General features: G+C 48.1%; 50 protein-coding genes, 1 tRNA gene and 1 pseudogene. 15 read left to right on the top strand and 37 right to left on the bottom strand.

The features are described from left to right. Positions 1–49 precede the first annotated feature (49 nt). Together OXN25_01200 and OXN25_01195 are read right to left on the bottom strand one after the other, a co-directional pair. Entirely contained in the window at positions 50–547 is a 498-nt protein-coding gene (locus OXN25_01200) for a hypothetical protein (GenBank protein MDE0423462.1), read from the bottom strand. Positions 548–650: 103 nt separating this feature from the next. Next, positions 651–1421, bottom strand: a complete 771-nt coding sequence (locus OXN25_01195) for an SDR family NAD(P)-dependent oxidoreductase (protein ID MDE0423461.1) — start codon at positions 1419–1421, stop codon at positions 651–653. A 298-nt stretch (positions 1422–1719) separates the two neighbouring features. On the opposite strand from OXN25_01195, the gene OXN25_01190 reads away from it, so the two are divergent. The 4 genes from OXN25_01190 (at position 1720) to rsmA (ending at position 5028) form a co-directional block, all read left to right on the top strand. After that, positions 1720–2178 carry a 4Fe-4S binding protein gene (locus OXN25_01190; GenBank protein MDE0423460.1) on the top strand — a complete coding sequence of 153 codons (459 nt, stop codon included), beginning with the start codon at positions 1720–1722 and terminating at the stop codon, positions 2176–2178. 30 nt (positions 2179–2208) lie between these two features. Continuing rightward, positions 2209–2868 carry a guanylate kinase gene (gene gmk / locus OXN25_01185; GenBank protein ID MDE0423459.1) on the top strand — a complete coding sequence of 220 codons (660 nt, stop codon included), beginning with the start codon at positions 2209–2211 and terminating at the stop codon, positions 2866–2868. Positions 2869–2941: 73 nt separating this feature from the next. Continuing rightward, on the top strand, positions 2942–4177 hold the full coding sequence (gene coaBC / locus OXN25_01180) for a bifunctional phosphopantothenoylcysteine decarboxylase/phosphopantothenate--cysteine ligase CoaBC (GenBank protein MDE0423458.1): 1236 nt from the start codon (positions 2942–2944) through the stop codon (positions 4175–4177). Between the two features lie 2 nt (positions 4178–4179). Then, on the top strand, positions 4180–5028 hold the full coding sequence (gene rsmA / locus OXN25_01175; GenBank protein ID MDE0423457.1) for a 16S rRNA (adenine(1518)-N(6)/adenine(1519)-N(6))-dimethyltransferase RsmA: 849 nt from the start codon (positions 4180–4182) through the stop codon (positions 5026–5028). A gap of 30 nt (positions 5029–5058) precedes the next feature. Here the strand turns inward: rsmA and OXN25_01170 are convergent, their stop codons facing one another. From OXN25_01170 to OXN25_01140, 7 genes are all read right to left on the bottom strand, one after another. After that, the gene (locus OXN25_01170) at positions 5059–5844 is read right to left on the bottom strand and encodes a carboxypeptidase-like regulatory domain-containing protein (protein ID MDE0423456.1); all 786 of its coding nucleotides are present in this window, start codon (positions 5842–5844) and stop codon (positions 5059–5061) included. Between the two features lie 50 nt (positions 5845–5894). Beyond that, positions 5895–7340, bottom strand: coding sequence for a sodium:solute symporter family protein (locus tag OXN25_01165; protein MDE0423455.1), 1446 nt, complete (start codon positions 7338–7340; stop codon positions 5895–5897). Beyond that, positions 7337–7537: a hypothetical protein gene (locus OXN25_01160; protein MDE0423454.1), complete on the bottom strand. Its 201-nt coding sequence runs from the start codon at positions 7535–7537 to the stop codon at positions 7337–7339. Before OXN25_01160 ends, OXN25_01165 begins: the two co-directional genes overlap by 4 nt. After that, on the bottom strand, positions 7521–9539 hold the full coding sequence (locus tag OXN25_01155) for a TRAP transporter fused permease subunit (protein MDE0423453.1): 2019 nt from the start codon (positions 9537–9539) through the stop codon (positions 7521–7523). Before OXN25_01155 ends, OXN25_01160 begins: the two co-directional genes overlap by 17 nt. A gap of 210 nt (positions 9540–9749) precedes the next feature. Next, a complete protein-coding gene (locus OXN25_01150) occupies positions 9750–10571 on the bottom strand; it encodes a phytanoyl-CoA dioxygenase family protein (protein MDE0423452.1) in 822 nt (273 codons plus the stop codon). 293 nt (positions 10572–10864) lie between these two features. After that, the gene (locus OXN25_01145) at positions 10865–11596 is read right to left on the bottom strand and encodes a hypothetical protein (GenBank protein ID MDE0423451.1); all 732 of its coding nucleotides are present in this window, start codon (positions 11594–11596) and stop codon (positions 10865–10867) included. 94 nt (positions 11597–11690) lie between these two features. Continuing rightward, on the bottom strand, positions 11691–11993 hold the full coding sequence (locus OXN25_01140) for a hypothetical protein (GenBank protein ID MDE0423450.1): 303 nt from the start codon (positions 11991–11993) through the stop codon (positions 11691–11693). A 536-nt stretch (positions 11994–12529) separates the two neighbouring features. On the opposite strand from OXN25_01140, the gene OXN25_01135 reads away from it, so the two are divergent. From OXN25_01135 to OXN25_01115, 5 genes and pseudogenes are all read left to right on the top strand, one after another. After that, positions 12530–13483 (top strand): Gfo/Idh/MocA family oxidoreductase, encoded by a 954-nt coding sequence (locus tag OXN25_01135; GenBank protein MDE0423449.1) that lies wholly within the window; start codon positions 12530–12532, stop codon positions 13481–13483. Between the two features lie 46 nt (positions 13484–13529). Next, positions 13530–14396: a phytanoyl-CoA dioxygenase family protein gene (locus OXN25_01130; GenBank protein ID MDE0423448.1), complete on the top strand. Its 867-nt coding sequence runs from the start codon at positions 13530–13532 to the stop codon at positions 14394–14396. 143 nt (positions 14397–14539) lie between these two features. Then, positions 14540–14893, top strand: a pseudogene (locus OXN25_01125) (peroxiredoxin). A gap of 72 nt (positions 14894–14965) precedes the next feature. Beyond that, positions 14966–15433 (top strand): peroxiredoxin, encoded by a 468-nt coding sequence (locus tag OXN25_01120; protein MDE0423447.1) that lies wholly within the window; start codon positions 14966–14968, stop codon positions 15431–15433. A 3-nt stretch (positions 15434–15436) separates the two neighbouring features. Next, on the top strand, positions 15437–16051 hold the full coding sequence (locus OXN25_01115; GenBank protein MDE0423446.1) for a phosphatase PAP2 family protein: 615 nt from the start codon (positions 15437–15439) through the stop codon (positions 16049–16051). Positions 16052–16061: 10 nt separating this feature from the next. Here OXN25_01115 and OXN25_01110 read toward each other — a convergent pair whose 3' ends face one another. Beyond that, positions 16062–16844, bottom strand: coding sequence for a hypothetical protein (locus OXN25_01110; protein ID MDE0423445.1), 783 nt, complete (start codon positions 16842–16844; stop codon positions 16062–16064). 166 nt (positions 16845–17010) lie between these two features. On the opposite strand from OXN25_01110, the gene OXN25_01105 reads away from it, so the two are divergent. From OXN25_01105 to yajC, 5 genes are all read left to right on the top strand, one after another. Beyond that, positions 17011–17757: a YebC/PmpR family DNA-binding transcriptional regulator gene (locus OXN25_01105; protein MDE0423444.1), complete on the top strand. Its 747-nt coding sequence runs from the start codon at positions 17011–17013 to the stop codon at positions 17755–17757. A 17-nt stretch (positions 17758–17774) separates the two neighbouring features. Beyond that, complete coding sequence (locus OXN25_01100) at positions 17775–18371, top strand: Holliday junction ATP-dependent DNA helicase RuvA (GenBank protein ID MDE0423443.1); 597 nt, start codon at positions 17775–17777, stop codon at positions 18369–18371. A gap of 72 nt (positions 18372–18443) precedes the next feature. Beyond that, entirely contained in the window at positions 18444–19460 is a 1017-nt protein-coding gene (gene ruvB / locus OXN25_01095) for a Holliday junction branch migration DNA helicase RuvB (protein ID MDE0423442.1), read from the top strand. A gap of 32 nt (positions 19461–19492) precedes the next feature. Continuing rightward, on the top strand, positions 19493–20521 hold the full coding sequence (gene queA / locus OXN25_01090; GenBank protein MDE0423441.1) for a tRNA preQ1(34) S-adenosylmethionine ribosyltransferase-isomerase QueA: 1029 nt from the start codon (positions 19493–19495) through the stop codon (positions 20519–20521). A gap of 24 nt (positions 20522–20545) precedes the next feature. Then, on the top strand, positions 20546–20848 hold the full coding sequence (gene yajC, locus OXN25_01085) for a preprotein translocase subunit YajC (protein ID MDE0423440.1): 303 nt from the start codon (positions 20546–20548) through the stop codon (positions 20846–20848). Positions 20849–20864: 16 nt separating this feature from the next. On the opposite strand, the gene OXN25_01080 is transcribed toward yajC, so the two are convergent. Genes OXN25_01080 through OXN25_01070 form a run of 3 tightly spaced genes read right to left on the bottom strand, consistent with a single transcriptional unit; the run spans position 20865 to position 22408 of the window. Further along, a complete protein-coding gene (locus OXN25_01080; protein MDE0423439.1) occupies positions 20865–21557 on the bottom strand; it encodes a 5-deoxy-glucuronate isomerase in 693 nt (230 codons plus the stop codon). Then, positions 21517–22131 carry a Maf family protein gene (locus OXN25_01075; protein MDE0423438.1) on the bottom strand — a complete coding sequence of 205 codons (615 nt, stop codon included), beginning with the start codon at positions 22129–22131 and terminating at the stop codon, positions 21517–21519. Before OXN25_01075 ends, OXN25_01080 begins: the two co-directional genes overlap by 41 nt. 1 nt (position 22132) lies before the next feature. Next, the gene (locus OXN25_01070; protein ID MDE0423437.1) at positions 22133–22408 is read right to left on the bottom strand and encodes a hypothetical protein; all 276 of its coding nucleotides are present in this window, start codon (positions 22406–22408) and stop codon (positions 22133–22135) included. Between the two features lie 205 nt (positions 22409–22613). Here OXN25_01070 and OXN25_01065 point away from each other — a divergent pair, with 205 nt between their 5' ends. Next, positions 22614–24566: a hypothetical protein gene (locus OXN25_01065; protein ID MDE0423436.1), complete on the top strand. Its 1953-nt coding sequence runs from the start codon at positions 22614–22616 to the stop codon at positions 24564–24566. An 18-nt stretch (positions 24567–24584) separates the two neighbouring features. Here OXN25_01065 and OXN25_01060 read toward each other — a convergent pair whose 3' ends face one another. The 24 genes from OXN25_01060 to OXN25_00945 form a co-directional block, all read right to left on the bottom strand. Beyond that, the gene (locus tag OXN25_01060) at positions 24585–25694 is read right to left on the bottom strand and encodes a D-TA family PLP-dependent enzyme (protein ID MDE0423435.1); all 1110 of its coding nucleotides are present in this window, start codon (positions 25692–25694) and stop codon (positions 24585–24587) included. Positions 25695–25706: 12 nt separating this feature from the next. Beyond that, positions 25707–26288, bottom strand: coding sequence for an aminoacyl-tRNA hydrolase (pth, locus tag OXN25_01055; protein MDE0423434.1), 582 nt, complete (start codon positions 26286–26288; stop codon positions 25707–25709). A gap of 9 nt (positions 26289–26297) precedes the next feature. Further along, the gene (locus tag OXN25_01050) at positions 26298–26891 is read right to left on the bottom strand and encodes a GerMN domain-containing protein (GenBank protein MDE0423433.1); all 594 of its coding nucleotides are present in this window, start codon (positions 26889–26891) and stop codon (positions 26298–26300) included. Positions 26892–26940: 49 nt separating this feature from the next. Next, positions 26941–28164, bottom strand: coding sequence for an N-acetylmuramoyl-L-alanine amidase (locus tag OXN25_01045; GenBank protein MDE0423432.1), 1224 nt, complete (start codon positions 28162–28164; stop codon positions 26941–26943). Further along, the gene (locus OXN25_01040) at positions 28148–28837 is read right to left on the bottom strand and encodes a 50S ribosomal protein L25 (protein MDE0423431.1); all 690 of its coding nucleotides are present in this window, start codon (positions 28835–28837) and stop codon (positions 28148–28150) included. The genes OXN25_01045 and OXN25_01040 overlap by 17 nt, the downstream gene beginning before the upstream one ends. Before the next feature lie 41 nt (positions 28838–28878). Continuing rightward, positions 28879–28950: transfer RNA gene (locus OXN25_01035), tRNA-Gln, on the bottom strand. Between the two features lie 8 nt (positions 28951–28958). Further along, a complete protein-coding gene (ispE, locus tag OXN25_01030) occupies positions 28959–29837 on the bottom strand; it encodes a 4-(cytidine 5'-diphospho)-2-C-methyl-D-erythritol kinase (protein ID MDE0423430.1) in 879 nt (292 codons plus the stop codon). A gap of 9 nt (positions 29838–29846) precedes the next feature. After that, positions 29847–30824, bottom strand: a complete 978-nt coding sequence (locus OXN25_01025; protein ID MDE0423429.1) for a hypothetical protein — start codon at positions 30822–30824, stop codon at positions 29847–29849. Continuing rightward, positions 30825–32015, bottom strand: coding sequence for an aspartate aminotransferase family protein (locus OXN25_01020; protein MDE0423428.1), 1191 nt, complete (start codon positions 32013–32015; stop codon positions 30825–30827). It abuts the gene before it with no gap. 220 nt (positions 32016–32235) lie between these two features. Then, the gene (dgoD, locus tag OXN25_01015; protein ID MDE0423427.1) at positions 32236–33369 is read right to left on the bottom strand and encodes a galactonate dehydratase; all 1134 of its coding nucleotides are present in this window, start codon (positions 33367–33369) and stop codon (positions 32236–32238) included. Positions 33370–33516: 147 nt separating this feature from the next. Continuing rightward, the gene (locus OXN25_01010) at positions 33517–33744 is read right to left on the bottom strand and encodes a hypothetical protein (protein ID MDE0423426.1); all 228 of its coding nucleotides are present in this window, start codon (positions 33742–33744) and stop codon (positions 33517–33519) included. Positions 33745–33750: 6 nt separating this feature from the next. Continuing rightward, complete coding sequence (locus OXN25_01005; GenBank protein MDE0423425.1) at positions 33751–34557, bottom strand: hypothetical protein; 807 nt, start codon at positions 34555–34557, stop codon at positions 33751–33753. 363 nt (positions 34558–34920) lie between these two features. Further along, positions 34921–36087 carry a Gfo/Idh/MocA family oxidoreductase gene (locus OXN25_01000; protein ID MDE0423424.1) on the bottom strand — a complete coding sequence of 389 codons (1167 nt, stop codon included), beginning with the start codon at positions 36085–36087 and terminating at the stop codon, positions 34921–34923. 658 nt (positions 36088–36745) lie between these two features. Further along, entirely contained in the window at positions 36746–37123 is a 378-nt protein-coding gene (locus OXN25_00995) for a GIY-YIG nuclease family protein (GenBank protein ID MDE0423423.1), read from the bottom strand. A 47-nt stretch (positions 37124–37170) separates the two neighbouring features. Next, positions 37171–39960: a DUF1156 domain-containing protein gene (locus tag OXN25_00990; protein MDE0423422.1), complete on the bottom strand. Its 2790-nt coding sequence runs from the start codon at positions 39958–39960 to the stop codon at positions 37171–37173. Between the two features lie 40 nt (positions 39961–40000). After that, complete coding sequence (locus OXN25_00985) at positions 40001–40264, bottom strand: hypothetical protein (GenBank protein MDE0423421.1); 264 nt, start codon at positions 40262–40264, stop codon at positions 40001–40003. A gap of 24 nt (positions 40265–40288) precedes the next feature. Then, positions 40289–41152: a hypothetical protein gene (locus OXN25_00980; protein ID MDE0423420.1), complete on the bottom strand. Its 864-nt coding sequence runs from the start codon at positions 41150–41152 to the stop codon at positions 40289–40291. Between the two features lie 121 nt (positions 41153–41273). Next, complete coding sequence (locus OXN25_00975) at positions 41274–44546, bottom strand: DUF499 domain-containing protein (protein MDE0423419.1); 3273 nt, start codon at positions 44544–44546, stop codon at positions 41274–41276. A gap of 227 nt (positions 44547–44773) precedes the next feature. Further along, positions 44774–45757: a transporter substrate-binding domain-containing protein gene (locus OXN25_00970; GenBank protein ID MDE0423418.1), complete on the bottom strand. Its 984-nt coding sequence runs from the start codon at positions 45755–45757 to the stop codon at positions 44774–44776. Positions 45758–45875: 118 nt separating this feature from the next. Then, complete coding sequence (locus OXN25_00965; protein MDE0423417.1) at positions 45876–46448, bottom strand: superoxide dismutase family protein; 573 nt, start codon at positions 46446–46448, stop codon at positions 45876–45878. Between the two features lie 216 nt (positions 46449–46664). After that, complete coding sequence (locus OXN25_00960; GenBank protein ID MDE0423416.1) at positions 46665–48392, bottom strand: CRTAC1 family protein; 1728 nt, start codon at positions 48390–48392, stop codon at positions 46665–46667. Beyond that, a complete protein-coding gene (locus OXN25_00955) occupies positions 48371–49537 on the bottom strand; it encodes a Gfo/Idh/MocA family oxidoreductase (protein ID MDE0423415.1) in 1167 nt (388 codons plus the stop codon). The genes OXN25_00960 and OXN25_00955 overlap by 22 nt, the downstream gene beginning before the upstream one ends. Positions 49538–49545: 8 nt before the next feature. After that, on the bottom strand, positions 49546–50265 hold the full coding sequence (locus OXN25_00950; GenBank protein MDE0423414.1) for a hypothetical protein: 720 nt from the start codon (positions 50263–50265) through the stop codon (positions 49546–49548). Positions 50266–50275: 10 nt separating this feature from the next. Further along, positions 50276–53764: a UvrD-helicase domain-containing protein gene (locus OXN25_00945; GenBank protein MDE0423413.1), complete on the bottom strand. Its 3489-nt coding sequence runs from the start codon at positions 53762–53764 to the stop codon at positions 50276–50278. Positions 53765–54001: the final 237 nt, after the last annotated feature.

Raw genomic sequence — 54001 nt, 5'->3', positions numbered from 1 at the left:
ATCAAAGGAACCCTGATAAGCACTGCTTTACAATCACTTTTGAGAAATATCAGTTAGCTTTATTAACACTCAACTTTAGCGTAGACCATTCCTTCAGTTTCAAAGGCGGTTTCTTCTTCATTCCGAAGGAATCAAATATCTTACCTGGTAACTTACCCCCGAAACAGTGAACGTTAGATCCATGCTCAAGGGACAAGACGCCAATCATACATAGCAGCCCCCAATTTTTCATGATCCGTGCAGCGACGACAAACGATCCGGGACCATGTTCTTCACGTGGCATAACATCAAATTCGATTTCATAATCTTCCCAGGTCTCATCCCCAATTATCAGTAACTGAGGCATACGTGGCCCAATTTCGTCTTTCACCGTAGCTTCCATCTCTCCATCAAGGGTTTCCCAGGAACCGGGCGCGATTTTAACATCAAACGCGTTAAGTTCTCGCCAGTCCTCCAAGTTTTCATCGTCAAAAGTTTCCACAAATGTCCCTGCCCAAGCGGGAAAAGCAAAAAGAAAAAGAATCCATCCAGCAGTAGTTGAGTTCATGACAACACTCCTTTCAGCAGAGCTGCTCAAATATCTGTTACTTTTTCTGTTTCAGAAATTCAATGTTTACTGATAATGTCCCGCAGCGCGTTCAAAACTTTGGTTAAATATTCGAGTGCGATTGGCACCCATCCACGTTCACACAGGCACCCGTTACAAGACTCGCCCGTTCCGATGAGAGGAAAACGACGACATTCGCAACCTCTTCCGGTTTTCCAAATCTACCGAGGGGCATATCGCTTTTCACAAAAACCTCCATCGCTTCTGGATCGGCTGCGATCCGGCGCGCCCAACCGCCACCGGGAAAGAGTATGGAACCTGGGGCAACGCTATTCACGCGGATATTGTCGGGTGCGAGCTCTTTCGCCAACGATTTTGTCATGCTAATTTCGGCGGCTTTCGCGGCATTATACGTAATGTGTCCACCGCCTTCTCTGCCGTAGATGGAGGTAATCATCAGAATTGCGCCACCGCCTTGTTTTTTCATTTCAGGGATGACGCGTCGGTTCACGCGTGCCGCAGAAACCAGATTCAGATCGAGGATCTCGTGCCATTCGGTATCCGAAATATCTTCCAACGGGGTCCATCGACTCCCACCGACGTTGTTCACAACGACATCAATCCTGCCGTAAGTCTCCACCGTTTCCGATATAAACGCCTCAACTTGACCTGTATCTGTGACATCCGTGCGTTTAGCAAAGACGTGCGCGCCTTTTGCGGTGAGTTCGGCTGTTACGCTTTGGAGTGTATCTTCAGTCCTGCCACAGATGCTCAGACGTGCGCCCTCATCGGCGAACCCGTGTGCAATTGCCTGTCCGATCCCACGACTTGCCCCTGTTACAACGACGACTTTGTCTTTTAATCCTAAGTTCATTAGAGTCCCTTGTTTTTTGTCCGTAATATATTGACTTGAAAGCGACCTTTCATGAGGTACATTGTTTTCATTATAGTTGAGTCCTTTTGGAATGTCAACGGGATAGTTTTCAGTGGTAGGGCAGGATTGGGAAATATCGCGCACAAACTAAAAGTTTATGCTACAGAGCAGTCCTTCTCATGATAGTGCGTCAAAAACTTTACACACCCCTTGACAATATAAAAAGATTGTGGTAAAATATATTACATCAAGTGTATTAGAAAGATTCTGCCTGAACTGAAAGATAGGAAAAGAATTTATGGCGTACTATATCACTGAGGAGTGTATCGGATGCATGGCATGTTTAACCAATTGTCCCGTTGACGCAATCACGGGGGATAGGAACATGTTGCACATCATCGATCCAAACATTTGTATTGACTGCAGCGCGTGTGGGATGGTCTGCCCTGTTGAAGCAATCCGAGACCAGTTCGGCGAAGTGTGTAAATTCATCCGTCGTCCGACGCACCGTCCCATCGCTGTAATCTACGAAGAGCTCTGTTCGGGGTGCGATTTCTGCGTCCATATCTGTCCATGGGATTGCCTTGAACTCAAGGACCCGGAGACAGGGGAACATGCTGAAAGCTTCTTCGGTATCTGTGAATTGGTTAAACCGAAGGATTGTGTCGGCTGCAAGTTGTGCGAAGAGGTCTGTATCAAGGACGCTATCCGTATCGAATCACCCGTGCTTGTGGAACTTGCGGAAGCTGCAGACTAATTTTTTAACGATTATGTCTGGGCGGGGAAAATGGCGAATACACACCTTTATAAACCGAACCTCGTTATCGTCATCTCCGGACCGTCTGGATCAGGGAAAAGCACCGTCATCGATGCCCTTTGTGAAGCCGACCCAACATTAAAACTATCCGTTTCCGCAACAACACGCAACCCACGTCGTGGCGAAGTAGATGGTGTCGATTATCATTTCCTATCGAAAGCAGAATTTGAAGAACACATCCAACAGGGGAGCTTCTTAGAGTGGGCGGAATACGGAGACAATCTCTACGGCACGCTCAAGTCTGAAATCGTCGCAGCACGCGAAGCCGGGAAAGACGCTGTTTTAGAGATTGAGGTAAAAGGTTCCCTGCAAATTCGATCGCAAGCGCAAGACCTTGCTCCTGCAAGAAATGTCCTCATCTTTATCATACCGTCCTCTTTCGCTATCTTAGAGAAACGCCTCCGCCGCAGACAAACAGAATCTGAGAAGGAATTGGAACAACGTTTGGACATCGCGAAGTCCGAAGTCCTTCAAATTCAACACTACGACTACTGGGTTAGCAACCCCCAAGGAAAAATCCAGCGAGCCGTTGCCCAGATTCAGGCTATCATTACCGCCGAACGCTCCCGTATTGATGATGAATTGATAGAGATAATTAATCCGTTATTCGGTGTTAACAGTGTGGATTAAATCCAGTCGAAATTAACCGAGAACCCGATTTTGACAACGGAAAAATCGGAGCAGAAACCCAATAGTAAAAAAAATGGAATTCAGAGATCGGACTATCATCTTAGGTGTCACAGGTGGTATCGCCATCCATAAATCGCTTGATGTCGCGAGCCAACTCGTCAAAAGCGGTGCTTCCGTTCACGTCGTGATGACAGAGAACGCCACCCGTCTTGTCCAACCTCTACAATTCCAAGTTATCTCGCGGAATCCGGTACTCTTGGACCTATTTGACACAGGTACAGATTGGAAACCGCCGCATATTGATCTCGCCGACCGCGCCGATTTACTCATGATTGTCCCCGCAACGGCGAATATTATCGGTAAACTCGCAAACGGCATCGCTGACGATGCCCTCTCCACCGTCGCCGTGTCCGTTCACTGTCCAGTCCTCCTTGCGCCTGCAATGAACGGACACATGTATCAGAATCCGTTCGTCCAACGCAACATTGACACCCTGAAAACACACGGTTACCATTTCATTGAACCCGCAAGCGGTGATTTGGCATGCGGTTATGAAGGTGTTGGACGTTTGAACACTGTAGAGGCAATCTTGGAAGGCATAAGCGGTATTTTGAAGCGTCGCGATTCGGAGATTGCCCCTACAGTGAGACCACAGGATTTACAAGGTAAACGTGTCCTCGTCACAGCAGGGGCGACGCGCGAGTATATTGATCCCGTCCGATTTATTACAAACCGTTCCAGCGGTAAGATGGGGTACGCCATCGCTGAAGCAGCAGCACACCGCGGCGCGGAAGTCCGACTCATCAGCGGAGCTGCTACGCTTCCTCCACCGACCCACATCAAAACGCAACATGTCGAAACAACAATTCAGATGTACAATGAAGTGCTGCAAGCATTCGATGAAACAGACATTGTCATTATGGCGGCTGCGCCTGCTGATTATCGCCCACGCGAATTCACACCCCATAAAATCAAAAAGACCACCGATCCGCTAACACTTCCGCTTGAAAGGAATCCAGACATAGCGGAGGCACTTGGTAAACAGAAGACACATCAAATCCTCGTCTGTTTTGCTGCAGAAACGGATGATCTTCTCGAGAATGCTAAAAAGAAGTTGATTCGTAAGAATTGCGATCTCATCGTTGCGAACGATATTCTTGCGGAAGGGGCTGGATTCCAATCCGATACGAACATCGTCACCCTGCTGGATCGAAATGGGACCTGTGAACAACTGCCACGTGCCCCCAAACGCGACATAGCGGATGAGATTCTGACTAAGGTCGTTGCTATACAAAATAGTCGAAAATAAAGATGAATTCACAACAGATCCGTGATTTCTTTGCCTTCAATCACGCCCGCCCCAAAAAGCAATTAGGACAAAATTTTCTCGTTAACCCAGAGGTTCTCAATATTATTCTTGAAGCCGGAGAAGTCACAGATTGTGATACCGTCATAGAGATCGGTGCCGGATTAGGGTATCTCACTGATGCCTTGGCGCGACGTGCCAAACGCGTCGTTGCTGTGGAAGTGGACGAGTTATTATACAATGCCTTAACGGCACAATTCGCAATAGATTCACACGTCCAACCCCTCAATATAGATGTCCTCAAACTAGAACTTAACGCACTACTCGAATCCGAGAATACATCACACATCTACAAAGTCATCGCGAATCTGCCTTACAGTATCACAACACCGATCTTGTGGAAACTTCTCGCGCATCAGAAACAGATTCATAGCTGCGTCCTAATGATGCAGAAGGAGGTTGCGGAAAGGATTGTTGCTGGACCGGGAGGAAAGGACTACGGTGCATTGACGATTGGTATCACTTATCACGCCGAACCGACGCTAATAGCCACACTGTCGCCAGAGAACTTTTACCCATCGCCAAAGGTAGACTCTGCTCTCTTAAAACTGACGATGCGCGAAAGTCCAAAGGTTAGCGTTGAAGATGAAGTATTGTTTTTTAAAATAGTGCGAACAGCGTTCAGGACGCGTCGGAAGATGTTAAAAAATGCTTTAATCAGGGGTAGATTCGCTTCAGCAGAGAGACTGGCAGCTGCGTTTGAGGAAACTGGTATAGCCCCAGAACGGCGCGCTGAAACATTGGACATCACGGAATACGCAGCCCTCACCAATTTTTTCTCTCAGAATCATTAGCAATTCGCGAATCGCGGTTCGCTAATGGCATCACAAACGGATGTCTATTTCCAGAAGCTGCCAATACACAATCTTCCAATCTCGTCCTTCACGGCGGAACTCAAATTTAGAACCGGCTTTAATTTCTCTCAAGTCTTCTTCTTCCCCTTTTCTGGCGTTCACATCAAGCCGAAGGGTTACTGCCGCTTTTCTGGCATGCGTCACATCCATCTCCATATCCTTGAACAGGAATTCAAGAAAGGTGTACTCATCAAAGAGCTGAGTTATCGCGGGATTGACATCTGCGTAATTTTCAGGGATAATGCCTGATGCCACACCGAAGAGGGTCGCGTCATCGTCCGCAGCGACATAGGTTTCTGAAAAGAGTCTCTCAACCGCTTCAATATTTTCTACGTCCACAGACTCAAGGAGATCCGAAAAATTTTCAAAAAATTCCTGTATTTCCAGCACTGGGTCCTTTAAGGGTGTTAACGGGATATTTATAACTAAACGTTGTTGGTTGAGCGCAAAGGGCTGACCATGATATTCGTAATCTGGATCCCTTACAATCAGGTTATAGGTATCGCCGTAAAGAACATCTTGAAAAGAATAAACCCCATCTACACCGGTTTCAACCTCTCGACCCATTAGGATCACCATTGACCCAGGAATAGGATTTCCTGTCCCAGCGTCAGTGACGGTTCCAGAGATTGTGCCGTATTGAAGCACTACCGGTTCTTCAGGTGCCGGTTCAGGTTCGAGCGGATCTTCTGCTTCATTGCATGCGAAGACGGATATTAACAGTAAAAGAAACAAGATAGTATTTTTGGGTGTCATCGTCTTTTTATGATCCTTTTTTGTACTTTTTCTAATCTTCTTACCTACAATCAATTGAAAAATTTACCAAGTGTTTGTTGACTCGGTGGTTTTGTGAACAGAGAAACGACTATTAGTACACAAGATGAAACAACAATCAGAATCGCAACGGGCATAATCCCGGTCCCACCGACAGTATACCCAGGGGTCTGCCAATTTCGGAGAAAGAAATAGAGCCACAAAAAAATAACACTTATGATTGCAGCGAACGCGCCGTGCTTTGTGCTACGTCGCCAGAAGAGTGCCGCGACGACAATCGGAAAAAGCCCGGAAAATCCGGTAAACGACCAAACAGCGAGCCTGAAAATGCTCGGTGTCGCAACAAGCGATATAAGATAGGTGATGCAGAGTACACCCATTACGAACAACCGTCCGACCCACACCCGCTGGTTCTCCGAAAACGCCTCTCCACGATAATGTTCAACAATATCGTGTGTAAACATACTCCCAACAGCAAGCGACTGCGAATCCAGTGAGGACATAATTGCGGCGAAAACGCCTGCCCCTAAAAACCCAGCTAAGATTCCAGGTGCGTGTATACCAATCATCTGAATTAGCACGTTGTTTGCCTGCGAACCTTGTAAATCCGGAACATCAACATTCCCTAATATGCCGAGTAGCACACTCGGGATCCAAACAATAGCAATACACACAGGATACAAGATAATCGCATAGCGGAACGTTCCAACCTCCTTCGCTGTCAGGAAATGTGAAAAGATATGCGGAAACATACCTACACACAGCGGCATACAGATATAAGTCAAGAGTTCCAAGGGTTTAATATGTTCTGCTTGCATGAGCAAACCTGCGTCCACTTTAGAAATAGCACTTGAAAACCCGCCCATCCGATTCACAATGATAAAGAAGGTAATGCCGCCGAGGACCATGAAAACAAGCGTTTGAAAAGTGTTCACCCAAGCAGTGCCTCGCATGCCGCTGTAGGTAACATAACTGAGGACAACAAGACTAATGAGTAAGCCACCGACCCACTGCGGAATTTTACCATCTGTCAGTGTCGCTAACGTTCCACCACCCCCCATGACTCCGATAAGCAGATAGGGAATAAGCAGTAACACAAGCACGATGAAAAGCAGGAGTCCTAAGCCTCCAGATTCCCACCTGTCCCGGAAGTACTGCGCCTGTGTCACATAGCCAAACCGCTTTCCCAGTCGCCAGAGACGCGTCCCAATAAAGAGGAATACACACGGAGCGACTATTGCGGTAGACGAAGCCATCAGTGCAAAAACGCCGATCCCCCTGTGATAGGCTTCACCCGATGCCCCGAGGATCGAGAACGCCGTCATATTCGTGCCGAAAAGGGTCATCAACAGGACAAACCAATTGATTGTCCGACTCGCGACAAAGTAGTCTTCCCCCGTATTGCGAAAAAGTTTATGGCTCAGCGCACCGAGAACAAGTACCACAAGAAGGTAAATAAAGATAACAGCAATGCTCATCGCTCGCTCCAATCTCCATTACCTTTGACGAAGATAGCCATGAGCAGGGTTACCACGAGGCAGAACCCGATATGATACAGCAGCCCAATTGGCAGTCCTAAAACGAGTTGCGGCGTTTTCCAGAACCAGAAATCGTTATGAAGAAAAAATAATAAGGCAATCAAGCAGTAAAACAACCATTTAGTTCGATGTTTCATGGCGTATCTCCTTCCTCTGCCAATTATAGTAGAAAACAGCAGCACTTGCAACAACTACTATGCCGTGAATCCAAGCGAATTGGATACTTATAGGTGCAAAAAAGAGAATTGCTGCGGCGATAAATAGTATACCACGCCCGGATAGTGACAATCTACTAAACAGGTAGCCAGCGATGGCTGCTGCAAGGATAACCGTCCCTACGAACGTTAGAGAAAACGTCCCTAAAACTGTCCACACTTCTGGAGCCCCACCGTCGGGATGTAGCCAGAGCAGTGCCGGTCGCAGCACGAAGGCATAAGGCAAGGCAAAACCGACAAGGGCAAACCTAAACGCTGTGAACGCGGTTGCCATTACTCCAGAACCGGCGATTGCAGACGCAGCATACGCCGCCAAGGCAACCGGCGGGGTCACCATCGACATCATCCCGAAATAGAAGATAAAAAAGTGCGCCGCAAGTGGAACAACCCCTAAATCCAGAAGTACAGGCCCCACTAAAATAGCCATCAGCAAATAACAGACCGATGAAGGCAACCCCATGCCGAGAATAATTGTCGAAATCATCAGAAAGAAGAGTGCCAACATCAGATTCGTCGCTGCAAGGGGTAAGAGTGTTGACGGCAACTTGCCACCGATGCCGGTTAACGTCACCACGCCTAAAATGATACCGACACACGCAGCGGCAGCAATCAACGACACACCACTCTGTGCTGCTCGCTTACAAGGCGAAACCAAAAAGTCTACTGCCTTCGGTAAATCCGAGATTCCGATACGAGTCTGCGCTGTAGAATCTCGTTTAGCGATCCTCTGTCCCAAGAAATTCAGCAGACTTATAGCAACGACGACCAGCAAACTCCAGCTCACTGCGCGAAACGCCGTGGCACCCATCAATAGGAACCCAATCAGCGTAACGAAAGCAGCAAGGAAAATGCCACCTTGCACGGTCACAATCTTTCGGCGTTCTGTCTCTTGCTCGCCGCTATTTACCTCGTCCGGTTCGGAGCCCCAAGCCTCTTCCACAGTGTGTCTGCTATTCTTTGCAGCGAAGTGTACCATACACAGCATTCCTGTATAGTAGAGGATTGCCGGTAGCAGCGCTGCCTTGATAATCTCTAAATAGGTAACAGCAGGTTCCACGATTTCCAGCATCATATACGCCGCTGCACCCATGATAGGTGGGACCAATGCGCCACCGGAACTCGCCGCGGCTTCAATCCCCCCTGCCATTGCCGGTTGAAATCCAGAGCGCGTCATCAATGGAATTGTAAACGTGCCGGTCGTTGCTGTATTCGCGACAGCGGAACCCGATAGCGAACCCATCATACCGCTACTCAGCACGGCGACCTTCGCAGGTGCTCCCACGCTCGAACCGAACATCCGCCTCGCCAAATTCAGCACATAACCGGTCGCGCCTGTCCGCTCCAGCAATGTGCCAAACAACACAAAGAGGAACACATACGTAAACATCACCCGAAGCGCGATGCCAAACGCGCCTTGACTGTGTAAAAACGTCTGACTGATGATACGTTGAACAGAATACCCACGATGTGGGAACAGCCAATCCGGCATAAACTGCCCAAAACCGGCATAGAGCAGAAATGTGAGAGAGAGTAGCGGAAGCGTCATACCGATAGAACGGCGCGTGGCTTCTAAGATTAAGACGAGCCCGACTCCACCGATGATGTAATCCAGTTGCAACTCCGCGCCTGCCCGTTCACCGAGCGGTTTACTATCTAACCAGAACCCCTGAAAAACCGGCTCTGTCTGAATCACAACGTAGCCGAAGCAGACAATTATGCCTCCAATCAGCACGACATCAAGCAGTCGGAAAACGCGGCGGTTAGCAAACCGCTGATGAATGGGGTAATTTAAAAATACCACTATCAACCCAAACATCGCGAAGAGTGCCAACTCGGTTTGTGGTGCGAGCTGCGGATAGTTGACCTCGGCTAAGATAAAGAGGCATAGCAGCACAGAAACTGTCAGAAAGATTTTACCTTTCAAATTTTTTCCAATAGATTGAGTGAGTCTGTTTTTTGGCAGGTACTCACTCTATCTCCTGCAAACACGGTGCGGTTAGATGAAGTTTAAGAAAATATTTCGGTAATTTGGCGAGGTTAGGAAACCTCGCTAGCGGGGATGACACCTGCCTCGTGCGGATAAGAAATTACCGACATTAACAAATTAATCTTCATGAAACCGCACCTAACGGGTTTAGGTACCCCACGATTCAAGTCCGAGGAGTTTTTCCCCTAAAGGTGTTAACTCGGCTGTTTTTCCGTGGTAATGCTCCTTCTCTTTCGTCTCTCTGCCAAGACCTGTCAACCGTTCGCGCCACCCTTTAATCCTGGATTCAGCGTTGCCGTTCGCGGGTGCGGGGGACATCGTGATGTATTGTGCCATCCGAGGACGGAGAGCAGAGTTTGGACTACTTCCGTGTGGTAGCGCGCTGTGCCAGATCACAAGATCCCCGGCTTTCCCCGCAATTGGAAACGCCTCGGGTTGGAATTCTTCCCGTACGACCTCCCGTGGGTTGGCATCGTCAGGTAGGTCGTTCAACCATCCCTCCAATTTTCGGTGGAATCCCGGGATACAGGTAAATGCCCCCTGATTGCCGGGTGTATCCGCCAGATACAAAACGCCTTGCACCTTTAAAGTCACGGGCATATTGTCGAGCGACATATCCCAATGTAGATAGGGACCCGGGAACTTGTAATCTGAACGTTCAGGCGGATTCATGCTTGCGCGATCAAAACTCACCCAAAGTTTCTCCGTTCCCCAAATCTCCGAGAATGCCTGATGTACGCGAGGGTATTGACGATTGTTCCACAACGCTTGGTGCTGATAAATTTCTACCATGATACCCCGTCGCGGTGGGTCGGGATACCAACTGTTGGGGTCGTCGCGATCCATCTCAAGAAAATCCCAGACGGCTTGTTCGGCAGCGCGGCAGTTCTCAAGTGGCACTGCCTCTGGTACCACAACATAGCCGTGTTCTTCCCAAAATTCTAAGGCTTCTGCGTCAAAAACTGGCATGAGTTTCTCCTTACCCATCTGCTGAGTTTCAAACTGTTCTACGAACAGAGAAACGGTTGATTGCCTGAAAATTAATGTGGTGTTAAGAGCATACCATAAAACATTCAGAGAATCAATTTTTTTTACTTACACACAGAATTGTTTGCAGTGGTAAAGATGTATAAATTCGGAAGCGTTTGTTGGGAAGGACCGGCGAGGTTAGGAAACCCCGCCTATCGAAGAGAATTGAATGATCCAATTGGCATACATAAGATCAAGAACTAACGACATATCTCACACGGATGCAATACAAACTATTTGGTCGAAATAGTGATCTGCGTATGAGTGCCTACCTTTTCTTTCTTAACCTCAATGCCTAAACTTTGGAGGTACTCTATATCCTCAGGTTTTATTCTCTTTAAAGCATCAACCCCGCCTTTTGATTGCTGCCACTTATAATAATCAATCGTTTTGCGGGTTGATTCAGACGGAAATAAATAGTGTTGTGCTTTTAACCCAATGATCTTTTCTTCAAGAGTTAAAGGAATGTTATTTGCAAACTTTCGCTCGTACTCCATAACCGTATGAACTTGTGGAATATCTCCAAACTTTTCAAGAAGTTGATTATATTCAGCGGAGTAGAGTTCATCAGGATCCATTGTTTCTGGATCACCTATCCAGGTGCCGCGCTTTTTTGCTTGATCTTCTTTAAGAAGATTCCCCCAGGGATCGGTTATAGGCAAGTGTTCATGCGGGTGTTCAACATCGGTACGCCAATCGTAATCGCTTATTCCTTTCTCACGGACAACGCTTCCTTCCTGCTCCAGATCGGATCCTTCCGTTTTTGACGAAGTTGTAGTTTTTTGTATGTTTGGCATCGTAGTTTCTTCTAAATTTTGATGCACTGGCCTATTGTTAATCGGTTGTTCTACAAGAACAGGCGGTTGTGGGAGGTTGTTAACAAAATTTCGCTTGTCAATCTCTATATAGAGGTAAAATGACCCGAGCAGCGCAAAAAAGATGGCGAGGGAAATAATTTTTTTCATCTGGGATTTCCTCAAATTGGAAGATGACCTGCCTGATCAAAAACAAAAGGATCAAAGCAGGTCTTGTTTAATTCTATTTTAACGGAACGCAGAACTAAGAATCACAATCGCTGCAACTGGTGTAGACATTTTGTGTTCTCGACTCGCGCCGATAAATGAGATCAACAGTATGCTGTTCATCATCTACCGGATGGTCGTACTGAGCACTTTGCACCGTATAACTACGAGAACCACAATATGTACGCGGATAACCTATGAGATAACATTTCTCATATATTTCTGTGATAACTACGGCACTTGGGAGTGCTTGAGCGTTCGGAATGAATGGTGTAAATGTCATGAATCCCACAGACATGACACAAATAATAGCAATCGTCTGGCACAAAGACATCCTCATTGCTTTTCTCCTTTTGTGAAGGTGCTATTTTTATGGTAGTAATGATGAAGCGTTAAAAAACTCGCTGAACAGCATTACATCACCCATAAATCTTAGGACTTACGCAATTTTGACCGTAGCGTGCTTTGTAAGATAGAAATTCCTGAAAAACAGAGGCATTTTGGAGGCACAACCTAACAGGTTTGCGGCGTACTCGACCAGATGCGACGTGCATCATGCTACAAAAGAGCATTCTGCGTAAGTCCTGAATCTTTTAAAATCATATTAAAGTTTGGGCAATTTCGGTCAGATTTAAAATTGTCCAAACTTTAGTAGAGTCATAACAGAAAAAGGGAAAAAAAATCAAGCAAAAAATTTAGGTAAATTTTCGTTAAATTTGGCACATACGGCTATGGAATTTGTAAAAGTTGTTCAAAACTTAGCACACTTAAGTAATATCCCAAATTTTGTTGCTATCAATTTGGGTTTGTGCTAAAGTATGAACACTTTCAAGCGGACACAATTTCGCGAATATTGAGACAAAGGAGAAAGTCCCAATGCTTAAAGCAGGATTTATCGGTGCAGGGGGACGTAGCCAAGGCGCGCATTATCCAAATGTCAATCGCCTTGAGGATGATGTTGAAATGCTCGCTGCGTGCGAATTAGATGAGGAAAAACTCGCACAAGTCGCACAGAAATATGAGTTCCCACACACTTTCACTGATCACAGGAAAATGTTAGACACACAAGACTTAGACATCGTTTACTGTGTGATGAACGAAAAGTGGATTTTACAACCCGCCTTGGATTGCCTCAACGCGGGCAAGCATCTGTTTATTGAGAAACCTCCGGGTGCGAATAGTGACGAAACACAGCAATTGCTCGAAGCAGCAGTTGCCAACGACGTTTACTGTATGGTGGGATTCCAGCGGAGATATGCCGCTGTTACACGCGAGGCGATGCGGCGCGTTGGAGAAAAGGGACCTGTTACATTAGCCATCACTACCTTTAACAAGCAGATGATCGGGCAAAATCGAGAATTTACAACTACCCTTTGGAACGATGTCTGCCATGTCGTCGATCTGCTCCGATATATGGCAGGTGGTGAGCCGGTGGAAGTCACGGCGCATCGCGATACGTTTGCTGCAGAACAGCGTAACTTCTACACCGCCTTTGTCCGTTTTGATAACAATGTCACAGGTGTCCTCTTCGGGAGTCGTGCGTCGGGTGGTCGCGTGCTGCGCTCCGAATTGCACGGTGTCGGCATCGGTTGTTACATGAAAATCCCCGAAGAAATCGAAATTTACGAGGACAACGACAGAAGTGTTATGGGAGGTTGGGAAGTCGACGGTGTAGATCAGCGCGACTCAGCGAGTTATGAAGGCGTGCTAACGATGCATCGCCACTTCGTCGATTGTGTTCGCAACCGGCAAGTTCCGCTCACAGACCTCCGTGATGTTATTCACTCTATCCGCTTCGTTGACCAGATAGAAGGTCCCCTACCAGATTAACTTCTTCGCGCATTTCGACAAACACCATAAATTGGAGATCCACGCTATGCTTGACGAAAGACATCTACAACACCAACTGACTGACGAACAACGCAGTGCTATAAATGAAGATGGGTATTTTATCGTTGAAAATGCCCTTCCGTCAGACCTCGTTGAACGGCTTGAAACGCGGGTGGACAACATCTATCAAACACACCTTGATGCTGGCTACGATCCACACACCAAAAACCAACTGACGGCGCATAACAATTTCTTCTATCCGAATTTCCTCGGTACAGATCAGGTTTTCGTGAATATTTTGGATTGGTATAAGACGTTCCCGAAGGTCTGGGGTATTTTGGGCTGGAACATCTATTCCTATCACAGCCATTTTATTATAACACCGCCACGTCGGGAGGAAGTTCGTGGTAAACCAACGCCGCTCGGCTGGCATCAGGATAGTGGACGTGTTAACATCGAGATGGAAAGCTCACCGCGGCCGCGTCTCTCTGTCAAAGTCGTCTACTGGTTGTCGGACTGCTCAGAGCCTGGACGCGGAAACTTTTATATCATCCCCGGCAGCCACTTATGGGATAAACTTGAGGACCGTCCGACAGATGGTTCACTTCCTGAGGGAGCAATAGCGGTCTGTTGTAAACCGGGGGATGCGGTCTTCTTCGATCGGCGGCTGTGGCATGCCCGCAGTGAAAACGACTCAGACATCACTCGCAAGGGGCTCTTTTACGGATATGGCTATCGATGGATACGGAGCAAAGATAATATGACCATTCCGGAGGAGATGTTCGAGCGCAACGACCCAATTCGACAGCAGCTGCTCGGTGGCGGGACGAATGCAAACGGGCATTTTTCACCCAAGGATGCAGATGTGCCTTTGAAGGTATGGCTTGAAGAAAAAGGGGTTCTTTCAGACTGACAAAAAATTCGTGGAGGTATAATGTAATGTTTCTAATGCGGTTAAATGTAAGTATCTGGGCTGCTATCCTCATGACAGCCCTTATAATTTCAGCAGCTTCAGGGGAGGAAGCAGTGACAACTCCAGATATGCTAAAAGTGGGGATGATTGCCCCAGATTTTACACTAAAAGATGAAGAAGGTGTTGAGCGGAATCTCAGCGATTACTTAGGTCAAAAAAATATCGTTCTCGCCTTTTATCCAAAAGATTTTACAGGTGGCTGAACAGCCGAACTCAACTCGCTCCGGGACAGTTTGAGCGAGATAGAAGCAACTGATAGCGTTCTTTTCGGTGTGAGCGTTGACTCCGTCGAATCACACAAGCGGTTCCGCACAGAGCAAAAATTCGGATTTTCTCTGCTGGCGGATACCGAATTTAAGGTGAGTACACAGTACAGCGGGATTATTGAACGCTTCAACGCATCACAACGGACAACTTTTATCATTGATAAAGCTGGGTATATCCGCGCTATTGACAGAGAAGTCAACGTCAAAACACACGGTGAAGATGTTGCTGCCCAACTTAAAGAGGTGCTGCCGAAGATAGAGGTCGGACAAACCGCTCCCGATTTTATTGCTACTGACGGTAACGGTGAAACGCACCAATTGAGTGAATTTCGTGGAAAACAGAATGTCGTCTTGGCGTTTTATCCACGCGATTTTGGAACTGGCTGAACGGCAGAAGTCTGCTCACTCCGTGATGAGTCGAGTAATTTTGCCAAATACGATGCTCAGGTCTTTGGAATCACTACGAATGATGCCGATTCCCACCAGAAATTCTCCGAAGAAAATCAGCTGAACTTCCCGCTTCTGGTAGATACCGGTCGCAATCTTTCGCTCCTATACGGCGCAACAAATGCCCTTGAAGGTAGGATTGGGAGATTAACTGTTATCATTGACACAGAGGGGAAGATCTTGGAAATTGATAACGCGGTCAATCCCAGTACACATGGACCAGATTTAGTCAATTTCTTCAAAACGTTGGAAACATCGAACTAATTAATGACCCGTAGGACTTTACCAACAATCCCCGCACGGTTAGCATGGTGCGTCTCTGTCGTCTTTAGCCCTTTTTTGGTACCCATTGCGACAGCCATTGGCGTTGTCGAAAAACATGCAGCACCTGAAGACCTATTCCGGTGGTTGGGGATCGTAGTGCTATTTGTGACCGTGCTACCGGCACTGTCAATAGCAGTCATGGTTCGATTTTCCAAAGTAAGCGACTTACATCTGAAAAACAGAGAAGAACGGTTCCTGCCTTTGTGCTGTACGCTCGTCAGTATGATTGTGGGAACTTTTCTATTGCACCAGCTGGGTGCGGCGCGTGAAATTGTTTGGGCGGGAGTCGCTTATATCATAAACAGTGTTGTTTTTTTCGCAATTACGTTAACGTGGAAAATTAGTTTTCATAGCAGCGTTGCTACGGGATGTATCACGGTACTTGTGATGCTTGTTAACCCACAATTTGGCTGGTTATTTCTGTTGATTCCGTTGATTGCCTGGGCAAGGGTTTACCGAAAACGGCATACGCTCCTGCAAACCGTTGTCGGCGCAGTGATAGCCATTGGCAATACGTCTCTTGTTTTACACTTAGCGAAACTTGGGGGCAGTGGTTAGCGACAGCCAATCATGACAGCCGCTTTAGGGGCGGCAAATTATCCCAATCACACTCTAAGCAGAAATACCCCTCTCTCCCAAGACGACGCACGCGTCCATTACATTCTGGACAGTTCACGATGCGAGGCAGCCCTGCCTCCTCGTTAGCAGTTGGAAACATAAGCAACTGTTCTAACGGTAGTGCTTGCTCCGTTTCCCTCGCGAGTTCAAGTTGGACGTTCTCCATTATATCTCGGGTATCAAGTTTAAAGGGTGAAGGTGAATTCTGAGTGAGATTGATAAAATCGCTCCGGTAAACCCGAATGGTATTGTCTTCCCGGACCTGCCTGATAAAAAGCGTATATTTATCCGGTGCCACCAAATAAGCCGCAGTATCCAAAACGTATCTGCGGGGTTTGATTGCTATTTCGTAACCCCGATAGTTTAGGGTAGAATGGCTCGCGTCGGGTTGTATCTGGCAGATCTCAAAAAGTTCGTGAGAGCGGGAGGCGGAAAGGATTAAAGCATACCGGCGGCACGGATATCGCTCGAGGTGCTCAAAGGGCAGAAAATTTTGTGGTTCCGCACTATCTCGGAGGAATGTAACAAAGGTCGCATAAGCATTCTCGGTGGCTTCCTGCAAGATTAACTGGCTCAATCTTTGTCGCCGTGATGAGGATGCCATATCCGCAGGTTCAAATTCCCGAGAATAAAACTCGAGCTGGACATCAACATCAATAGGCTGATTTTCAACATTGATACGCTGCAGACGTTCCACCGGTTGGTCTGCAATCTTTAGGACAAAAGGTAACATAGCAACCTATCACACTCCTTAAACGTAGGATGTAACAAGTTTAACACACATTTCGATTTTTGTCCAATCAATTAGAATGGACTCCGGTAGCGTAGATTTAAATTGTATCTTTTTGCTCGTTATGCTATACTAATTTAATCCTAAATAATCAGAAAGGACACAAACCATGTCAGGACATTCTAAGTGGTCTACAATTAAACATAAGAAAGCAGCGAACGATTCCAGACGCGGTAAACTCTTCTCAAAATTGATTAAAGAAGTTACTGCGGCGGCACGTATCGGCGGTGGTGATGTGGACATGAATCCACGGCTTCGCACCGCAATTGCGGCTGCAAAATCAAGTAACGTTCCCAGCGATAACATTGAGAAGGCGGTTCTTCGTGGCACCGGTGAACTCGAAGGTGCTACCTACGAAGAAATCACTTATGAGAGTTACGGACCCGGTGGTGTCGCAATGATGATAGAGGTCTTAACCGATAACCGCAATCGCGCCGTCGCAGCGGTCCGACATGCCCTCACCAAACACGAAGGCAGAATCGGGGAACGTGGATGTGTTGCTTGGGTTTTCGACAGACGTGGGTTAATTGTCGTGACACCCGACAGTATTGACGAAGAAGAGCTTTTTATGATTGCGGTCGAAGCGGGTGCAGAAGATGTCACGGCTTCGGAGACTGGCATTGAAATCCTGACCCCATTTGAGATGTTTGATAGCGTCTTAACGGCAGTTCAGGAAACTTTGGCGAATGTTCAACTCGCTGAAATTAGCATGATTCCGCAGAACACGGTGAAACTTGAAGGAAAAGAAGCGGAGCGGATGTTACGGCTCATGGATGCCCTCGATGATCTTGATGATGTCCAGAAAGTTTACGCCAACTTCGATATCCCCGATAACCTTTTGGAAGCAGCTGCTTAGAAATAAGGACCGTCAGCATGATTTCTTATATCAAAGGGATTCTTGCCCATAAAGACACAAAACAGGTTACCGTAGATGTAAATGGTGTCGGGTATGCCGTTGATGTTCCACCGAGAACCCAAACAGACTTACCTCCAATAGGCGACCCGGTTACTTTCTATACCTATTATCACCAAACCCGTGATAATAAGATTACGCTCTACGGATTCATTTCAAGGGACGTGTTAAAAGTCTTTGAATTGGCATTGACGGTCTCGGGTGTAGGACCAGCACTTGCCCAAAATATTGCCGAGAGGTTATCACCGGCACAATTCCAACGCGCCATCCATCGTGGAGACATCGCCACGCTGACGCGAGTTCCGCGTTTAGGTAACGAACTCGCTCCCGTTATAATTTCCAAACTTAAAAAGAACATCATGAAAATGAAATTTGAAGGCGACGTTAACCGTGAACACGCTGTAGCTCTGGATGCAGAGGTGATCGAAATGCTTGTCAACCTCGGTGCCCCAGAACACCAAGCGGAAAAAGCCGTGGAAAAGGCGCAAAAAATTCTGGGCCCCGCTGCGAAACGAGAAAACTTAGTGCAACACGCACTCCGCTATATCCAAAATTAAGCTTCTTCAGAAATGCGAGGTGCCGCGAACTACACCAAACACGCAACACACATCTCAAATTAGGATAAAACAATGGATAATGCCGAAATATTGATGCAAGATTTAGCAAGTGAAGAAGAGGATGCCTTTGGATACAGTCTCCGCCCGGAATGGTTGAACGAATTTATCGGACAAGAGCGAGCCAAAGAACAACTCCGTATCCATATTGAAGCCGCTAAAAAACGTGGTGATGCGTTAGAACACGTCCTCCTTGTCAGTCCACCGGGCCTCGGCAAGACGACGCTTGCGAAAATTATTGCTAACGAGATGCAGAGTGGCTTTAAACAGGCGATCGGTCCCGTTATGGAACGGCTCGACCTTGCATCAACTTTGACGAACCTTGATAAAGGCGATATTTTGTTTATTGATGAAATCCATCGCATGAAAGGGTACGTGCAAGAATCACTCTACCCAGCAATGGAAGACTATCAACTGGATTTAGCCATTGGACAAGGGCCCGCATCAGATGTGGTACAAGTTTCTATCGCCCATTTCACACTCGTTGGTGCAACAACACGTGAAGGTTTGCTCGCTGGACCTTTCCGCGATCGCTTTGGCATCCGCATCCATCTCGATTACTACGAAGCAGAAGACCTTCAACAATCTATCCGCATCAATAGTGGGAAACTTGACATTAACATCGACGAAAACGCCGAATATACATTAGCGCGGCGTTCACGTGGCACAATGCGAATTGCCAATAAGTTGCTCGCAAACGTCAGAGATTATGCGCAAGTCAAAGGTAACGGCGTGCTCTCACATGAGATTGCGGAGGAGGCACTCGAATTCTTCGGGATTGATGAACGTGGATTAGACGCACAAGACTACGCCTATTTTCAAACGCTTATTGAGAAATTCAACGGACGTGCTGGGCTTAAAGCACTCGCTGTCGCGCTTAGTGAGGATGAACGGACTATCTCGGAGGTTTACGAACCCTACTACATCAAAGAGGGATTCCTGATGCTGACACCGGGCGGACGGGTCGCAACCGATGCTGCTCATGAATACTTTGACTATCCTGTTAATTCCCAAATATCACTATTTCATTAGTTGCAAACCGTATTTTGCCGCATCCGACCGTTATGAATCTCACAGATTTCGATTATCACCTGCCTCCTGACCGGATCGCACAAAGCCCTCTCCAACAACGCGATTCCTCACGACTTTTGGTAGTAGACCGCGGCACCCAGACGTTTCAGCACACCCAATTTTCGCAGATTGGAGAATATTTGCCGGACGCTGCGCTCTTGGTGTTAAACGACACGAAGGTTATACCAGCCCGGTTAATTGGAAACAAAAGTGGTACTGGCGGAAAGATAGAACTCCTTCTTATCCGTGAAAAGGAGACAGATATCTGGGAGACACTCGCAAAACCGCGGCGGAGTCTCCGAATCGGCACACAAATTATATTCGGAAACGGTACTTTAACAGCAGAGGTTCTCGCGAAACCGGATGATGGACACTGCATCGTCCGTTTTAACTACGTGGGAACGTTTTCAGGTATTCTCGCAGAGGTTGGTATGATGCCGCTCCCGCCTTATATTCGCCGCGCGCCGAACGCTGAAGATAAAGTGCGTTATCAATCCGTTTACGCCGCCACTGAAGGCGCGATCGCTGCCCCAACAGCCGGGCTGCATTTTACACAAGAACTGTTGGCGGAATTGAAAAGTAACGGGATAGAAACTGCGACGTTAACACTACACGTCGGACCCGGAACATTCCAACCGGTGAAAGTGGAAGAGATTCAGACCCACAAAATGCACGCTGAATATATCCACCTCACTGAAACAGAAGCAAACCGTATTCGTTTCGCGCGGGAAGCAGGCGTGAAAATTGTCGCCATTGGGACCACAGTGGTACGCGCGCTGGAAAGTGCCGGTACAACCGGAACTGTCCAACCCTACAGCGGTTATAGCGAACTTTTCATCTATCCGGGTCACCGATTTAATGTAGTAGATGCTTTGGTTACTAACTTCCATCTACCGAAATCAACCTTACTGATGCTGGTGAGTGCCTTCGCTGGAAAGGATTTAATGCAGAAAGCGTATCAAGAGGCACTCCAGCACGATTACCGTTTTTACAGTTATGGCGATGCCATGCTGATTCTTTAATAGTTGTTAGTAAAGGAGATTTTTATGGATCAAATAATGGGGCTGCTTGTTCCGTTCATCGCAATGGGTGCTATCATGTACTTCCTATTATGGCGACCGGAACAAGCCAAACGAAAAAAACACCAGAATATGCTGGAGAATCTATCCAAGGGTGATGAAATTGTAACCAATGGTGGATTGCATGGTAAAATTCTGGGTCTGAGTAACGATAAGAACATTATTCTCATCACTGTTGGAGAATTGAACAATCAAGAAGTAAAAGTTCAAATCTCACGCAGTGCTGTCGCTTTTCTCAAAAAGGGTGGCGAACTCATTGAAGGCGAGTAAAACTGTGTCTGTGCTGTTATAAATTGGGTTGTACCCATAACTGGTAGCCACCCCCTTCAGACGTTAGGGATAGGATGTTATCCTGCTCTGAGAGCATTAGGACATCGTTGTTAGACAGCTGCACGCGCGCCGTTCTTTTGTCACCTACGGTGCGCGTGACTTCAAAAACAGCACTCCTGTTTACATCAAGGGATCTATAGAAACAGATCGCCTCTCCCTGTGTAGGTATCACGGGCGTGTCGCTTGTGCTTACATCTGCAATGTTTTCCCATATCCTGAGATGCGTCTCCTGCTCGGGTGCTGTCTCTCCCGCCTCCAGAATCACCGCAGCGGATTCCGAATGGGATTCCACTTTGCAGACTGCGATCTCAACACCCGCCTCTCCTACGAGCATCTCATAAGTTGTGTGATGTGGAATATGCGCCACACATGCCTCACCCTCGAAGACATTTGAACGTTCACCTAAAACGCCGTACGCTTTGTTTCCGTTATGCCCTACCAACAATGTGCAGTGTCCACCCAACGCAATCAGTGCGACTTCAGCATCGTCAGAGTGGTCGAAGAAAGTTGTCTGGGGCGTGAGGGTAAGAATTCCGAAATGGAGTTTGGTGATTCCCATTTCGCCGGGCTTCACAATTTCGGTGTAGCCCTCGGTGGAGGTGTAGTTCTTACGTGCCGACATCGGATTGGAAGTTGGAGAGGCGTTCAACAAGGCTTGCTAACGGCAGTCCGACGACATTGAAGTAGCAGCCCTCAATGCGGTTAACGAAAGCAGCACCTCGTTCTTGGATTCCGTAGGCACCTGCTTTATCCGCTGCTTCACCAGTAGCGACATAATCAGCGATCTCGGTTCTATGCAGCCGCCGAAAATAAACTTGGGTCGTTTCTGCCCAAACAACAGTCTGCGCTGTTGAAGCGTTCACGAGTGCGACACCTGTTATGACCTCATGAGCGGTGCCGCTGAGCTGCGTCAGCATTGTTATAGCGTCTGCATCATCAACAGGTTTTCCGAGAAGCCTTCCATTTAGCGATACCAAGGTATCGGCACCGATAATTACACCTTCGGTGTAGTGTTGCGCGACGGCTCTCGCCTTTAGTAAGGCAAGTTCCTGCGTTATCTCATCCCCTTGCTCGTTTGAAAACGCACTGTGCGGCGGTTCAATGACATCGCTTGGACAGACCTCAAAGGTTAGTCCAATTTGCGATAACAACTGAGCGCGGCGAGGCGACGCAGAGGCTAATACCAGACGCGAGGTGTTTAAGATCGGTTCGCGCGCTTGCATCCTATTTTAGGCAATACCAACATGTATCATCTTCCTCGCGAATTTGCAACAAATTCGCTCGCTTCAATTCCTTGATACCAGTTTCAATCTCCGTTTTAGAAAATCCAATTTTCTGAAGAAGTGGATCGCGTTGGGGAATACTAAACCATTCCGGTTCTTCCGAAGAACGATATTTCTTCTTGAAAACCTCTAACGCGTTATATAGACGTAAGGTTTTGACGGGTAGCCCAACGAGCGGATTAACTTTAACAAAGGATTGAATTGATTCATTAGGCATCGCTTCAGTCCATAAGTAACCAGTATTATTCATACTTTACATAACGTTTTTATTTGAGAATAAGTTACAGAAAAGTGATTTTTATTATTTTTTAAGTATAAGGCATTGCAGCGTGGGGTGCCGTGCCAACTTCAAGACATCGCATTGACAAGGCTCTCACCTTATGCTAAACTTTATCAAATTCTTAACATAGGACAGTGGGATATTGTTTCCGACAGATGAAAATCGTATATCAGGACGTTCCATTCTTCTCGGTATCTGCTTCGTTGTTGCTATATGCTGCATCGTCTCTTATGCGGAATTGGTAATCACCTACATCCAAATCGGGTTTTTGCAGCTGCCACCTGCGGTCATTGGATTGTTCTTTTTTCTGGTATTAGGGAATCGGTTGCTCGAAAAACTGAACAATCGATTCGGATTATCGCCGCGGGAGTTGATGGGCATCTACTGTATGATGCTGGTCGCCTCGATGATCTCATCGCGCGGGGTGATGGAAAAACTCATTCCCGCCCTCATCGCAGTCAACTACTTTACCAATGAAACGAACAGTTGGGATACGCTGTTTTTCCCACACATCAAGCCGTGGTTGATTCCATTTTCGCCAGAACAAAAGGGACAAGCAGCGATTGCAATCAGTTTCTATGAAGGCACCGAGACGGGTGATGTAATTCCGTGGCGTGCCTGGGTAGAGCCGTTGTGCCTCTGGGGTGTGCTTGTTTTTTTAGTTTTCGCAGCGTTTCTCTGCCTCGCAGCAATCCTGCGAAAACAGTGGATTGAAAATGAGAAACTGTCATTTCCATTGGTTTCGCTCCCGCTTGAGTTCGTACACGAGGGACGCGGTTTTCTGCGGAATCGCTTGATGTGGTTAGGGTTTGGATTGCCTGCGCTTATCTTTACCTTAAACGGTCTTCATGAAATCTGGCCCCAAATCCCGAACTTTCCGCTCCGTTACCTACTGAATCAATACTTTACAGAACAGCCCTTCAACGCCATCGCCTACACCCCGATTTTCCTCTCTTTTGCAGCGGTAGGATTTTTCTATCTCCTGCCGACACAACTGCTTTTCAGTCTATGGTTCTTTTTTCTTCTCACGCGGTTCCAAGATGTCGTCGCAGCGATGTTTGGTCTACGGGTAAGCGGGATGCCTCTCTACCCGACCCGACTCTATTTGGGTTACCAAGTCGCAGGTGCTTATGTGGTACTGGTTATTTCGTTTATCTATATGGGATTTCCACATTTCAGAAGCGTGTTTCGGCGAGCGTTTCGTACAAACAAAGTAGATGATACGGCGGAACTCATGCCTTACCGCACGGCAGTTTGGGGACTTATTATGAGTCTGCTTCTTGCGATAGGATGGTGTTACGCAGCAGGACTGAATTTAGGGTTCGCTGCATTCGAGATACTCGTCTATATCGGCATCGTAGCAGTGGTCATGGCGCGTAGTACAGCTGAAGGTGGATTGCTAATGACGGAAACATCGTTTCGACCGATAGATCTCTATCAACTTATTGCAAGCAAAGCAACACTCGGGGCACAGAGCCTTACTACACTCTCGTTCCTTGATGCTATCTTTACTCGCGATCAGCGTGGATTAATTCTAACAGGTTTCTTAGACGGTTTAAAAATCAGAGATCGGGTGGGAATGTCCTATCGTTCACTCTTAGGTGTGTTTGTGTTAGGGAGCACACTCGCATTCTTATGTGCGGCTGCTATCCACTTATGGCTTCCTTATACACACGGTGCAAACTATATGTATAGCTACACCTATCGCGGAAATCCACTTTGGGCTTTCAGAGACAACGTCGCGGCGATGGAGGGATTAGGGGCAGACTTCCGCACAACTGGTGGAATCTTTTTTGGCATCGGTGCGCTCGTGACAACAGGGCTGGTTATCTTGCGGATGTTATACTGGTGGTGGCCCTTGCATCCACTTGGATATGCGCTATCGGCTTCGTGGACACTTATTGTGTTTTGGTTCCCGGTTGTAATTGCCTGGAGCATTAAGACCCCAATCCTACGCTACAGCGGCATTCGGCAGTATCAGCGACTCCGCCCTTTCTTCTTGGGTATGGTCTTTGGGGAATTCAGCATGGCGGTTGTGTGGGTGCTTATCAGTTGGGGCGCAAACGTACCAGCACCGTTTTTTCCGTGGCCGTGAGCGTCGCATTTTATAGGATCACGCAGCACTTCGATTTCGTGCCGTGACTTCCCATGTCTCCCGACAATAGCCATCAGCATCTATGACATAGTAAAACGGATGGAGCGCGACACATGGGCAGATATGTGTTGGACAGACGTAAATTTCCTGTCCAATGGACAGAGGCGTACTGTCCGGAACGTTAATCGCCCAATGTTCCTCATGCTGCTTGTCCACCTCAGCATCATCAATATTCAAGATGATCCCACGTACACCGTCAGGATCTGCAGCGATGGCTTTATGTCCCAAATCAAGGGTAATCCGATTCGGGGTAGGCACGCTAATAATACGACTCAAGAGGAGTGCTGCTGGGGTAAAACCGAGATCGGGGAAGAGGGTCGTGTACCCATGATCATGAAAAATGAAGGTGCCCGGCGATGCCTCGACGCCTGGCGTTTCGGCATAGATAGGGAATGTGGGTGTACCGCCCATCACAATCAGCGGCACTTCAAGTCCTTTGGCAGAGAGCCTATCCTGCATCTCCTCTACTTGGACGAGGCTTTTGTTGCAAGACGCTTGTCTCTCAACTACATCTTCATCGTGGATATGTCCATCATAAACGTGTAGACCCCATGGTTGTAATCCATCCGCCGCTGCAATCTGGGCGTAGAGCTCCACAGCCTCATCACCCACGGGTATCCCTGTGCGATGCATGCCAACATCCAGATCAAGCATAACCTTGACGTTTAAACCGGACATCGCCGCGGCTGACGAAAGTGCTCTCACTGCCTCTGAATGATCAACGACGACCTTGAAATCGGCATGCGGATATGTTTGCTGCAGCGAGACGAAGCGATTGACATTGGGTCCTACCATCTGATAAGCAATCACAATATCCTGTATACCGTTCTGTGCCAGCATTTCTGCTTCGCGCAGGGTAGCGCATTTGTGCTTAAGGATGCCAGCCTCACGCTCCATGGCGATAATCTCTGCGGTTTTATGCGTCTTCGCATGGGGTCTCAGCTTCGAGACATCTCCATCAACAACAGCAATAGCACGTTCAATGTTCTGTTGAACCTGTGCGAGATAAACAACCAGTGATGGACTGGGTATCGTCTCAACGTTCTGAATACGGTATTTTTTATCCATAGTCTCACCTCTTCACTGTTGGGGTCGGTTAAATTGATTCATGACTGTTAGGATATCATCCTTGACGAAGGTTTCGATAGCATCAACTGCTCGATGGATAGTAGATTCGATTTCTATCTCTTCGGTTTGCGAAAATTCCGTGAGAACATAATCGACCAAATCACCAATTGGTTCACCAATGCCGATACGGAGACGCGGAAACTCGTTCGTCCCCAAGTGATGAATAATAGATTTCATCCCTTTCTGTCCGCCGTCACTCCCTTTCTGACGCATCCGCAATATACCGATGTCCAAATGAACGTCATCGTAGACAACACAGAGCTGCGAGAGGGGCACCTCAAACCGATCAACGAGTGCAGCAACGGCTACACCACTGTTATTCATATACGTCATCGGTTTTGCGAGGATAACGGATGTGTCGTGCCACGTTGTCTGCATAACAAGCGATTTGCAGATTGATGTTTGTGTGCGGCGTGAGTTCTGTTGCCTATCTTGCGTTTTTTCGTGGAGGGCATCAATCACGCGAAAACCGACGTTGTGTTTGGTGTTTTGGTAGCGGAGCCCGGGGTTACCGAGTCCAATAATAAGCTTCATTCACAAACCTCAATCCAAAAAATGTAGTGGCTGTGAGAGGTTAAGATGTCCTGCAAGCGTTTTTACTTCGTTTCCATCAATTAGAATCTGAACCTGTTTAATATCATTCGGGAATGCGTCAAAAACGGTTTTAAGAATCGCCATAACGGTTAAACGCTCAGCGGTGGTCCCACCGATATGATCGTCAGTGAGGTGTCTTGAAAAATCTAAGTAGGCGGTCTGATGGCTGTCAATGTAGACTTCATTGAGGAGTGTGCCGCGTGGAACAGGATTTCTAAAGTTAGGCGGTGTTTCTTGAATAAGTGCCTTGACGACTTGCCCTAAACGTTGCGTAAACTCGGCATGAAGCCGCCGTTCAATTTTAACTGGAACAAGCGTGAGAGTCGTTGGGTCAAGAAGAAATAGATTGAGTGGTTGCGGCGGCGGCGGTGTATCTGAAGGATTCGCAGCAACTGGCAACGGCGGTGGGGCAATCGGAATGACCGTCTGCCTCGACTGATTAATCAGAAACAGGGTCAAACCGAGAGAGACGGCGACAACAATAAGCGTTATCACCCAGATGATCAAGAGCCTCGAAAAGCCAGCACTGCTGTTATATTTCACTGTTTTGTCCGTGTTATAGATTATTGGTTTGTTGAAATCAATTGATGCCTTATTGCTCTAATACCGTCGGTAGAACAGATTGATTAGCAGCAGAAACATAGCGTTGGATAGCACGGGTGACGGCTTGTGCAACGCTTGTGATATACTCGGGATTGGAAAGTTGCTCTAAATCCCCAGCATTAGAGAGGTAACCGAGTTCCAAAACAACACCCGGCATATAGATTTCGGATAACGCAATAAGCGGTAGTTCGGTAATCGTGACGGGTATCTCCGTGAGGAAATTGAGTTCTGTTTGCAGGTCAGCTGCGAAATCTCGGCTTTGCTTCAAAAAATTGGCTTGTGCGAGGATTTTTAGTCTCTGTCCCGAAGGTGCTTGCCCGACGTTACTTGGGAATCGGAGTTGTCCTTTAGGGTTGTTGAGATAAATTTTGATACCTTTTTCGTGGGGTGAAAAAGATGCGTTGCAGTGTAGGCTGAGAAAGAGTCTTCCTTGGTTCCGAGTCGCAACTTGAATCCGTTCAAAGTGTGTTTTTTTCGTATCTGTCTGACGAGTGAGGTAAATCTGCATCTCCCGCTGTTCGCTAAGCTGCTGGATCTGTTTTGCGAGTGCGAGGACGACATCTTTTTCAAGGAGTCCGGTGCTGCCTTCGCATCCCGTGTCATCAACACCGCCATGCCCTGGGTCGATGATGATTGCCCAATTCTGAGAACCCGTTACCTCCACAGGGTTCCAAGTCCCTGTAGGTCTCATTTGGACCCTTCTGAGGCTCGGATTGTATATGACTTCAACATCATTGAACATTGGCAGGAGTAGTGTGAAAAAACCGATAGGTACCATCGGTTGTTGCCCGATAATTATTGGTGGTACCGAGAGGGTAACTATCTCTCCACCTGGATCAATGTTAATCGTCGGCTTGTCCATTTGCAAGCGAATCCGCTTGCCTTTCATGCTGAGGGTGAGTCGTTTTCGGGGGTGGTTATACTGATGTGTCATTGCGGGGTCAAAGACCCGTTTCACGGCATCAACAGAAAGGTAAACCGTTTCGTCTCTGAGTTGCGCGGGTACCTCGGCAATCGTCTTTCCATCGGCATCAATAAAGCGGACATTCGATTCTTGGGCAATACCGTTGCCTGTGATCGACCAGATGAGTAGTAGTAAAAAAAGCGCGTAAACAGAGATCCGCATAGCGATTCGCAGCTGAGGTGCCAAGCGTCTGTTCACGCGCATTTCTTGTGGATTCTTTATGTAGCCAACGTTATTCTTCCTCGTCATCGGTTTGCCTACGAGAGATGATCTCTGGTTCCGAAGGCTGTTCTTCAGCATCTTCTTCACCTTCACCTTCACCTTCAGCTGCGGCTGCGGCTTCTTCAGCCTCCAATTCGAGTTGGATCCGTGGCTGGCTTACCGTTGCGATGATCCGATCAGATTCGTCGAGAATCTCAACTTCATCATCAAGGTCTAAATCACGGATATAGATAGCATCGCCTATATCCAATTCACTGACATCAATGGAAATCTCAGTAGGGAGTTGCATAGGCAGGCAGTGAAGAGTCACTTGACGGAGTGGTAATTCGAGAACACCGCCCTCTTCAACACCGGATGGGATGCCGACCATAACGACCGGTACAGATGAGGTCACAGGTTCATCGAGAGAAATTCTGATAAAATCGGCATGGAGGACTTGATGCTTCTCTACCGGGTCGCGTTGAATTTCTTTGATAATGACAGTTTCGGGATCACTCTCACCGATTTCCATATTAATGATAACGTTTTCACCATACGTACGTAGGAATTGTTTGAAGGTCCGCGCGCTGAGTTGAATCGCTAAGGTGTCTTGCGAGCGTCCATATAAAACGGCTGGAACTCCGCCTTCGCGCCGGATTGCCCGCGCACTTTGCTTCCCGAAAGCGTCGCGCGGTTGGACCTCTAATTTTGCTTGTTGCATTTTTTCCCGTCCATTTTAAGGGTTATCGCTAAAAAAGGAGACAGGGCGGGTAGGATTCGAACCTACGCATGCAGGTTCCAAAGACCTGTGCCTTACCGCTTGGCCACCGCCCTTTAAGTCATCAATATACGGACACACCAGCAGGGCTGGTTACCGTAGATGTGCAAAAACTGACTCGGTTTTTGAAGTGTAATTCGCTCTGGCATGCGGCATCCGTATCATGCATTACAGCGAACACCGTAGCACCACTCCCGGACATCAACGCGCCATAACATCCAGCCTGCGTAGATAGCTCGTTTTTTAGCGCGCAAACTTCGGGATACTCGGAAAAGACCGGGCCCTCAAGACGGTTATAAAGGTTTTTTCCGATGCCAACAATATTACTCTTCTCCATACAAGTCTTTATAATTATACAGGCTTTTTCAGGTGTTGTCAAGGAAAAATTTAGTTTTTTAAACACAGCTGCGGTCAAAACTTCAACACCTGGGTTTAAAAGGATGAGCGACACATTAGAAAGCGCGGGGAGGGTTGTGAGCTGATCGCCGATGCCGAGCCCCAACGCCGCACCACCGTGCAAACAAAAAGGAACGTCTGCACCCAACCGTCCGCCAAGACGCATCAACACGTCCTGTGTGAAACCGAGTTCAAAGAGTTGATTCACACCGTGAAGAACGGCGGCAGCGTTCGCGCTTCCACCTGCGAGACCTGCTGCGACTGGAATCCGCTTGTAAATGTCAATTGCGACACCGCCGATACCACCGACTTCATCACTGAGGCATTGCGCCGCACGGTACACCAGATTTCGGGAATCAGATGGTACGCCCGGATGTTCACAGCGAATCGCTATACCCTTCTTATCTTGTTTGCGAATGACGACATCATCGTGCAAGTCGATTGAGTGAAAGATCGTCTCGAGGTCGTGATAGCCGTCTTCACGTTTTCCGACCACATCCAGATAGAGATTGATTTTAGCATGAGCGCGCAGGCGTATGTCTTGCACGATTCTTGTCTATTGCTCTGTTAATTCTGACAGAGGGATAATCTCAATGTCTTCACCGAGAAAGGGTTCAACATCGAATTTACTGTCCTTAATCTCGACATTCAGTTCAACATTCGCGATTTTCACAGCAACGCGTGTCTGGTCAAGGGGACGTTCAATCTCGACCTTGTGAGGTTGGAGGATACCACTCACTGGACGATAGTCAGAAAAAGCGGCACGCTGCTGGAGCGTCCCGTTCTCATCGTGGATGTGCCACTCCGTAACCCGAGGCTCACCGTCCCGAATAAAGAGTGTAACGGTCTCTACGTGGCCCTCTTGCACACCGGGACGTGCGATAACAAACTTTACCCCCGAACTTTCGACCGAGATAAATTCGTCGGTGCGTCCGTCAAGGAATGGATTGGCGAAAATAGCACTCAACACATCTGACACGCGTAGATCCACGCCGAAAATTTCTCGTAAAGCACCGTCGGACAGTGGACCGAGGTACGCTTTTTGTTCGTTCAGAAGGCGAAGCAGAAACTGGTTCTCGTCCTGATTGGCAATTGCGACACCTCGCGGTTCATTCATCGGTCCTAACGCTTGGATCTGGAGCAATTCCCCACCGTTCTCGGATTTTTTATACCACAACAACTCACGGATTTCCTCGCTTCGATCCCCCTCTTCAATCGTTACCATCATCCGCGTTATTTTCAAGGAGCCGGTCAGATCGTATCTGGCTTGCAGTGTGTTGAGAATACTGTCTAATTCGGCACGTGTCGCGGGTGATAACTGGACTGTGGCAGTAGGACCAACGCATCCAAGAATAATAACTGTGAGGAGAAGACAGAACACAGGAAACTTATGCAAGTCGGAGCAAAACGTCTTCCGTTTTTCACGTGGTAGGTGCGGTTTGAAACCGCACCTACAGATTAATCGTACAAAGCAAAATGCTCGGAAAACATTATAGGATGAAGAAACCTGAATCGCGGGTCTGGTGTATCGCATCTAAAGGACTTCCGACATCGATTTCTCAACAATACCCACAGCCTCTTCAACATGGTTGTTGTTGATATTAAGAGGCGGTAAGAAGCGGAGGACATAATCGTTGGTACATATTGTGACGAGTCCGTTCTCAATACACTGCGCTGCGAGGGGTTTGGCATCAACATCCATGACCAAGCCGCGGAGCAAGCCTTTCCCACGGACCTCTTTGACTGGATACTTACCTTTGAGCTCCATGAGTCCACCGGCAAGGTAATTTCCCATCTTGACGGCGTTCACGGCGAGATTCTCTTCCAAGATGGTTCTGACGGTTGTCGCTGCCGCTGCGGTAACCAATGGGTTCCCACCAAACGTCGCCGCATGCGTGCCGGGGACAAAACTCTCTGCTATGTGCCGTTTCGCCAACATTGCGCCGATTGGCACGCCACTACCGAGTGCTTTTGCCATTGTAATCACATCCGGCACAACCCCATAACTCTGATAACCGAAGAAGGTGCCCAAACGCCCCATTGCGGTCTGAACCTCGTCAAAAATTAGCAACAGTTCATGTTTGTCACACAATTCGCGTAAGCCTTGCAAGTAATCGGCACTCGGCATATTAACGCCGCCTTCGGATTGAATCGGTTCGACTAAAATAGCACAAGTCTTTGAACTGATAGCGGCTTCGGTTGCTTCGAGATCGTCGAAAGGAACATACTTGAAACCCTCAAGCATCGGTTCAAATCCGACGTGATATTTCGGCTGCGCGGTGGCGGTGATTGTTGCCATCGTCCGTCCGTGGAACGAATTCTCCATTGTGATAATTTCATAGGCATCTGTTCTACCGCTGTCTTTGGCGTATTTCCGCGCTAACTTAATCGCGGCTTCATTCGCTTCGGCACCGCTATTACAGAAGAAACACTGATCCATGTCGGAGTTGTCGATAAGCAGTTTTGCGAGTTCCGCTTGGGGCTGTATGTAGTAGAGATTGGACGTGTGCAGGAGTTTACCTGCCTGCTCACGAATTGCTTCGACGACCTTCGGGTGGCAATGTCCTAAGCCGTTAACGGCGAGCCCACCGAGGAAGTCGAGGTATTTTTTACCGTCGGCATCCCACAAGTAGGGTCCCTCGCCTTTAACGAACGCTAAATTTCTGTCGCCGTAGGTATTGATGATATATTCAGTCGCCATCTGTTTAATTTCTGCTGTTGTCATTCAATTTTCTCCTTCGTTGTTAGTATGTACTTTTCGGACCGGTGCGGTTGGAAACCGCACCTACCTCAGTTGGGTATGTACACTTTTCGGACCGGTGCGGTTGGAAACCGCACCTACCTCAGTTGGGTATGTACACTTTTCGGACCGGTGCGGTTGGAATGCACGTCGCATTTGGGCGAGTACGCCGCAAAACCGCACCTACCTCAGTTGGGATGGATAATCACCAGTTTGTGTAGGCACCGTCATCGCGTTGGTAGCCAGTCGGGGGTCCGTAGTCCTGTGTTGTGACGTTGATGAGTGCGTCTTCGTTGAACTCAATGCCGAGTCCCGGACGTTCCGGGGGTAGGAGATACCCTGATTCAAATGGAACTTGTACGGGGAACACATCGGTCAGTGAAGACATCGGGGCCCGGGGGAGTTCCTGCACACCGACAAGCGGTGATGCGAGACAGAGTTGCAGGCACGCCGCAGCGGATACGGGTCCCAACGGGTTATGTGGTACGACATAGATGTAATGTGTTTCGCACCATCCTACGATTTTACGCGCCTCTGTCAAGCCCCCAGCAATGCACAGATCGACGCGGCAGTAATCCATGAGTTCTTCCTCAATAACCTCTCGGAAGGTCCATTTGCTGTCAAATTGTTCACCAACGGCAAGTGGCACCGAGGTCTGCTGTCGAAGGCGTCTGAGGCTGGCGGGGTTCTCGGCTCGCAGCGGGTCCTCAATGAAAAACGGATTGTATTGTGCGACCTTGTTACAAAAATCGAGGCTGTCTGCTGGATCGAGGCGGGTATGCACGTCAATTAGTATGTTGAGGTCATCGCCGAGTGCTTGACGAACGGCTTGCACCTGATTAAGACAGTTTTGGATGGCGCGTCTGGGTTCAAACCTTCCCGTGTCAGCGTTGTCATTCACGCTCCACCGGACGAACTTCCAACCGGCTTCATAGGTTTGCCGACAACTCTCGACGATTGCATCAATTGAGCCGCCGCCGTTATGTGGATAGCAGACGACCTTGTCCCTCGTGCGACCACCGAGAAGTTCATAGACGGGAACGTTGAGTGCTTTTCCTTTGATGTCCCAGAGTGCGATATCTACGGCACTTACTGCGGCGGACTGGACGACGCCGCCTGGGAAAAAGCCGCCTCGGAACATGACTTGCCACAGATGCTCAATCCGAAACGGATCCTCACCGATAAGAAAGGGTTCAAATGAACGGATGACTTCGGCTAAGGCGAGTGAACGACGGCGTAGTCCTCCCTCACCGACGCCGTAGATACCGGCATCGGTTTCGACTTTCACAAAGAAATGTCCACTTTCTGAAACAAAAGATTTGACCTTCGTAATTTTCATTTTGTACTCTCAATCTGTGATTTTTGATGAACTCACCCTAAGATTCAAAGCGGGTGAAAGCAATAATTTAATCTTTTGTGGCGGTTCGCACAACTATACCAAGCGTCAGAAGAAACGCCACAAATACACTGACTACGAACCATTCCATCACAATTCCTCCAATTTATCAATCTTTCGTTTCGCAACACTATTTATCCAAATGATCGCTAACATAATCAGAAATGCCGCGACTCCACCGATTACAAGAAGGAGCCTTTGCCCTTTTCCATAATTCTCAACTAACCAAGCCATGAGAGAAAGGACAGTAGCGATGAAAATGGCAAAGACCACCTTTAACCAACCAATTTCCTCCTTAACCTTATCAATATGTGCCATAGTTAACTATACCGCCTCCAAGGTGGGTGTATTATCCTGACAGTGGACTGGACGGAAGAGGGTTTGACGCTTGAACGGCATCGCTTCGACGTGCTTCGGATGCGGTTCCCACTTATGCCATTTGTTGCCTACGGTATTGTAGCAGTGAAAAATGGCGACGCGATCAATTTTTTCGTTTATCCATTTCGCACCGGTATGTGTGATTGCCTCTGTGAACACAAGCATAGAACCAGCCGGACATTCATAATCCTCCCACAGTGGAGAAGTGCGATCGGCTGTTGACTTCGGTGCGGGAAACGCGCCTTTATGACTGCCGGTCAAGAACATCGTTCCACCGCCGCCTTTTCGGACGGGATTCAGTTCCCAGACGACGCGCGTCAACCCGCTGTGTGCCTTGTCGTGGTGCAGATGATAGGTGTGCGAGTTGCCGGGAAAGTTAAGCATCCCTCGCCCGCCGTGCGGACGGAAGTTGTCGTGTCCGTTTGGACGAATGGTTAGGAACGTGCCTTCCAGTCGGAAGCCGTAGCAATTTTCGTTGGCATATCCAGATGTTAGGAACTCGTTCATGAATCCGAGTACAACTGGATGATCGGTCAGTGATTCAAGAGGACCTCCGATAGGAGAGCGATGATATTCAGGGATAGACGCAGGGTCCTGTTTAAGCCGATAACAGAACTCGCGCATCTCTTTAATCTCTGTTTGGCTAAGCACACCCGGAAACAGGAGCCACCCACGTGTATCAAAGAGAAAACGCTGCTCTTCTGTGAGTGGGATGGGTGGTAGATTGTCAGCATTTATCGTAGGATTCGGCATAATACTTTTCCTCTGTAACGTTGCTGTCTGAATGCACGTCGCATTTAGGCGAGTACGCCGCAAATCGCGGATTATCGCGGATTTTGGGTTTCCTGTAGGTCTAACATCTTAGCATAGTGGCACAAACTGAAAGTTTGTGCTACAAATACCGAACTCTCGTCATATATTATAACGCAACTTGCCATCTTGATAGCATGATCTGTTAGATCGGGCATCTAAGGACGCAAACTAACAGTTTGCCCTACAAATACCGAACTCTCGTCATATATTATAACGCAACTTTCCATCTTGATAGCATGATCTGTTAGATCGGGCATCTAAAGACGCAAACTAACAGTTTGCCCTACAAATACCGAACTCTCGCTATATATTATACAAGCGTTCGTCCTCCAAGGATAGCCAAGTGCCGTAATCGCGGGGCATTTCTCTTATCTCCCCTAAACCTGCTTCAGTCCGCCATTGTAATAGCGGATGCTCTCGGTTTTTCTGGGGCAACTCGACACGCCTACCGTAGACAGCGGACTCAAAAATTGCCATCAGAATCTCAATGACATGGCGACCCTCTTCGCCGTTAGATTCGTGCTCTCGGTTTTCGTCCAGCGCGTTTACATACTCGTCAACGAAACAGTAATCGTCAGCATCTGCGCCCTTATTGGGGTCAAAATGCTCTGGATAGATGGAGGCGAGTGCCTGCCACTGGTCGTGTGTGCCATCAGGGACGAAATGGGGTGTCGGTAGCCACCACGAGCCTTTTAACTCCGACCAGAAGAGTCTGCCTTCAGTGCCGTAGAGTTCCATGACGTACGCATCGGTGTCAACCTTTGGGAATCTGTGCTGAATGAGGGTCCCGGTGACGTTTCCGTCGAATTGGAGCGTCGCTGTAACATACTCGCCTGCGACTGTACCCATACCCGCGGGTGAAGGGAGAACATCATCATGGACGATGTTGCGTCCGCCGGTCGTCGCTTGCGTCACAACACTCCGGCACTTCCCACCGAAACGGAGCATGTTGTTGACAACGTGTGTACCGATGTTCATGAGTCCGTACCCTGCGTAGTAGCCTTTCCCACTGGCGTAGATATAGCGGAGATCGCCGATTTTTCCTTCCGCAAAGACCTGCGCGATCGCCTGCATGGATGGACTGGTGCGCCGTTGATGATGCACGGCGACGCGAGCGTTCTTCTCTTTAGCCTTCGCCAACACCTCATCTGCCTGAACGAGATTGATGCAGAGCGGTTTCTCTACCTCGATGTTCACGCCGTGTTCAAGGACACGCATGCAGAGTGGATAGTGTGCCTCTGTTGCTGTGGGGATGGCTACAATATCGGGAGTCGTCTGCCTAATCATTTCGTCCAGATCGGTGAAGTGTGCTGAGGCAGGGACGTTCACGATGTCGCCGAGAGTCTCTAATCGCTCTTGGACGAGATCACAGAGTGCTACGATTTCGGTGCGCGGATGGGCGTGATACGCCTTTGCGGCTGAGGTGCCTCGACTCCGACATCCTAATATGGCAATGCGGTAAGTTTTCATAATGTGTTGTAATCTGAGAAAACCTGCAAGCTCCGTTTCTTCTATAGCGTTAATTGTTTAATCTTAATCTATTTTGGGATTTACTGTCAAGTGCTTTGTTGGAATACGGTGTGTAAATATATTGGCAGCGGATTGTCAGAATCAAGATTGGCAGGATTTTAGAATTAACGGTTGTGAGTATTGTGATAACTTTACGGTATATTTTTCAGCGATACACCCTAAAAATGTTACACTAAAGTTACACCCGTGTAACATTTGATGTGTTGCCTATAACGTTAGAGAACCCAGTCACTGTAAGGGTTGGTTGACGTTTAATTTTTGATTTTTTCTTTTGAAAAAAAAACGCAATTTGGCAAAAGTGTAACATTTTTGAGTTAGCGGTCAGCAATCAGCGGTTAGCAATCAGCAAGAAACTTATGTAGGTGCTGAAAATGTTTGTGTCGGTTTCCTCGCCAGCGTTTTGTTGCTTGATACAATATTTCCTTTTTGGAAGCCTTACAATATATTATAGTATATTTGCTAACGAATGTCAAGGTAAAACGTGGTATGGATTAGCAGTTAAGGATTGGTGCTGTTGAGGACTTCGTGTCAAAAACTTTACACACCCGTTGGGTTGTTTGTCTGAATCAGGATTTGTAGGATTGTTTAGCAGTCAGCATTAAGATTTATTGGGATTCATTTTCAGATTGGTTTTTGGTTTCCACTCGCGGATGAGTTGGGTTTCTAATAAGACGGTTTCCTCGGCATCCTCTGTGAATTCTACTGAGAATTGGATGATGGGTCTAAACATCCGAAGTTGTGAATGGAGTTCATCATTCTGTGCGTTTGAAGCGTGCTGTAATAGCCGTCTTCGGACACAAGTTGTGGATTCCCCGACGTAGAGACACTCGTTTCGACCTTCGGTACCGGTTTTTCGCCACAACGCATATACGCCGCTGCGTCTGGTGGGCAACTGTAAAATCTCCTCGCGTGTGAAGGGACGGAGGTTACGTTTGAGTTGATACTGTAGGACGTAGGGGGTAACTGTGTCACGCATCGGGTACTTCCCATTGTCTGAATCGCGGATTAGACGGATTATGCGGATTACAAATCCAACTCTCTCTGCTCTGGTGACCCCATTGATTGGGAAATATACTGCCACTGGGTTACGAGGTTGTTGTAGCGTGCTGCACTCTCCGCATCGCCGCGGGCATCATAGTAGGCATATAGGACGCGTGCCAAACGTTTTGCGGATTCATAATCGCGCATGGCGCGGGCGACAGCGGTACATCCAGAAACCCCGCCGCTCCTTTCTTCACTGGAGAGATGCCACACCATCCGTAGACATCCTTCCCAGGCTGTCATATCCTCGCTGTTTTCACGATCAGCGTATTCTTCAGGTCTCAGTAGCCGAACCTTGCCACGATCTCTAAGCAGCACTTTGTTATGCATAGTGGCGGTATCTACATCCCGCGCCTTTGAAAGGACATCCGCATCCCCGAAATTGCCTTCCGTGTAACCGTGCTGCTGGAGCCATGTCAAACAGAATTGAGTTTCCGGATCCAATTCTCCGGTCTCTTTTTCATGGTATGCGGTGATTTCGTTGTTGATGTGTGTGAGAACCTCGCGTATCGGCACAACTTCGCCGCTAATCCGCACGACTTTACTATAGCGGGAATAAATCTCCATCCCCGGCCCGATGGCGGCTTGCGCCAAGTCGACGGGTCTAATATTTGCGACGCGCGTGAGTCTTTCAAGGGCCCGGGGCATCTCTTTTTTCAGTGCTTGTAGAAATTCGGGGCGGGTTACGGTAGGCGCGGTCTCGGAACGAGGATGACACACCAACACAATGGAGGAGGTGAGTGCGTTTTTATCACCCTTAAGGCCTGTTGTTCGTTCAGTGCGCAAGGGCCAAGTAGCAGCAACCTGAAAACCTACGTTGATGATTGCCATGAGCATCGTTTCCCAACCGGTAGAGGCTTTACCATCCTGTTCATTTTCTTGCTGTTTGTAAGCGTAAAAAATGGAAGAGGGGAATTTGTCAGAACAGTGCTGCCGCATCCGGACCAACGCCTTGCCGAGCAATTTTTCAAAGTGTTGTGCTGGATTTTCAAACCGCGGCGCGGCGACTATCTCTTCATCTCTGGGAGTCATTATAGCGGCGAAAAGCTCCGGATATATCTCGCGAAGCAGAGGCCTCAACCAGACGTAGAAAAAATCGGAAAGTTCGGCGTATTGTATGTTATCATAATACGGAGGATCTGTAACAATAAGTGGATTATCAGCAGCGTGCGTTGTCGTAGTCGCATCCGCTTGATAAATCTCGCCTCCGTTCGTTGATGTTGGCAGATTCTCAATGACCTCTGCAATCCACTCCACATGTGAAATCCAATTTTGTGTTGACGTGGAAAAGGGATTTGCTTCAGGAAAGTCCCAGAGCATTGGAATAGCCTGCCGTGAGAAAACTGCTTCAATTTTCTCACCTGAGTTATGCCAACGCGTGAAACTGGAATTGGCATCAATAGTCCTACCAATAGCAAGGGACAGGTAGGTGCGAACAGCGCAGGCGTATTCTTCCGTCGCGCCATCCTCGGTTATCTGTTTGTGAACTTCCGATAATAGATCGCTGAAAGTAGTTAGGGCGGTAAGTTGGCGAGCAGTAAAGAGTTCATGCCAATGGGTCATACTATAGACAAGCGCACTAACTTTGGGTGTATTTATTATTTCTTCCTTTGGTCGCCACTTAGGGGTCGGGAAGCCAGCTGTTTGAAGGTGTTTTTCAGTAGGTGACAAGAACAATTTCTTGCGGGTCCCCTCGGCGACTATCGCTGTCATTATCCCACCTATGTTACCTGCTTGCCCTTGTTCTCGGACGTAAGGCAATTTAACAGAAGTTCCACATCCGCAACAGTGTGCACCTGTCCGATGGACGGTAGGTCCTGGTACTCCTTCATCATTGGTTTGCACAACCCAGGAAATAGTATTTGATTTTCTATCAACAACAGGTTTAACCCAATGCTCGTTGCCCTTCTTTTTTGATAATTGGAAGGTTTTCATTAAAGGCATCTGGAGGCCACACGCAGGATTGATACACGGCACCGTGCGCGCCCACAACCATGCAACGACGGTTGCAGCGGTTCCGTCCGGAAGTTCTGCTTTCGGATAGAGATGTCCGATTCGCTTGTACGCCTCCTCACGCATCCATGCACCGTAGTAGCGGATATCATCTGCCAAGCCTGCGGTGCCTTTCCAAGGGACACGCGTTCTTTTTCTTCCGGTACCAGTGAACATTCCCAGCGGATCGGCATCGGGATTGACGGGTTTCTGGTTGTGGAACTGCGGGGGCAGTTCAATCATCGCTTTGTTGAGCAGGACAGGGAGTGGATTTAGATCGGAGGCGCGGGCGCGTAACCCTAAACGTTGCGCTTCCAATGGAATGGAGCCTCCACCACAAAATGGATCGTAGACGGCGGGACAGTGGTCGCGGAGGTATTGTAGGACTGCTGTCGGATCGTTCTTAAATTGCTGACGAAAACTGGTTAAGTTTTCCCCATTATTGCGGGCGACGGAGAACGCTATTTCATAACGCGCCTCTGCAAGGAGGTTTTCATCATTACAAGTTTTCCATACCACGAGTCGTTTAATGATGCCGTGGAGGCGGTTGCGTTCGGCGTTCTGTTCAGATTCGGTTGGGAACTCGTCTTTGCATTCGGAGGGGTCGTCTACCATACTGGCGAAAATAACTGCGCGGCATGCAGCGAGAGGTCGACGTGCCCAATAGCGGTGGAGTGTAGACGGATGTCCGTGTGTGAGTGATGCGTCTTTTGCGGATTCTATGTTAATGGCTTGGAGGGGGATGTTGACTTCAATGAGTTTTTTTCGGTAATTGGGCACGTGTCATCTCTCTGGTTTCAAGCATTTAAACCCTATGCTTTTATTCGTTTAGCATTTGTGCGAAGGCTTCAATGTTTTGCACTCTCGCAGCTGCGCGGAGTAACCGCTTAAGTTTCTGTAGATCGTTTACGTTGCGAAGTGCGGGCGTTAAAGCACTTACTGTTTCCGCTTGGAATTGATCAGAAAGCAGTGCAAGGGTATTTTCTATAGTTGTTTCTCTGGCAATTCTTTCCTGTTGGCGTTGGTAAAATTTAGATTCTCGCATAAGTTCCTCTGGTACAAGTCGGAGGTGTGGTCTGGCCATAGACCTTTATTTTTCTCGTGGCACCTATTCGTGCAGCGTTTGTACAAACGTTTCAAGGTTTCGAGCATCAATTGCAGCGATTAGCAACTGTTCCAATCTCTGCAAATTATCTATGTTTTGCATCTCTGGTGTTAAGTCATTTACTGCGTCTGCCGAAAATTTTCTGTTCAGCACCGTCAAGGTATTCTTGAGGGTCGTTTCTCTGGCAGCTCTTTCCATTTGTAATTGGTAAGTTTTAGATTCTCGCATAAGTTCCTCCGGTATGAGTCGGTCAAGTAACTCTGAGTCATACACTACCCCACCAAAGAGGTAGATTCCGTGAAGTAAATCCGCCTGCGCTTGCTGATCCACGGGAACCGCTTGTGTTACATCCACACATTCTTGCACCCAACGTTCAATGTCCATCCGCGCAGGTGGTTTCATGAGTGGCGTAAACGGCAGGAGTCCGGGTGCCTGCATCTCCAAAATCGGCTCGCCCTCTATCTCAATCAGCCGTATCACTTTATAACGATTGGTGTGTTCGTAGCCGTGCCACTTGTAGGTGTAACCGCCCGGATCATTCCTGCCAGCTCTTGGGTGGAAATAGATAACATTGGAGTAGACAGGTATCTGGTATTTGCCGACGAGATATCCTTGATATTGGGCGTTCCGTGCCCACATCGGTTCGCGTGTGCTATCGCGGAGTTGTAACTCGACGTGCAAGATCGCCTCTTGATTGTTGACGCGGACACGTTTTGTGATGTCGGTCTGCCGAGCGATAACGGTCTGTTGTTCGGTGTCCAGGTCTTCAAGGACTTCGACGTTTTGTTCGCCAAGTACAAATCTCGAAAGGTCTAAAGCGTGGTCTGTCCATAGACTTTTCCCCATGTTGTCATAATCTTGTGCCATGGTTGTATTATACGGTAAAGGGGTGGAAAATGTCAAGCGGATTTGGAAGGCACAGACTAACAGTCTATGCTACAGAGAGCATGCACAAACTAAAAGTTTGTGCTACAAAGACTGCAGGTTTTTAGTCGCTTTTGAAGTCGGCGTTGAGGTGTTCGCTGTTTTGCTTAACGGCGCGGGTGGTGTTTTCCGAAAAGCCGTCTGATTTGTCGGCAGTAACGGTGATTTCCACTTTTACTGTCCCGCCGTCTGTTTGGAGGGTACGGGCAATTTCGTCTTGCAGGGTTTCTATATCGTCCATGAAAGGTAATTCTAACTGCAGTGCCTTAGTGACAACAATATGCGTAGGTCCCTTTGGTTGGGGTGGATCGACTACAATGCTTGTCGAACCGCCTGTTGCTTTTTGATCGGGTTCTGGGGGTGTTGGCGGCACCTGTTTTTCTTCTTGTGCTTCTTTGAGCAGCTTCGCCATTTCAGGATTTATGAGAACGGCAGTACTCTCCTCAGCGATTCGGAGTCCCCCGATCTGTTCTTCAAAACGGAAGTTCCGATAATCGCCATCTTGATACGCGCTGGCATAGCCAAACGTTCCTGCTGCGATTCCGTCTCTAAGACACGTCGCCAAGACGTTCCGATCTCTCAGGCGGGGCATGTAGACGTTTTGTGTCATGAGTTCCCAGAGAGTATCTACGCCAACATGCTCTTGATAAGCATCGCTACTCCAGATGTATTGTTGTAACCGTGCAGCGAAGATGTCAGGTGCAATTTTTGTGACGATTGCATCCTCGTCAGTAAACTTTTCACGGAGGCGTTGGACAATTCTGCCATCTGTCGGCTTTGTGTCAGCAACAGAAAAATCATAGTCATCCTTCCGCGGATCTGCTTGCGAAGGAGCAAGTCCCCATCGATATGCCTTGAAGAGTGCTGTTGTTACGGCATCCTCAGCGGCTTCAAGGTTCTCCGTTGTCTGGTCTAACCGCGCGCCTTCAAGATGAGTGAGTGCCCTGTGTAGGGCATCTCCGTTCATGATAGAGTGCCATGCAAGGTAGTTTTTGACGAAATTTCTGAGTTCTCGGATGTCGTCTCGCCGCGATGCGATGAAGAGGAGGGTATTCCTGAAGGTGCGCGGTCTTTCATCGTCCGTGTTATATGTAAGAATTTTAAGCGCAGCTTCGCGTGCTAAATCGGTCTCCTTCTCGCGACTGGGTAGGGATGCCTGCGGGTGGAGAATGACGTACTGAAGGGTTTGGGAATCCTTGACAAGGTTTACGGATGTAGGACAGACCCTCACGTTTGAAGTGCTTTGAACAGTTCTTTCCAAGCGTGAAACAATTTCAGCGTGGATATCTTCTTCGGAGTATTCTGCTGCGCGATCTATAGCGACTTTATTGAGGTTCTCTTGGGTGTGGAAGTAGTATCTCTCGTCAAGGTTATAGAGGAAATAGAGGTTGCCGGTCATTCTGCTGAGAGCATCGTTGTAGACTGAGACCCCTTGTCCGGGTTCAACAACACCGAGATGAATTTGCTGCCGAGATATACCCTTGACCGCATGGCTGGTGGCACTGCCGAGGAATATGGTACGCGCGATACGCCGTGCTGCACTACCGACCTCAATGAAACTCTGAGAGTCTCGATCAATCTGATCGGTGCGAGAACCGTGGCTGTCTATCTCTTGGACGACGGGGTCCCAATTTCCGCCAGACCTTGCCAAGAGTCTGGTGAATTCATCGGAAAGTGCGGGATCGTCAAGGGTGAGGTTCGCAGGCATTATCAGCAGAGAGGGGTCTTGTTCTTGATAAAGACGAGAAATGCAAGTCGCCATGATTCGAAGGACACCGCGGGTGCGCTGAAATCCAGGGATAGCCGACCAGTCCTGAAAGAGCCGATCGAATATTTCCGGGTGGATAGGATAGCAATCTTTCATGCGTTTCAGGTAGTCTTGATCGCTAACGTTACTCGGATATTCGCTGCGGGAGTTCTGGTACATCCTTCGGAACGCTTCACAGGTCTGGTCGCGTTCTGTCTCGTCAATTAGGTTACCGAACAGTCGCCTGCGCACGACCTCATTAGCGTTATCCACTTCTAACGGAATAGAGACAGCATCAACCCTTTCGAGGATAGATCCGAGGGTATCAAGAGCGGTCATCCCACCTTCGCCGCCTGCGTGTATTTGTCCTTCTGGTAGCGTTGCAACGAGTGTAACGTTCTTAGACCTGTTTACAGACTCTGTAACTGCCTGAAAGAAGGTGTAGATGCTTTCCTGTGTGACGCCTTGTACATTACGGACATAGGCAACGAGTTCATCTATTAAGATGACAGAGGGACCGACGTGTTCAAAGAGTCTGTCCAACTGATTTCCGCCGGGGGCAGTTCCCATGCGTGCGGCTTCACCAATGATATTATAGGCATCCTGTCCACCGAGTTGCTCTGCCATCATACCCCAGAGCGTATTGAGTGGGTCCCCCTGTTTGGTTTCATCTGCGTCGGTCGTAGAGAGGTAGGTACCGACCAGAACAGAGACGTTGGCGTTAAGCGGTGTGTTGTCATCCCAATCCGCTTCCTCCAAGATGTCTTCTATTTCTTCTCGGAGTCGCTTGTATTGATCGTCCGCTGGAAGTTCTCTTAGAATATTAATACCGGTAATAAGATGATAGAGGGCAATGAGACTATGGGTTTTCCCACCCCCAAAACCGGTTTTGAGTTGGATAACTGGATTGCTGCCTTTACCGCCGAGTCGTTTTAGGGTGTTAACCAACAATTCCTTGAGTCCCGGGGTGATGTATGTTTGATTGAAGAAGATGTCGGTTTCGCCATATTCCGAGGTTTTCGCTTTTCCTTCAAAAACTTCCTGAAGATCGGCGGCGAATTCCGATTTTCGGAAAGAACCTTCAATAACATCGGTGTTCGGACGGATGACATCGCGCCATGGGGTGAGGTCTGCTGCTTTTCTACGCGGGAGTTTCGGTTTGGCTTCTACGGTTGGTGCTGTATTGGTTAGCAACTTGTCGCGGATGGTTTCAACTTCCCGTTTCTGTTCAGGGGCATTGATTTGTCCAAGTATATCGGCAATTTCATGGAGTCGGGAGAGGGTATATCCCGATGTGAGGTCTTCTGCTTGGGGATGGGCAACCTTATTTCGTGCTTCGGTTATGATACCTACAGCACTGCGGATGTCCCGATCTGGATCGAAAAGGTATTTAAAAACATCGTGCCAATACTCTCTGAAGAGGTAAGGGAAATCGCCAATATCTATATCCGATTCGTTTTCAAAATGATCTTTTGGTGATAGGTTTTGTACGGTTTTCAGGTTTTTAAGAATGAAGGGACGCATTACATCGCAATAGATATTGAGTGCTTGATAGAGTGCGTCTTGGTTTGGGCGTTTGGACGAGTTCACGTGTTTGGGATTTCCTCTCCATGATTCTTTGCTTTGGAAGTATAGCAGACTTTCAGTTCTAAGTCAAGTGGGACAATTACTGTGCCGGGTCGTTTAGTTTTAAGGGATAAGTTTACTTATGTGAGGGATCTTTGTTCCGGATGCCCGAATTTATTCGGGACAGCGCGCTTTTCCCGAACAAGTTCGGGCGTCCGGACCTAAATTATTGGAAAACTAAACAGCCCTGATTACCGTGTGGTGTTCCACAGTGCGGCGCGGTTTATAAATACTGAAGGATCCTGCAACCATTCCTCGTACCCGATGTTTCCATTATCTGTCAGGTAGTCGATTTTCTCATCAATGCATGCTGCCAATTCGGCATCTTCCAAGGCGAACGTAAAGCCGCCGTACTCGACTGCTTCATCAAGAGCGGTGACAACCAATGCTCTGCCAGAAGTGTGAACAGTATCCCGGTTGCCGATTTCGCCCCGAGCGACTGCGTCAATACTGCCTGTAGCGAGTGCTTCCAGCAGCTCCGATTCGCCAAGTTCACCTCCAAGATAGATAACTTGTGGCATGTTTTCGGAAGGCGGGACGAGATGGCTTCTACCTACCAAATTCGGGGAGATTTCGGCGGCAGTAATTTTATAGTCTGCTGTGCCATCGGCAATAACGGTGCCCTGCGGGGTCTCAATGCTTGCCCCCGCCGCGAGTGCACCGTTGGCATCAACAAGTCCTGTCAGTTCCAGCAAACGCGCTTCTCCGGTGGTGCCAGGAAGCACACCGACGCGTACATCATCAGTGAGAGCAGCATGCGTAGCGAGTCGTTCAGCGTCCTCGGTGCGGACGAGGAGGGATTGGCGAAATTTGACATGCCCGGATGTAAAGACGACCCGTGGTGTGCCTACAGCGTCTTTCGTCCGAGAATCGAGAATTGTGATACCACCCCCGATCATATCATACGCAGGTTCGGCGGATTTGAGCCAGATGCCGGGCCATTCAGGGATAGCCGTTCTGGAAAAAGAGAGCCCCACGCCTTCCATCATTTCGAGTGCTGTCAATAGGTCGGCTTCGTAGCCACGGTGTGTGTCGAACTCAGCGGAATTCGGATCCGCATTGGCACTGTAGCTTATTGGCGCGAAGTAGGCATAAAAGCCGACGTTGAGGACGCGTGTGCCATCTGTACAGGCATCGCTGGTTGTTCCTTGGGTGGATGCGAGGATATTTCGCATCTTCTCGCAGCCTGAAAACATAGGTGCCGTTAGAAGCAGGCATATTAAGGATGCATAGGGCCATACGTGTTTAAGAATGGCGTGCTGAAATCTGCTCAGGTGAAACATCGCTGTCCGCTTATTCCGATAACACGATCGCGCCACACCCCACACGCGCACCAGCAGCACCTGAAGGTTGTGAGGTGAAATCATCTGCACCCGCGTGGACGACAATGCCTCTGTCGACCACATCAACATCGGAACCGGTACCGATTTCCCAGAGATCGGTCGTCAATTCAATGCTGCCGGTGCCGTCCTCACCAACGGTTATATTGCCGATGTCTCCGAGATGGAATTCACCGACTCCCCATTTCCCGTGTGCGACACCGGTGGGATTCCAGTGTCCACCGGTGGACGTGCCGTCGGGTGCACTACAATCACCGCTCTCGTGGATGTGAACGGCGTGGATTCCGGGCGATGCGCCCTGTATTTCAATGATAAGTGTGATTTGGTCGCCGTTTTGTGTGAAAGTCGCTATTCCGGTTACGCTACTGTCGCTTGCTGGGCCGATTGTAGCGATTGCCTGCTTCGCTGATGGTGCTGAAAGAACATCTGCCTGCTGTACCCTACCGCAACTTATTAAAGCGAATGAAATACCAATTAGTAGAAAAAATGAAGTTTTTGTGCCAAGGGTAATTAAGCTCTTTTTCACTGTTGGATCCTCCATTAGAGTTTATTATTCTAAATGCTAACATTCCCGAATTGAGATGGTAGATTTCTAAACCACCTATCCATCAGAATGATAAGGCATTTCATAGGAAAAGTAAAGGATAAATATTGATGTAGAGAGATTCTTTGGGATTCACCGGTGCGGTTGGAAACCGTACCTACCTTGGTTGGAAGAACGAGTTTGGAAAGTAGCGACAGTCTATGGTACGTTTTCTTCAATGCGGATGTGTTGGTTGGGTTCAACATTCTTGCGTGTGCTGACGGTGCCGCTGGGCCAGCGGACATCGATTGTCTCAATAGTGGTGTCCCCGTCTATGCCGAAGATGGCGGTGAGTTCGCTCTGGGAGCAGTAACTGGAACCGCTTTTGACGGTTCGGGTCTGTGTTCCCAAAGCGGAGGTTACACGGATTTCCGCACCGATGCCGTCGCGATTGCTCGTTTGTCCAACGAGTTGGACTTTTATCCAAGCGTTGCGGTTACCACCGTCGTTTCGGAAAAGATATGCCGGTCCGTTGGAGGTGGTAATCAGTAAATCCCAATCGCCATCGTTATCGATATCGCCGTAGGCTCCGCCTCTGCCAACCATTAGGGTCGCCAAGTCCGTGCCGACTTTGTGGATCGCATCGGTGAATTTGCCTTGTCCATCGTTGTGGAATAGATGCGGAAGTTGGGCATAGGTAACTTGGCTCTGGATGGCGTTGATGTCAGTTTCAACGTGTCCATTAGCGGTGAAAATGTCAAGGTTACCATCGAAGTCAAAGTCGAAGAAGAAACAGGCGAAGGTAAGGGTTAGTAAGGTCGCATTGCCGATGTGCGCGGCGGGTGCATCGTCTATGAAGAAGTCGCCTTCGTTGTGGTAGAGGTTGAGCATTTCGTTGGAGAAGTTGCCGATGACGAGGCTCTCTCTGCCGATACGATCATAGTCTGCGGCATCAATCCCCATTGCCCCAGTTGCAACCCCCCTCTCGTCATAGGCGATCCCAGCGAGCATTCCAGTTTCAATGAAGGTACCGTCGCCGTTATTTTGATAGAGTTTATTGGGTTGCGTGTCGTTCGCCTCAAAGATGTCGGGCAAACCATCGGCATTGTAATCGAAAATGCAGACCCCCAATGATTTGCTTGTATTGTCCTCAATCCGTGCGATACGGGAGACATCAAGAAATGTGCCGTCGCCGCGGTTCCTGAAGAGTTTGCTGGACTGACCGGTGTAGGATTCAGGGGTACAATAAGACTTATTTGTGCCATCAAGGGTACAGAATATGTCGTTCTCTATCGTCCACTCGACATAGTTCGCCACATAAACGTCAAGGTGTCCGTCTTTGTTATAGTCGAACCACGCGCAACTGGTGCCGAAGCCGGGGTTATGGATCCCCGCGGTTTCCGTGACATCAACAAAGGTGCCGTCACCACGGTTTTGGAAAAGACGATCGGTTTCAAGGGTGCTAATATAGATATCTGGGTCACCGTCGTTATCGTAATCGGCGACAGCGACTCCCATGCCGTAGAGTGGGACAGCGAGTCCTGCGGATTCGGTGACATCCGCGAATGTGCCGTCTCGGTTGTTGCGGTAGAGTGCCATCGTTTGGCGTTTTTGGGTTGGCTGCCCCTCCCAATCCTTTCCATTGACGAGGAGGATGTCCTGCCAACCGTCGGTGTCGTAGTCGAGGAATGCGCAGCCGGATCCCATCGTTTCGGGGAGGTATTTTTCGCCGAAGGCACCGGTATTATGGATGAAGTCGATGCCTGCTTCGCTCGTGATGTCGGTAAATTGGGGTAAGTTTTGCGCAGCGGCAGTTGGGGGAGTTATCCAGAGAAAAAAAATTAAAATAAAGAAGGCGGAATAAATTGCGCTACTACGAACCAAGAACCCTATCCAACTGCAATTGGGTAAAGTCAGCATGTACTTTATTTTTCGACAGAAATCCATCGCTCCTCCTTCCATGAGGTTTGAATAGCAGTCTGTACATCAGCAACGGCGGCGGCTTCTCGGAAACCCGGATTTGCTTGTTTTCCTGCGTAGATGGCTTGTAAGAACTGGGAGGCTTCAATCGTTTTCAGGTCGTCATAGCCCAATCCAACACCGGGACCGGGGTTGAAATCGCTGTGGAATGGATGGCGGGGACCGCTCAATATGCGCGTGAATCCGTCAGGGAAACCGTCTTCGTTAGGCAAGTAGATTTCCAGTTCGTTCATCTGCTCAAAATTCCAGCGCAAAGCCCCGTCTGTGCCGTGTACCTCAAACGCCATTTCACACTGCGGTCCGTTAATAATTCTACAGGCTTCAAGTGTACCGCGGACACCGTTTTCAAATCGGACTAACGCGCCGACGTAATCCTCGTTCGTAACGGTTTCCATTTTGCCATCTGCGCTGAGCGAGAAGTGTGTGCCGGTGCCTGCTCTTGCTACGGGACGTTCTGGAATAAAGGTCTCTTGCTGGGAGACGATGCTGTTGATGTCTCCAACGATAAAATGTCCCATATCAATGACGTGGGAAATCAGGTCGCCAAGGGTGCCAAGTCCTGCGATCTCTTTCTGAAAACGCCACGAAAGTACTGCGTGTGGATGACTGGCGTAGCCAGCAAAAAATCTACCACGATAGTGGGTGAGCGTGCCGAGTTTCCCCTCCGAAATCAATCGGCGTGCGTATTGGACGACGGGTGCCCATCTGTAGTTATAACCGACACCTGTAAGGACCCCTGCCCGTTGTGCGGCGGCGTAGATAGCCTTCGTTTCGGCAGGATTCCGTCCGACGGGTTTCTCACAGAAGATGTGCTTCCCAGCGGTCGCGGCTGCTTCAACGATCTCAAGATGCATGCTATTTGGTGCAGCGATATTGACTATCTGGATATCTTCGTCCTCTATGACGCGTCGAAAATCGGTCGTTGTGCGTTCAAATCCGAAGCGTGTTTTTGCCTCGGTTGTGCGTTCGGCGACATCATCGGCACAGATGATGAGTTTGGGTTGAAGCGGACTGTTGTGAAATCGGTCTGCGATCTGGCGGTAGGCGCGGGCATGTGTCATACCCATCCAGCCCATGCCGATAATGCCGATGCCTATTATGTTTTCTTTCATTTTTTAAACTATCTGGGTCTAACCGGACTGCCTTTTTTTATCTCGCCCCAAGTGGTTGCGAGTTTGGATCGCGGTTCGACGGGCCGTGGCTTGCCGGGACCGCCATTTTTGATGTTCGCGCCTGTGACTTCAAAATCATCAAAGTGTGCGCGTCCGTCTGCGACAACGAGTCCTGCCTGCCCACCTTTCAGAGGGTCATCATCAATAACGGTAAACACTTCGTCATCGACTTGAAATTCTATGGTGCCATCCTCGTGAATGGTGGCAGTGAGTTCATACCACGTATCAATTTCGGCATCAAATGGATAGATGACCGGAAACCAACTGTTTCGCAGTGCCTTTATAAGTCGGACGGTACCAAAAACGTAATCTATAAAAAAAAGGTAGCGACTATCCTCTTCGCCTCTGTCATGGAGTGTCAATCCGATGCTCGGTGGATCGTTTTTGTCTTTCACCAATTTTGCGCGACAGGAGAGGGAATAGTTCTTCCATGTGAGTTCACCCGTAAGCCAGAGGCTCATGAAACCGGGTAGGAAGATTTCGCCGACGGCTTCACCGTCATCAATCCACCATTTTTCGACCTGCCGGTCGAGGTTAAAAATCTTCCATTCGCGGGTATCTTTGTCTTCAAAATCGTCGCGCCATGTGCCTGCGAGGGCGGGTTGCCACGCCTGTATTGCAAAGCAGGCAATTATGATAATTGCGATTGCTGGTGTTAAGCTTTTCATTTTTTTCTCCTCATGCTTCAGCAACAATGCACTGTCCATCGGCCCCTGCATACGGACAGGAACAGCAGTGTTCAAGGTTTTTCTCATAAATCCCGCTTTGAAGTTTCGATATTTTTTCTTTCCACTGTTCCTGAGCTTCCTGCAATTGTGCTGTGCTGAAATGTATTTGTTCACCCTGACCTTGTTCAGTAAAGAAAAGATTAATAGTTACCATCGGTTGTTCTGGATATCGTCGATGGACAAGCAGCGCATAAAGTTCCATTTCTGGGCGGTGTGCGTCTAAATCATGTATTTCAGAGGTATCGTAAATGATTAGCTGATATTCTCCTGTTGTATCTTTAAAGAGTCTGTCGAGTCTACCCTCAATAATGTGTCCGTTGATACTCGCGTGAATTTGTTGATTGGTATAGGCGGAGGTAGCATTAAAAACGATTTCTCCGATTTCAGAATTGAGAAAATTATTGGCATGTATACGTAACGCTGTTTTGGATTCACGGGTCATCTCTGGGTCATCCTCGGATACCTGTGCAATGAATGTGTCAAGATTTTCCGCATCCGATTGCCGTCTTATCCGGGCAAGTACTCGACGAATGGCACTCTCTCTTCCCTCTTCCTCTGGATCCATGTCTCCGTTGATCGATGGAATCTGTAGTAAGTTCTCTAATTGATACCGCAGCGGGCAGCGGGCATAGTTTGCGAGTTCGGTGACGGAGAAGGCTGCCTCGATTCCAGTTGATTGTAGTGTCGATGGCAAGGGATTTGGAAATTCGACAGTAGTCGTATTACCGGAGACCTTATCCACAGATTCAGATTCTGCCAATTCCCGAGAAATCGGGATTTGAAGTTGGAAGGATTGAGAGTTTGTGTTGCCGTCTTCAAACATCTCCAATGTAACAGGCAAATCCAGTAAAATATCTTCTTCGTTGATATCAAGATTTTTATGAAACCAGCCAAGCATATTTCTCGCTGGAAGGGTCCCGGATAAAATAAGTCTATCACAAGCACGTGTTGTTCCGACATAAAGCAATCGTTTTTTTTCTGCATCCTCTTTCGCACTCGCTCGCTCTTTTATGTGAGTAAGGATATCAGGTTGAGTCTTCCTATAACCGTCATCAGGTTTAAGCGGACTGAAGCCGATACCGAGCGACTCATCAATGAAAGGTTCGGTATCCGTTCGACCTCTCCGGTCAAGTCTTGGGAGTATCACAACAGGAAATTGAAGCCCCTTGGCAGCGTGGACTGTCATGATTTGAACCGCGCCGCTACTTGCCTCAATGGGTGCCTGTCCCTCTTGAGGTTCATCCCTAATTAAGACATCCAGAAATTCGATAAAGTTCGGGAGAAGTCTCGTATTCTCATCTCCGTCAAAGTTTCTGGCAAGTTCTAAGAGTTTTTGGTAATTCGCCCAGCGTTGCTGTCCCTGTTTCCCGGTTTTCAGGGTTCCAATCATTCCTGTTTCATTAACGATGGTAAGGATAAGCTGGTTTACAGGCATCCGATGCGCAACTTGACAGTGCTTTTTTAAAGTGGCTATTGCCCGGTCAAGATCGTCAGAAGGTGTTTGGTATTTTTCGGTTTTGTCCCAGAAATCCGCTCCCTCCTGCAGGGAAATTTGATAGAGTTCGGTGTCAGATATACCAAAAGCCGGACTGCGAAGAAGTGCGACGAGAGATGTATGATTTTTTGAAGGTGCATCAAGGAAGTTGAGGTAGTTCCAAATGTCATAGATTTCTTGTCGTTGATAGAAACCGACACCCCCTGCAGTCAGGTAGGGAACGTCTTCCTCAAGTAAGGCGTGTTCAATATCTGGGAGATGACTTCTACTTCGGATGAGGATGGCGATGTCATCATACCGGATTGAACGCTTCGTTTCCACACCATTCTCGCGCACCCATATCTCATCGGCATTCATCTTCATATTTTTAATGTGGCGTGCGATGAGAGCAGGTTCATTGACCGGTTCACTCCCTTGGCTTCCAAGAAGGATTTCAACAGCACCGTTCGCGTCAACAGGACGCGCTTTTATAAGTGGTTTATACTCCACTTCAAATTCACTTTCCGCTCCATCGCCCATCAAAGAGTTGAAAAAGTAATTGACGAATCCAAGGGTATCGCGCAAAGAACGAAAGTTTTCTGCAAGGATAACATCAATTCCGCAATGGTCTAAGAGCATCTTCTTTGTCTTTTCAAATACACGAACATCTGCGCCTCGGAACCTGTAAATGCTTTGTTTCGGATCCCCAACGATAAATAGATTTGCGCTTTTGAGATTGTCTGTTAGCAGCATCACTAATTCGTATTGTATTTCATTTGTATCTTGGTATTCATCCACCATATAGTACTTATGACGGGAGACCACTTTCTGTCGGATTTCTTGGTTGTCGCGAAGGAGATCACGGGTTTTTAGCTGCAGGTCATTGTGGTCAAGCTTACCTTGGAGGAGTTTAGTGGTTTGGTAATCACTGAGGATGCGGTCATAGAGTATGAATAGGTCCCGGATTGTATCCAATAAAAAATCGTCATCGGTCAGGTTTTCATCCATCTCATTTTCATTGTTTTCAATAGCCGGTATGAGTCGTATCTTTCTCGCAGTTGATACCAGAAATTCGATCTCAGCGTCAATGTTCGTTGTTTTGAGGCCGCTGCCAAGAAACGCACCTTTCGCGATATTACCATTCCCGATCGTAATTAAGTCTTCAATTTCCTTAAGCAAACTTAGCATTTCAGGCGAGTCTGGATTTCGCTCAGGCAGTGCTTCTAATTGTTGTGTTAAATCTCTAACTGCCCCAGCATCTTTACCTCTCGCGAACTGCAAAACAGCATTTAGACATCGGACGAATTGGGCAACGTCAACTGCAGAAATCAGTTTTTCGCGAACCTGCTGTTTCAAAGTTTCGCGGACTTCTGTGCTGTCTGGATTGCTATAAATTTCCCGTATTAGGTGCTCGATTACATCACGCTGATTGACCATAGCAGAGAAGAAATCCACCAACTTCTGCTGTCCACCGTAGCGTTGCAGTAAGCGTGTGAGTTCGGCGCGGTGTCTATCACCCGTATTTGTCGCAATCTCCTTGAGAGTGTCCTTAACAGTTTGCTGGAGCAGGAGTTTCTGATCAATACCTTGTATAATGCTGAAGTTAGCAGGCACACGGGCTTGGAACGGGAATTCCCTCAGGATACGTGAGCAGAATGAATGGATAGTCGATATGTGTGCCGAGTTTATTTCTTCGAGAAAACGCCAGAGCGAATTGCCTTGTTGCTTACTTTCGTTTTCTTTTCCCGCAGACAGTTCTTCGACAATCCGATCTTTCATTTCAGCGGCGGCTTTATCCGTGAAAGTAAGGGCGACAATCCCCCGCAGTTTTTTGACATTTCCTTCACGCAAAATCTTGAGGTAACGTTCAACCAGCACGGTCGTTTTTCCGGACCCGGCACCGGCGGTTACGCAGACGTGTTTTTTTATGTCAAGGGCATCTTGTTGACTCGGTGTTAATTGCATTTTTTAAACTATTAAATCTGGTCATCGTTCCACTACGTTCCACGATGGTTTTCGGTGAAGTTGAGCACCTACTTAGGTTTTAAAAGGATTTAGATTTAGCTGAAGATCACTGCGTAATGAAATTGTGAGTGATTAGCGAACAATTTGTCTTAGCTTTACATTTGAAACAGTGATCAGAAGTTTATAGGTAGTGTTTACATTGTGTAAGTTATTGACATTTTTGTTAGGTTTTGGTAG

The organism is Candidatus Poribacteria bacterium (assembly GCA_028820845.1).
Classification (GTDB): domain Bacteria; phylum Poribacteria; class WGA-4E; order WGA-4E; family WGA-3G; genus WGA-3G.
Note: the sequence above shows the minus strand (reverse complement) of the source record. Positions and strands in the feature narration are given on the sequence as shown.

Coding starts and splice junctions, on each gene's coding strand:
- OXN25_01200 (MDE0423462.1), bottom strand. CDS start 547: ATGAACTCAACTACTGCTGGATGGATTCTTTTTCTTTTTGCTTTTCCC.
- OXN25_01195 (MDE0423461.1), bottom strand. CDS start 1,421: ATGAACTTAGGATTAAAAGACAAAGTCGTCGTTGTAACAGGGGCAAGT.
- OXN25_01190 (MDE0423460.1), top strand. CDS start 1,720: ATGGCGTACTATATCACTGAGGAGTGTATCGGATGCATGGCATGTTTA.
- gmk (MDE0423459.1), top strand. CDS start 2,209: ATGGCGAATACACACCTTTATAAACCGAACCTCGTTATCGTCATCTCC.
- coaBC (MDE0423458.1), top strand. CDS start 2,942: ATGGAATTCAGAGATCGGACTATCATCTTAGGTGTCACAGGTGGTATC.
- rsmA (MDE0423457.1), top strand. CDS start 4,180: ATGAATTCACAACAGATCCGTGATTTCTTTGCCTTCAATCACGCCCGC.
- OXN25_01170 (MDE0423456.1), bottom strand. CDS start 5,844: ATGACACCCAAAAATACTATCTTGTTTCTTTTACTGTTAATATCCGTC.
- OXN25_01165 (MDE0423455.1), bottom strand. CDS start 7,340: ATGAGCATTGCTGTTATCTTTATTTACCTTCTTGTGGTACTTGTTCTC.
- OXN25_01160 (MDE0423454.1), bottom strand. CDS start 7,537: ATGAAACATCGAACTAAATGGTTGTTTTACTGCTTGATTGCCTTATTA.
- OXN25_01150 (MDE0423452.1), bottom strand. CDS start 10,571: ATGCCAGTTTTTGACGCAGAAGCCTTAGAATTTTGGGAAGAACACGGC.
- OXN25_01145 (MDE0423451.1), bottom strand. CDS start 11,596: ATGAAAAAAATTATTTCCCTCGCCATCTTTTTTGCGCTGCTCGGGTCA.
- OXN25_01140 (MDE0423450.1), bottom strand. CDS start 11,993: ATGAGGATGTCTTTGTGCCAGACGATTGCTATTATTTGTGTCATGTCT.
- OXN25_01135 (MDE0423449.1), top strand. CDS start 12,530: ATGCTTAAAGCAGGATTTATCGGTGCAGGGGGACGTAGCCAAGGCGCG.
- OXN25_01130 (MDE0423448.1), top strand. CDS start 13,530: ATGCTTGACGAAAGACATCTACAACACCAACTGACTGACGAACAACGC.
- OXN25_01115 (MDE0423446.1), top strand. CDS start 15,437: ATGACCCGTAGGACTTTACCAACAATCCCCGCACGGTTAGCATGGTGC.
- OXN25_01110 (MDE0423445.1), bottom strand. CDS start 16,844: ATGTTACCTTTTGTCCTAAAGATTGCAGACCAACCGGTGGAACGTCTG.
- OXN25_01105 (MDE0423444.1), top strand. CDS start 17,011: ATGTCAGGACATTCTAAGTGGTCTACAATTAAACATAAGAAAGCAGCG.
- OXN25_01100 (MDE0423443.1), top strand. CDS start 17,775: ATGATTTCTTATATCAAAGGGATTCTTGCCCATAAAGACACAAAACAG.
- ruvB (MDE0423442.1), top strand. CDS start 18,444: ATGGATAATGCCGAAATATTGATGCAAGATTTAGCAAGTGAAGAAGAG.
- queA (MDE0423441.1), top strand. CDS start 19,493: ATGAATCTCACAGATTTCGATTATCACCTGCCTCCTGACCGGATCGCA.
- yajC (MDE0423440.1), top strand. CDS start 20,546: ATGGATCAAATAATGGGGCTGCTTGTTCCGTTCATCGCAATGGGTGCT.
- OXN25_01075 (MDE0423438.1), bottom strand. CDS start 22,131: ATGCAAGCGCGCGAACCGATCTTAAACACCTCGCGTCTGGTATTAGCC.
- OXN25_01070 (MDE0423437.1), bottom strand. CDS start 22,408: ATGCCTAATGAATCAATTCAATCCTTTGTTAAAGTTAATCCGCTCGTT.
- OXN25_01060 (MDE0423435.1), bottom strand. CDS start 25,694: ATGGATAAAAAATACCGTATTCAGAACGTTGAGACGATACCCAGTCCA.
- pth (MDE0423434.1), bottom strand. CDS start 26,288: ATGAAGCTTATTATTGGACTCGGTAACCCCGGGCTCCGCTACCAAAAC.
- OXN25_01045 (MDE0423432.1), bottom strand. CDS start 28,164: ATGACGAGGAAGAATAACGTTGGCTACATAAAGAATCCACAAGAAATG.
- OXN25_01040 (MDE0423431.1), bottom strand. CDS start 28,837: ATGCAACAAGCAAAATTAGAGGTCCAACCGCGCGACGCTTTCGGGAAG.
- OXN25_01025 (MDE0423429.1), bottom strand. CDS start 30,824: ATGCGATACACCAGACCCGCGATTCAGGTTTCTTCATCCTATAATGTT.
- OXN25_01020 (MDE0423428.1), bottom strand. CDS start 32,015: ATGACAACAGCAGAAATTAAACAGATGGCGACTGAATATATCATCAAT.
- dgoD (MDE0423427.1), bottom strand. CDS start 33,369: ATGAAAATTACGAAGGTCAAATCTTTTGTTTCAGAAAGTGGACATTTC.
- OXN25_01010 (MDE0423426.1), bottom strand. CDS start 33,744: ATGGCACATATTGATAAGGTTAAGGAGGAAATTGGTTGGTTAAAGGTG.
- OXN25_01005 (MDE0423425.1), bottom strand. CDS start 34,557: ATGCCGAATCCTACGATAAATGCTGACAATCTACCACCCATCCCACTC.
- OXN25_01000 (MDE0423424.1), bottom strand. CDS start 36,087: ATGAAAACTTACCGCATTGCCATATTAGGATGTCGGAGTCGAGGCACC.
- OXN25_00995 (MDE0423423.1), bottom strand. CDS start 37,123: ATGCGTGACACAGTTACCCCCTACGTCCTACAGTATCAACTCAAACGT.
- OXN25_00985 (MDE0423421.1), bottom strand. CDS start 40,264: ATGGCCAGACCACACCTCCGACTTGTACCAGAGGAACTTATGCGAGAA.
- OXN25_00980 (MDE0423420.1), bottom strand. CDS start 41,152: ATGGCACAAGATTATGACAACATGGGGAAAAGTCTATGGACAGACCAC.
- OXN25_00970 (MDE0423418.1), bottom strand. CDS start 45,757: ATGCGAAATATCCTCGCATCCACCCAAGGAACAACCAGCGATGCCTGT.
- OXN25_00960 (MDE0423416.1), bottom strand. CDS start 48,392: ATGGATTTCTGTCGAAAAATAAAGTACATGCTGACTTTACCCAATTGC.
- OXN25_00955 (MDE0423415.1), bottom strand. CDS start 49,537: ATGAAAGAAAACATAATAGGCATCGGCATTATCGGCATGGGCTGGATG.
- OXN25_00950 (MDE0423414.1), bottom strand. CDS start 50,265: ATGAAAAGCTTAACACCAGCAATCGCAATTATCATAATTGCCTGCTTT.
- OXN25_00945 (MDE0423413.1), bottom strand. CDS start 53,764: ATGCAATTAACACCGAGTCAACAAGATGCCCTTGACATAAAAAAACAC.